A 57671-nucleotide genomic window follows, 5' to 3' on the forward strand; every position below is an offset into this window, starting at 1 on the left:
CGGGCATCGTTCTCTAGCGGGTCCCCGCACCTGCACCAGCCGCCCTTTGTAGACTGGACGGCGGACCCCAAGAGAACCAAAGGACTTCCGATGACTCACAGCCCAGCCACACAGCAGTACAGAGAGAAGCAGGCTGGGGACCTGCGGCCCGGAGATTTTGTCTATCCACCCGGCGACGGGCCTGCCGCCGAAATTGCCGGCATCGAGGTGCTGAACGATGATTACGGCGTGGCCGCGTTGCTGCTGGTGACAATGGTCGACGGCGGCTCGGTGCGGATCGCTGTCGGGTCCAGTGTCCCTGTGGGTGACGCGGCTGGTGCCGGCGTGGGAGCGGACAGCGCTGACGGCCCCACCGACCCAACGGACCCGGGCACGCCCGACGCGAGCACCTCCGACTCGAGCACCTCCGCAGAAGGAGACCCCGACGCCTCCACTGGACCCGCCGTCGTCGTGCCTCCCCGCCCGGAAACGCCGCCCACATACACCGGCCCCAGCGCCGAAGAGTTGGCCCTGATTCCTGAGCCGGATGGCACCCCGGAGGCCGTGGTGAGCGCCGCCGCTGCCAACCATAAGGGCAAGAACGGCGTCCAGGTCCTCGCGGATCGTCTGGCCAAGGGCATCAACACCAAGTCGGGCAGCTGCCTCCGGGATCTCAGCAACCTGGCGTTCGACCTCTGCATTGTGCTGCGGGATCCGGACCATGCTCTGGCCGTTGCGGACCTGCTGAACGTGCTGCCATTTGACGGCAACCTGGACCGCTGGGCGTCCATTGAGCGGGCGCTGGCACTGTCCAGTTTCATCTGCCGCGAAGCCGGACAAAGTGAACGTGCTGCGGTTTACGAGAAATTGCTGCGTGCGCCCGAGTCCCAGGAAGAAGACCCGTTCAAGGCCAGGATCAATGCCCGCGTCCGCCAGCGCTCGCTCAACGAACCCAACCTGTACGACAAGGAAATCTTCCGCGCCATTGACAACGGCAATCACGAAGCCGAACGCGATTGGCGGTTCCTCCGGCTTGAAGCGCTGATGTTCCTGCGCGCCCACGGCGGTTCCAAGACCATCGGCGAGGACGAGTTGGCCCGGCGGATCAGCAACGAACTGGAATCTGTGCGGGCCTAGTTTTCGGGACCTGCCGATTCGGGGTATTTCAAGCCCTGTTATGTGGGCGCGAACGGCGGTAGATTCGGGGCCATGACGAACAATCTGAGCGTTGTGGTTAATGCCGACGCGCAGCAGGTTTGGACGATGCTGCGTGAACCGTCGCTGGTGGCTCAATGGCACGGCTGGGAGGCCGATGATCTCACCGACGAAATCAAACAGATCTATTTTAACACCGACGTTATTGAGGGGCCCGATCACACGAGCCTGACCGTCAACGGCGGCGATGTCTTTGAGCTCCACCCCGTTTCTGGCGGAACGGAAGTGCGGGTCACCAGGGCGGCCCTCGACCACGACTCCGAGTGGGCTGAATGGGACGAGGACATCACCCAGGGCTGGCTCACCTTCCTGCATCAACTGCGCTTCGCCTTGGAACGGCACCCGCATGGGCACCGGCGGACGCACTTCATTTCGCTTCCGGGCAAGGGCGGACCGGCGATTGAAAAGCTGGGGCTCGGGGATTTGCCGCCCGTTGGGGAGGAGTACTCGCTCACGCTTTCCACAGGCGAGAAGATCTCCGGAAAGGTCTGGTTCAAGAGCCGGCACCAGGTAGGACTCACCGTGCACAGCTACGCCGAGCACGGGGACGGGCTGCTGATTGTGGCTGAGCAGCTGCCGATTCCCGAAAAAAGGCCCGACGGCGGCTCTATGGTGATTGCCTCCACCTACGATTTGGGGGCCCACACCTTGGCAGACATCCGATCGTCGTGGGACAACTGGAAGGCTGAGAGCTACGGGTCGTAGGGGTTTTTCGGCGGGTTACTCACCGTAAAGCTGGCACACTTGGTAGCGTGCCAGCTTCCTCATCAGCCCCTGTATCTTCCCCTGCTCCCGCCCTGCCTGACGTGCCAGGATTGTTCTCGCGGCAATCCGAGTTCTCCTTTTCGGTGGGCAAGCGCCTGACTGAAACGTGCCCGCCGTCGGACGCTCAAGTAGAGGCCAACGGCGGCGCTTTCCTGGGCCGGACCGGAACCATCACCACGCCGCATGGGACCATCCAGACGCCCGCGTTCATCGCCGTCGGGACCAAAGCAACGGTAAAGGCAGTCCTGCCGGAGTCCATCTCCGAACTCGGCGCGCAGGCTGTGCTGGCCAACGCATACCACCTGTATCTGCAGCCGGGGCCCGAAATTCTGGACGCTGCCGGTGGGCTGGGCGCGTTCATGAATTGGTCCGGGCCTACTTTTACTGACTCCGGGGGATTCCAGGTGATGAGCCTGGGCTCGGGGTTCAAGAAGGTCATCGACATGAAGAACGTGGACAGCTCCGGCCCGGATGACGCTGTGGCCCCGGGCAAGGAACGGCTGGCGCACATTGATGACGACGGAGTTTGGTTCAAATCGCACCTGAACGGGGACCGGCACCGTTTCTCCCCCGAGATCTCCATGCAGGTCCAGCACCAGATCGGTGCGGACATCATGTTCGCCTTCGATGAGCTCACCACGCTGCAGAACTCCCGGGCCTACCAGGAGGAGTCGCTGGAACGGACGCGGCTGTGGGCGCTGCGTTGCTTGGAGGAACACGCGTCGTTGACTTCTTCGCGCGAGGGCAAGCCGTACCAGGCATTGTTCGGCGTGATCCAGGGTGCGCAATATGAGGACCTGCGCCGGAAGGCCTGCCAGGACCTGGGCGCCATGCCGTTTGACGGGTACGGGATCGGCGGTGCGTTGGAGAAGGAAAACCTGGGCACCATCGTGCGCTGGTGCAATGAAGAGCTGCCCGAAAACAAGCCGCGGCACCTCCTGGGGATCTCAGAGCCGGACGACATCTTCACGGCCATCGAGAACGGCGCCGACACCTTTGACTGTGTCTCGCCCACCCGGGTTGCCCGAAACTCGGCGTTCTACACACCGTTTGGCCGGTTCAACCTGTCCGGGGCTCGCTACAAGACGGACTTCGGGCCGTTGCAGGATGGCTGCGACTGCTACACGTGCGTGAACTACTCACGGGCCTACATCCACCACCTGTTCAAGGCCAAGGAAATGCTCTCGGCGACGCTGATTTCCATCCACAACGAGCGCTTCGTGGTGAAGATGGTGGACGATGCCCGGTTGGCCATCGAATCCGGGGACTTCTTCGAGTTCAAGGCGGAGACGTTGGGCCGGTACTACTCCTGACGGCTCGGCCGTTTCGATGGTTCGCTGCGCATTCGATGGTAGGAACCGTCTAATGCGCAGCGAGCCATCGAGATGGGCTCCCGTTGCAGACTAGGCTGCCGCTACCCCGTAGCTCGGCTCGCGCTTCTTGATCCAGCCGACCACCAGTACGGTGACGGGTACGAAAAGGAACTCCACGGCCGTCTTGTAGACGAAGCCGGCCAGGGCGTAGTTCAGGAATGAGCCGAAGTCCGTGATGCCGATGACCGACGCCGCGATGCTGCAGAAGATCAGGGTGTCCACCAGTTCGCCCACCACGGAGGAGCCCATCAGTCGTGCCCACAGGCTTTTTTCGCCGGTGCGGGCCTTCATCCTCACGAGGATCCAGGAGTTGATGGTCTGTCCGGCAAGGAACGCAAGCAGCGAGGCGAGAACGATCTGCGGCACTGGTCCAAGCGCGCCTTCGATGGCGGCCTGCTTGCTTGTGCCGTACTCGTCGCTGAAGCCGGGAAGCACAATGATGATCCAGTAGCAGAGGGATGCAAACACCGAGAGCGCGAACGAGGTAATGATCGCTTTGCGTGCAACTTTGAAGCCGTAGACCTCGCTCATCACGTCGCCCAGGATGTAGGCGATCGGGAACAGGAAGAACCCGCCGTCAGTGATGATCGGTCCGAGCACTACGCCCTTGGACGCGCCGATATTGGACAAGATCAACACCACGGCCATGATGGCCAGCATGATGCCGAAATACGGGGAGCCGATCGACGCGAAGCGCGGCGCGGGCTTGCTCAAAGTACTGGAGCCTGAGGGCGAGGGCATGGGTCATCCATTTCGTAGTGGTTCGCGCAGGCTCCTTTGTTGTGGTGCCCCGCTGTATTAGCACTGTGGTTGGTGGGGCATCCGGCCCGGCACCGATTCCATTCTCCCACCCCTTCACCCCAACGCTCACTCACATCCCACGCCCTTCCGAGCAGCCCTCTCTCACCTCCCACGTGCTTGAACCAAACGCTCGATCACATCCCGCGGGCTTAAACCAAACCCTCTCTCACCCCCACTTTTGAACACGTTCAGAAATGTGCCATACTCGTTCTTGAACACGTTCAAAACTTCGCTTGAGGAGCGGCACCATGGCACAAAAGAGTGAGCAGACCCGCCAATTGGTGGCCGATGTGGCGCTGAAGATGTTCCGCGAAATCGGCTTCGAGAAGACCACCATGCGAGCCATTGCCCAGGAAGCGGGGGTCTCCGTCGGGAACGCCTACTACTACTTCGCATCCAAGGACGAGCTGGTCCAGGAGCTGTACATCCAGGTGCAGGACGAACACGCCGTGGTGGCGGCGCAGGCGCTCGAAAACGTCCAGGATCTCGCAGGGCGCCTGAAAGCAGTGCTGCACACCGGAATCGACGTCATGGCGCCGTACCACCAGTTCGGTTCCGATTTCATTGCCACGGCGATCCGGCCGTCGTCGCCCGTCAACCCGTTCGGCGAAGCGTCCACCGCCGCCCGCGAGGCGTCGCTCGCGATCTTCCGGTCCGCCGTCGAAGGTTCCTCCCCCGCCGTCGCGAAGAAGCTGCGCGGAGATCTGCCAGAGCTGCTGTGGCTGGCGTACATGGGCGTCGCGCTGTTCTGGGTTTACGACCGATCCGAGGGACAACGGCGTACGCGGAAACTGATCAACGGCGCGGCCCCGCTGGTGGCGCGCGGCCTGTCACTGGCCAAGATTCCGGGTGCCAGCAAGGTGTTCGACGACGTCCTGGGACTCGTGCGCACCGTCAAGGAAGATTCGTGATGCGGCGGACAATGGTGATCGCCGGCGCTACCGGCTTCATCGGCAGTTACTTCCGGCGTCGGTTTCTTGAAGAAGGTTGGCAGGTCAAGACGGTTGGGCGGGACGCTTCGGCTGACGCGCGTTGGGACGACGACGGCGCCGTCACCAAAGTGCTGGACGGCGCCGAACTGCTGATAAACCTCGCCGGACGGTCTGTGAATTGCCGCTACGACGAGAAGCACCGGCGCGAGATCATGGACTCCCGGGTCTTGACCACGCGGACGCTGGCTCAAGCTGTTGCTGCGTGCGCCGAACCGCCCCGGACGTGGATCAACTCGAGTACTGGAACCATCTACAGGCACGCGGAAGATCACCCACAATCAGAGGTTTCGGGCGAACTTGGCAGCGGGTTCTCCGTGGATGTGGCCCGCGCTTGGGAGGACGAGTTAACGGCGGCTGCTGTTCCGGTTACGCGGAAGGTGCCGCTGCGCATTGCGATCGTGTTGGGGGCCGGTGGCGTCATGAGCCCCCTCCGGAACCTGGCCAGGCTTGGCTTAGGTGGTCACATGGGCCCGGGCACCCAGAAGTTCAGCTGGATCCATGTCGAGGACTTGTTCCGTGCGGTGGTGTTTATCCACGCGGATGCCGGAGTGACGGGTCCCGTGAACGCAGCGTCGCCCTACCCCGTGGACAACCGCGAACTGATGTCGCTGGTTCGGCAGAGCCTGGGTGTCCCTTTTGGCATCCCGACGCCAGCATGGCTGCTGGAGGCCGGCGCAGTCCTGATCCGGACACAGACGGAGCTGGTGCTGAAGAGCCGCTGGGTAGAGCCCCGGAAGTTGATCGACGCAGGTTTCTCTTTCCAATACCCCGCGCTGGCCGTCGCGCTCAACCAGATCGCGGGGACGCACCCCAAACCGTCTCTCACATAACCGCCCTTTCAACCGAACCCTCTCTCACATAACCGCACTTTCAAGCGAACCTTCTCTCACATAACCGCACTTTAAAGCGAACCGTCTCTCACATCCCCGGAGGTATTCATGAGTCAGGAACCCTGGTCAACCAATGAGGACTACGCGTTGGCCGCTAGGAGCCCGTCCACCGGTTGGCTTTACGGGCCGAAGGACAGAGTGGTGCTGGGCGGCAAAGGACTCGCAGTTGGAATCGCCGTTTCGCACCTGACGTTCAGTATTTTGCTATCCATCCAGGGTCCGGAATGGGCCGTGATCTTCTTCATGTACAGCCTGCTCCCGTCATGGGCCATCGGTGCCGGTGTGGGATCACTTCTCGGCTTGGCCCTGCGTCGCATGAGGCAGCAATGGGTTCACGTGGCCGCATTTTTTGCCACCGGTTTGCTCATGTGCGCACCGTTTGGGGGACTCTCCTCGACGGGTCCACTGATGTTCTCGTTGTCCATAGCCGTCGCAGCCGGCGTTGGTCGCTTGGCCATCTGGAAACTGGTACGAATCAACGACAATCCCTCTCGCACATAATGGACCCTTAGGCCGGACGCTCGCTCACTGTCCAGGAGGATAACCATGAGCCAGGACCCGTGGACTGACGAGGATGAGTACTCTTTGGCGACGCGGAGCCCGTCCGGAGAATGGCCATACGGGTCCAAGGACCGGGTGGTGCTTGGCGGCAAGGGACTGGCTATGGGGATCGCCGTAGCCCACCTGACGTTCTGCGCCTCCTGGGGTATTCAAGCACCAGGATGGGCCATCATCTTCTTCGGTTACAGCCTGCTCCCGGTCTGGGCCATTGGTGCCGCAGTGGGGTCACTTCTCGGGTTGGCCTTGCGTCGAGTCCGGAATCAGTGGCTTCACGTTGCCGCGTTTTTCGCCGGCGGTTTGCTCCTGTGTGCGCCATTTGACGGACTTTCGGCGACGGGTCCGCTACTTTTCTCGTCGACGATTGCCTTGGCCGTCGGTATTGGCCGACTCGCCGCGTGGAAGCTCGCGCGTCTCAACGATGCAGGCCCGCTCACCACGTAATTCGCCTACGACTCATCGAAAACTGGGGTCAAGGCCCGGCCCAACGCACCCAAACCCGAGGGACCTGAGAGAGCAACGCACCCAAACCCGAGGGACCTGAGAGAGCAACGCACCCAAACCCGAGGGACCTGAGAGAGCAACTCACCCAAACCCGAGGGAGGTGAGAGAGGGTCCGCCAAAACACAACGGGAGGTGAGAGAACGTCTGAAGTGAGCCGCCGCCGTCGAGCCTTGCCGTTCAAGAATCCTGGGCCGCGCCTGACGCACGCCGAAACCTAAGGAAGTGTTAGGAAATCCCCCGCGAGCTAGGGCTGTGCCGTGCATCACCCATAGTTTGGAACATGTCCTCTTCACCTTGGAGGACCTTTCTTAGTCGACGAAGAGCCATGCGCAAGGACGCCATGAGCACCCGCTTCATGGACAGAACGAACTCATGCAAGACACGGCCGCGGCAAAACGCTGCCGTCCAGGAAGGTTCATTGATGAGCACCCAACAAGCTGCGCCCCTGAGCGAAGCCGCCCAGACACGCAAAGCCGTGAGCAACATCCTCAAAGGCTCCGCAGGAAACCTCGTGGAGTGGTTCGACCTCTACGTTTATACGGTTTTCGCTGCCTATTTTCAGTCGCACTTCTTCAACTCTTCGGACGATCTTCAGGCCGGCCTCGAGGCGATGGCGGTCTTCTCGACGTCGTTCCTCATGCGTCCCATCGGCAGCTGGTTCTTCGGCCGCTATGCCGACCGCAAGGGCCGCAAGGCTGCGTTGACACTGAGTGTGACGCTGATGTCGGCCGGTTCGTTTGCCATTGCGATCCTGCCGACGCAGGACGTGATCGGGCTCTGGGCCCTGATCCTGCTGGTGTTCATCCGCGTCGTGCAGGGCTTCTCGGTCGGCGGTGAATACGGCACGAGCGCCACTTACATGTCCGAGGCAGCGACCGCCAAGCGCCGCGGCTTCTTCTCCAGCTTCCAGTACGTGACGCTGGTGGGCGGCCAGATGCTTGCACTCCTGGTGCTGGTGATCCTGCAGAACACCATGAGCAAGGAAGACCTGACGGCTTGGGGCTGGCGCATTCCGTTCGCTATTGGTGGCGTGGCTGCGCTGGTTGTTCTCTGGCTTCGCCGCTCCATGGAAGAGACCCTGTCGTCCGATCAGCTCCGCGCAGCCCACGTCAAGGTTGAGGGCGAGGCACAGCCCGGAACCATGAAGCTGCTGCTGACCAAGCACTGGAAGCCGCTGCTGATCTGCATCGGCATCACCCTCGGCGGCACTGTGGCGTTCTACACCTACACAAACTTCATCCTGAAGTTCATGAACGATACGTCGGGCATCGCCAAAACCGATACCTCGGTCATCAACTTCTGGGCACTGTTCATCTTCATGCTCTTGCAGCCCGTGTACGGTCTGATTTCCGACAAGATCGGCCGCAAGCCGTTGCTGATCTGGTTCGGCGTCACCGGTGTCCTATTCACTTGGCCGCTGCTGTCCACACTGGCTGGTACCAAGGATCCGTTCATGGCGTTCCTGCTGATGCTGGGCGGCTTGCTCATGGTTGGCGGCTACACCTCCATCAACGCGCTGGTGAAGGCTGAACTGTTCCCGGCATCGATCCGTGCGCTCGGTGTGGGACTCGGTTACGCGATTGCCAACTCGCTGTTCGGCGGCACGGTTCCGCTGATCGGTGCGGCGCTGCAGAAGTCGGGCCAGGTGGATATGTTCTTCACCTACGTCACAGCGGCGATCTTCATCTCGCTGCTGGTGTACATCTTCGCGCTGAAGAACAAGAAGCCCACGCACTTGGACGCGGAACAGGGCAACGCCTTCTTGGCCAAGGGCGCTGTGAAGGACGACGACGGCACGAAGGATCGCGTCAACGCCTAACCTGGCTGCCTTGTTGGGCCCGTTCTGCGCACTTTGGCTACTCCGAAGGGCGCAGAACGGGCCCCACAACGTTAAGCTCTAGTAGCGAATCAGCCCAGCAAGCCAAAGGATCCGGACAGTGCACGTGCTCATCGTCGAGGATGACGACGCCATGGCGTCGGCCTTGAGCGCTGCCGTCGCTTCGGCCGGGCACAAACACACCCGGGTATCCCGCGGCGAGGATGCGTTGCTGGCGCACAGGCAGCACGAGGTAATCCTGCTGGATCTTGGGCTCCCTGACATGGATGGCTTGGACGTCCTGCGGAAACTCCGCCAGGTCACCCAGATTCCCATCCTTATCCTCACGGCACGCGACGACGAACGCAGCGTGGTGCTGGGCCTCCGGTCCGGAGCTGACGACTATCTGGTCAAGCCCGTGAAGCTCGTGGAATTGCTCGCCAGAATCGAAGCTGTCACTCGGAGAACCAACCGCTCGGGCCAGGAAGTTCCACACAACATTGTCCTTGGTGAACTCGAGGTAGACCTCGACCGCCGGGTGGCCGCCATCGGCGAACGGCCACTGGCCCTGACAGCAACGGAGTTCGATCTTCTAAGCCTCCTGGTCAGGAACGCGGGCTCTGTGGTGACCAGGGAGCAGATCCTGGACGCTCTCTGGGGCGATGCGTTCGTGGCGCATTCCAGATCCTTGGACGTGCACCTAACAGGACTCAGGTCCAAGCTCCAGCTTCCCGGGTTCATCATCAACGTCCGGGGCGTCGGATACCGGGTAGAGCAACCGTGAAAGTCCGTGTCCTCGGCATCCTGAGCCTGCTGGTGGTGATCATTGTGGTGACGGTGTCCAGCGTGATCCTCACCTCTGCCAGCCGGGAGCTCACCCAGGAGTTGCAGATCAACCGTGTGGCCGCCCTCAACCGCTTCGCGCAATTGGCAAGTGACGCCGCGGAGGACAACAACTCAACCCAGGTTCAGCGGGAGATGGACCGCTACTCCGACCTTTATGGCGAGGGAATCCTGATCCGGCTCCAGCAGGAAACCCTCCGCTCCGGCGGCCTCAGCGAGGACCAGCCCGAAGTCAGCGACGCACTCAACCGGGCAAGCCTCAACCTGAGCGACACCACTCTGAACCCCATCCGCGCTTTCGGTACCGGCAACGACTTCATCTCCAGGTCCTTCGGCACAGCCAGCCAGGTACTCGGAGAGGTGGTCCTTGAAGTCGACCTCGACGCAGCCCGGCAGAAGCTACGGGACAGGTGGCTCGTCGTCGTACTTGCCGCGGTGGCGCTGGGCGTGCTGCTGTTGGTGGCCGCATCGCGCATCACGGGGTGGGTTTTGCGCCCGGTCCATCGGCTCAGCAAGGCAGTCCACGAGCTCGAAGCCACGGGCAAAACCAGCCAGCTTCCCGAAGCTGGCCCACCTGAGCTCCGGGAACTGAGCCGATCCTTCACGGCCATGGCGGATACGGTGACCGAGAGCATGGAGTCGCAGCGCCGGCTCATCGCCGACACGTCGCACCAGCTGCGCAACCCCGTGGGGGCGCTGCGGCTGAGGATCGACTTGCTGCAGCTCGCCTTGCGCTCCGAGCCGGAGAAGGAAGCGGCGGCCGGCGTGGTGGCGGAACTTGAGCGGGTGGAGGAAATGCTCGACGGCGTGCTGAAGCTCGCGACGGCGGAACACCGCGCCTTTGAGGGGTCTGCCCGGGCTGAACGAGCTCCGGAACACCAACGGTTGGCCGTCATCGACCCCTACCCAATTCTGCAAGGCGAGGTTGAACGGGCGACGCCGGCCGCTCACCGTGCCGGATCAGAGCTCACCTTGGAGAGCCCTGCGTCAGAAAGCCAGATCGTCTGCGACCCCGACGAACTCGCGCACATGGTGGGCGAACTCCTCGCCAACGCCATCAAGTACGCGCCGGGCGCCCGCATCACCGTGGCGACCCGGCAGACGCCAGGAGGCACCGCCGTCGAGATTTCCGACGACGGCCCCGGCCTCCCGCCCGATCAGCTCGCCGCGTCAACCACCAGATTCTGGCGGGCGCCGCAGCATAGCAAGATCCCCGGCAATGGCCTGGGTATGACAATCGTGGAACGGCTGGCGGAGGCGAACGGGGCCCGGCTGCTCCTGGAGACCCGCCAGCCACACGGGTTGACGGCCCGTCTCGAGTTCGCACGGCCGCGGGACGGTTCGCATGCCTGACTCTCCGAAGATGTCCCGGCGGAATGCCATCAAAACAGTTCTCACGCTCAGCCTGGGCGGTGCCCTGATGACATCGACAGCAGGCTGCACCCCAGGTGATCAGCCTCAGGAACTGACCGTTGCCGGCGGCGAATCGGGCGGCTTCTACCTGGAGTTCGCCACACTGCTGGCGGATTTGTTGCAGCGGGAAGGGGTCGCCGAACGGGCCGTCGCCGTGACCACCGGCGGAAGTTTGGAGAACATCCAGCAGGTCCTATCCGGGGAGGCGACGTTCGCCGTCGCGCTGGCCGACGCTGCTGCGCAGGCTGCAGCCCCCGCTCAAGCCTCAGCAACGGTCAAAGACGGCGGTCAGTTGGTGGCGCTCGGAAAGGTGTACCAAAACTACGTCCACTGCATCGTGCGGGAGGACAGCAGCATCCGGACGTTTGCGGACCTCGCCGGAAAGACTGCGGGCGTGGGTGAGGTGGGCTCGGGAACCACCCTCACTGCCGGGCGCATCATTGCTGCCGCGGGCCTGTCTCCTGAATCGGCCGGGCCGGGCCGGGCCCTGAAGCAGGCCAACCTTGGGTTGAACCAAGCCCTGGCCGCCCTGCGGGAGGGTTCCATTGATGTGATGATCCAGTCCGGAGGCGTCCCGACGACGCCCATCGCTGCGGCAGCGCAGGAAATAGGCGTGCGTCTCCTCGACATCTCAGAGTTCATCCCGGCGACCCGGGCCCAATCGGGCTTTTTCTACGACCGCGTCCTCATCCCCGCGAACAGCTACGGGAACGCACCCGCCGCCTGGACCGTGGGCGTCGCCAACTTGCTCCTGTGCCGCAGGGATCTGGCCGATCACGTTGTCCGGCAAACCGTGGAACTCCTGGTGGAACAAGCACAGGATCTGGTGCCGAAGTCCAGCACGGGCGTGCAGTTCCTCAGCCCTGAAACACTGATTAACACCGCCGGTGTGCCGTTGCATCCGGCGGCACAGGCCGCTTACCGGGCGCTGCACGGGTAGCTGGCAGAGGCCGAAATCGTTGTGTGGGCGCGCAACTGGCAAAATGGAAACCATGACTTCAGCCGTTGCCCCTGCCATTGCCCTGACCATTGCCGGCTCCGAAGCGACCGGTGGCGCCGGCGCGCAGGCCGACCTCAAGACCTTCCAGGAACTCGGAGTGTTCGGCATCGCGAACCTCACCTGCATTGTTTCCTTCAATCCGAAGGACAACTGGAACCACCGCTTTGTACCGGTGGACCAGCAAGTCATTGCAGACCAACTGGAAGCCACGACGGCGGCATATGGTGCCGCTTCCGGCGCACCGTCGGTGTTGGACACCGTAAAGATCGGCATGCTCGGAAGCCCGGCAACCATCAGCACCGTGGAGAAGGCACTGGCCGATGGCGCCTTCAAGCATGTAGTCCTGGACCCGGTCCTCATCTGCAAGGGCCAGGAGCCCGGCCACGCCCTGGACACCGACCAAGCCCTGAAGGCTCAGATCCTTCCTCTGGCTACATTCGTCACTCCAAACCACTTCGAGGCCGAGTCGTTGTCCGGGCTCACCATTACCGACGAAGAGTCGCTGACGGCCGCGGCAATCCGTATCCACGAGATCAGCGGCGCAGCAGTCCTCGCCAAGGGCGGGGTGCGGCTGGAAGGCCCTGACGCCGTCGACGTTTACTATGACGGCGAGACGCTGGAAGTCCTGCGCGCACCGAAGGTTGGCGAAGTAGCGGTGTCCGGCGCCGGTTGCTCGTTGGCCGCTGCCGTGACTGCCGAGCTCGCCAAGGGTGCCACACCGCTGGAAGCTGCCCGGACGGCGAAGGCTTTCGTCACGGCCGGCATCAAGAACCGGGTGTCCTCGGGAGCTCCGTTCGATGCCCTGTGGCAGGGCGGGGCTCTGTCCTAGCTCTCTCGATACAGACAAAACAGCCGCCCCGGAGTGTTCCGGGGCGGCTGTTTTGGCGTGCCTGCGGTTTAGCGCGAGACCTTGCCCATGAGTGAGGCGATCGGGCGCAGGAACAGGGGCCGGGCGAGGAACCAGGCGGCCGCTGTGAAGACAATGGAAGCTGCGAAGATCCCAAAGCCCCACCAGCTGTTGTTGTCGTCGTTTGAGGCGTACATGTGGTTGAGGTTCCTCAGCGCACCAGTGGCCAGCACCAGGGTCACGTGGACGATCACGAACGCGACGAAGTAGATCATCACCGGGAAGTGGATCTTGCGGGCGAGTTCAATGGGGTAGAACTTGTTGATCGCGGCCTTCTTTGGCCATGCCCCGGACATGCGAAGGCCAGTGATGATGGCCAGCGGGGCGGCGATGAAGACCGTGATGAAGTAGGTCAGGAGCTGCAGGCTGTTGTAGTTGTTCCAACCGTTCTCAACGGGCCAGTTCAGTGACGCATACTGCAGGCCGGCGGAAACAGCGTTCGGGAAGACGTCCCAACTGTTCGGAACGATCCTCAGCCACTGCCCGGTTGCGAAGAGCAACACGATGAAGATGATGCCGTTCAGGACCCACAGCGCGTCCAGCGTCAGGTGGAACCAGAGGTCCAGGCTGATCTTGGTAGGCGGGTTCTTGGTCTTGATGAAGCCCTTGTTGTTCCGCGTCCAGTTGGCCGCCGGGCGGGTGGTGGTCCGCACCTGCCAGCCGGACCGGATGATCAGGACGATGAAGAACATGTTCAGGAAGTGCTGCCAGCCAAGCCATGCCGGGAATCCGGTGGGCGTACCTTCTGGAACGGCCGAGTGTCCGGGGTAGTCAGTGAGGAACTGCTGCACGGGCTGGAGAGTCCGGAGCCATTGCGCAACGAGCACCAGGATCAGTGCCACCACCAAAGCTCCTGCGGTGACGGCGACGGGTTTGAACCACCTGTTCGACGTGATCCCGGACGACTTGCTTGAAACGGACATCAGGCCGCGTTCCTCTCTGGCTTGTTTGGCTGCGACCAGTTGGCGCTATATAGCGATTCAACCAGTTGCAGCCCGACGGTGAAAACGGCACCCGGGTTTCGAGGCGTCCGACGTCAAAAATCGCAGCATTCGGATACATGCCGCAATACATATTTCTAGAACAGACTTCCAGAATTATTTCCTGTTTTTCCGTGGCCAGTCAAGGCTTATTGCTGGCTATGTGGATTCTTTTGAGGGTAGGATTCCAAAAATAGGCGTTCCGACACTCCGATCTACGTCCTGCCTGCGAGAGGAGCCCAAGCATGGTCCGCAAGACCTCCGAAGTTTCAAGCAATGCCGGCTCCTGGCAATGGACTCGCACAGCAGCCACCCAGCGCAATCTTCTGGACGCAGCCGGCGTTGTATTCGTGGAACATGGCTTCACCGATGCGAGCATCTCGGACATCGTGGCCCGCGCGGGATCCAGCGTCGGCAGCCTCTATCACCACTTCGGGGGCAAGACCGAGCTCTTCCTTGCACTATGGGACGACTATCAAAACGAACACGAGCGCTTGGTGGCCGCGGCCGTGGCCAAAGCCCGCAGAAGCGGCGAGAACGATCCCCTGGCCCTGTTCAACGTAGGCAGCCGCAGCTACTTCGACTACACCTGGAAACACCGCGACCTTGAGCGGGTGTTCATTGAAGGCGACACTCCCCCGGGCTTCGAGGTCCTGCGACGCGAGCGCGGACGCGAGTGGGTGCGCCAGAACTCAGTGCTCCTCGGCGCCAGCGACGACACCTTGGGCCGCCTCACGGTTGCTGTCATCACGGACATCGTCACCGTGTCCGGGCAGGAAGTAGCCCTCAGCGCCACCAAGCGCGAGGCCGACGAGGTTGTGGAAGCCGCGGCGGTGCTGGTGGGCCGGTTGGTCCGCTAGCGCGGGTCAGCCACCCAGCCAGTGAACAGCGGCATGCCGGTCCCCACGTGCACGATCTCGTAGTGGAACGGGCGGTCGAGGGTCAGCTCACGTTGGGGTTCAGGTGCTGCGGCTGAGCCCACGGCGTTAAGTTGGGTGACGGCCGACGCGATGGTGCCCTTCTCTGCCACCGTAATGTTGGCGGCCTGGGCAGCCTGAGTCAGTTTCATGTCCGGCTGGATGGCGTTGAAGTCCTTGTCCGTGGCCAGCATCTGGTCGAGTCCGAGTGTTTCAAAGACCTTCCGCAGGTCGAACGTTGTCTTGTGGTCCCACTTGGGTAGCTGAAGGAAGACCATATCCACAGGGGCGCTGCTCAACCTGGCCGCCACCTCACCAAGCACCTCCGCAGAAACCGCAGCCGAACCAGACGAACCCTGCGCACCGCCGTCGGGCAGTATGAGCCGCATCATGAAGCCCTCGGCGTACGGCAGGTCCACGGCCTTCCACCCGGGGCCCTCTGCATAGGCCATCCCCAGTAGGGCGCTCATGGCCGGCACCTCGATGACCTCCCCGCCAGCCTTGGTGAACGGCGCATCCCAGGTGTCGCTCGCATCGAAGGGTTCTTGCCAGGCCGCTGCGAAATAGAGCGTGTTCAGCAGGCTGAAGGTGTTCTCTGGATCGTATCGTGCTGGTGCTTCCTTAATCCGGCCCCCGGTGTTCCTGCTGACCCAGCGATCGATGGCCGGTTTGGTGACGGCCTCGTCCCGGAACGACACCGGGTACACCCCCGTACCGAAGTGTTTGGCGAGGGTGGCGAGGAAGGCCTCGCCGGTGGGGACGCCTTTATCAATGAACAGCCCGTTGGCAGCGTGCATCACCGGTTTGCGCGGCGGGTTCTCTTCGTCGACTGAGCCGGGGTCGCCGTCGAACTTTTCCAGGGAGGCGAGCAGCGCGTTCATCGCTTCGTCGCGCTCCTCGTCGGGCAATCCCAGGGCTGAGTCCATCTCCGCGGCCGTGGCACCCGTGGCACCTGCGCGGAGCATGCTCAACGCGATCAACAGGCTTGCCGGCGACGACACGACGTTCCCGTTGGAGGAGTCGCCGCCATCGGCGAGCAAGGTGGCACCGAGCTTGCGCGCGGACGCGTTGAAAGCTTCAAGCTGCGCCGAATAGTCCGCCGTTTGGACCGAAGCCCGGGTCACGCCGTCGGCGGTTAAGAGCCCGACGTCGGCCGGTTGGGGCGCGCAGGCGCTGAGAGTCGCGGAACCGCTCACCATGGCGGCTGCCGCGATGGCCGCGGCCACCTTCCGGACTGAATTCATGGCGCATCCCCCTGCTTGGCGTTGTCCTCACATGGTGCCCCTTTTGACTTGGGAACTCACGTGAAGTGAGAGAGGGAACGCCTATTGTTGCCGGAATGTGAGAGAGCGTAGGGCTCAAGCACGAGGGACGTGAGAGAGCGTGGGGTCAGCGGTCGGAGTGAGCCGCCAGGAAGCTGTAGACCTCGGTCTCGTCCACGCCGGGGAACGCGCCGGGAGGCATGGCGGCCAGCAGGTGCGAGTGTGCCCGGGCAGAGGGCCAGGCGTTTCCGGCCCACTCGTTCGCCAGCGAGGCCGGCGGACGCTTGCAGCAGTTGGGATCCGGGCAGTTGGAGGTTGCCCGGGCCGTGGTCTCGCGGCCGCGGAACCACTTCACGTGCTGGTACGGCACTCCAATGCTCAACGAGAATTCCCCGGCAGCGGAGCGCTCAGTACGCGCGGTGCACCAGTACGTGCCGGACGGCGTGTCCGTGTACTGGCTGTACGCGCTGAACTTGTCCGGTACGTCGAAGACCGCGCGCGAGGTCCACGCCTTGCACGACGGCTGCCCTTCAATGGCCCCCGTGTGGTCCTGCGGGAAAGTGACGCCGTCGTTCTCGTACGCCTTGTAGATGATGCCGGACTGGTGGGTCTTCTGGAAATGCGTGGTGATGCCCAGGTGCTTGGTGGCCAGGTTGGTGAACCGATGCGCCGCGGTTTCGTAGGACACGGCGAAAGCATCCCGAATGTCCTCCACGGCGATTTCCTTGGCGGCCTTGGCCTTTTGCAGGAACTCCACCGTTGCCTGCTCCGGAAGCAATAAAGCGGCCGCAAAGTAGTTGGTGGCCACCCTCTGTGCCAGAAAATCCCCGTAGTTGCGCGGAGTTTCGTGTCCCAGGACGTAGTGGCCCAGCGCTTGGAGGAGGACCGACCGGGGATCGTGATCCTGGCGTTGGTTCTGCGTGAGATAAATTCTGCGGTTCTTCAGGTCCGTCACGGACCGTGTGGAGTGCGGCAAATCGCCCACGTGATGCAAGGAGAAACCGAGGTTCTCGGCAATGTCTGCAATGACGTGCTGGCTCAGCGGCCCGGCGGTGTAGCCAACCCCTTTGAGGACCTTCTGCGCCTCGGCCTCATACTCGGGGAAATAGTTACCTCGCTCGCGCATCATGGCACGCAACTCACCGTTGGCACGGCGGGCTTCTTCCGGCGTCGCGACCTGCTCATTAAGTTTGCGTTCAAGCTCCTGAAGCAGCCCCACCTGCGACTCCAGCACATCCAGCGGAAGCCGCGAACTGATGCGGATTTTCGGCAGGCTCAGGGACTCGTAGAGCGGCCCGCGCTGGTACCGTTCCAACTCGATTTCCAGCGCCGCCCGACGGCTCGGCGGCTCGGCCCCCAACAGTTGGTCGATGCTCACATTCAGCGAGGCGGCCAGCTGCTGCAGCAAACCCAGTTTGGGCTCCCGCTTGCCGTTTTCAATCAGGCTCAGCTGGCTTGGCGCGGTCCCGACGGCGGCACTCAAGTCGTCCAGCGTCAGTCCGGCCTGCTTGCGCAGGTGGCGCACGCGGCGGCCAAGGCTGATGACGTCCAGTTCAGGGGACGCGGGCGACAACGACGGCGATGCGACTTCACGATTCCAGCTCACAGGCGACATTTCTTGAGAATACGCGAAGAAGTGCGTTTCTTTCCATAGTTTTCCTCTAGTAACCCTCTTGGAAGTGCAGAAAAGTAGGACTTACGAAAAAGAAATACAGACCCCGGACAAGCCGGCCGATGCAGCAAAGGCGCAGCGGAGGCCGGCCCGGGCACCACATAGGAGATCAAGATGACCGCTTCATTTGAACCCGCAGAGCCGTCCGCAGAGCAGCAGGCCGCAGCGCTGGAACTTGAATGGTCCGCCAACCCGCGCTGGGAAGGCGTCACCCGTGATTACTCGGCCACCGACGTCGTCCGCCTCCGTGGTCGCGTCTCCGAAGAGCACACCCTGGCCCGCCGCGGTTCGGAGAAACTTTGGAAGCAACTCACTGAGGAAGCTCCCACCGGCGGCTACACCAACGCTTTGGGCGCTCTGACCGGCAACCAGGCAGTGCAGCAGGTCAAGGCCGGCCTCCGCGCCATCTACCTTTCCGGCTGGCAGGTGGCCGCAGACGCCAACCTCTCGGGCCAGACCTACCCGGACCAGTCCCTGTACCCTGCCAACTCGGTCCCCCAGGTTGTCCGCCGCATCAACAACGCCCTGCTCCGCGCAGACCAGATCGAATATGCCGAGGGCGTCAAGACCGTCGAGGACTGGCTGGTCCCGATCGTGGCCGACGCCGAAGCCGGCTTCGGTGGCCCGCTGAACGCCTACGAACTCATGAAATCCATGATCACCGCAGGCGCCTCGGGCGTTCACTGGGAAGACCAGCTCGCTTCCGAAAAGAAGTGCGGACACTTGGGCGGCAAGGTCCTGATCCCCACCCAGCAGCACATCCGGACCCTGAACGCAGCCCGCTTGGCAGCCGACGTCGCCGACACCCCGACAGTGGTCATCGCCCGCACCGACGCCGAAGCAGCAACCCTGATCACCTCCGACGTTGACGAGCGCGACCAGGAATTCACCACCGGCGAGCGCACTGCCGAGGGCTTCTACAAGGTCCGCAACGGCATCGAACCCTGCATCGCCCGCGCCAAGGCCTACGCACCGTACTCCGACCTCATCTGGATGGAGACCGGCACCCCGGACTTGGAACTGGCCCGCAAGTTCGCCGAATCGGTCAAGGCCGATTTCCCGGACCAGATGCTCTCCTACAACTGCTCCCCGTCCTTCAACTGGCGCAAGCACCTGGACGACACCACCATCGCGAAGTTCCAGCGCGAACTCGGCGCTATGGGCTTCACGTTCCAGTTCATCACCCTGGCCGGCTTCCACGCACTGAACTACTCGATGTTCGATCTCGCCCACGGTTACGCCCGGGAAGGCATGAGCGCCTACGTCGAGCTCCAGGAAAAGGAATTCGCCTCCGAGTCCCGCGGCTACACCGCCACCAAGCACCAGCGCGAAGTCGGCACCGGCTACTTCGACGACATCGCCACCGCGCTCAACCCGAACGCATCCACCCTCGCACTGGTCGGATCGACCGAAGAGGGCCAGTTCCACTAATCAAACGCCCAAAGGTGAGCTGTTCGCTTCGCTCACCACAGGGCACGACGGCGGCACTCACCGCCATCGGCCGGGAAGGGGAATCCGGAAGCGTGCGTAAAAGGGGCCCTGACCCGAACGCCGGCCGAGCTCTGCGAGGTCATGCGGTCGGGACGGGGAATAGCACGCGGAGGATTTCTCTTCCCGACCCACCCAACCAGGCGAGTGCCGCCGTCGAACATTTGCTTCTCATAGGAGAGATTGAAATGAACAGCTTCACTGACAACTTCACTATCAATGGCATCACTATCACCGCGCAGCCCATGTGCCGGCAGAACGAGGTTTTGACGCCGGACGCCCTTGAGTTCATTGGCAAGTTGCACAGGGCGACGGCGGATCGCCGTCAGGAGCTGATGCAGGCACGGCACGCCCGCCGTAACCAGATTTCAGGTGGCCAGGATCCGCGGTTCCTGCCGCAGACCGAGGGTATCCGGAATGATCCGACGTGGCGTGTGGCTCCCCCCGCACCGGGTTTGGAGGACCGTCGCGTTGAGATCACGGGGCCGGTGGATAAGAAGATGACCATCAACGCCCTGAACTCGGGTGCCAAGGTGTGGCTGGCTGACATGGAGGACTCGTCCACGCCGACGTGGCGCAACGTGATCCAGGGGCAGCTGAACCTGACCGACGCTTTGGAGCGGCGTATCGACTTCACGTCCCCTGAGGGCAAGGAGTACAAGCTCAAGGCTGCCGAGGACCTGCCCACCATCGTGGTCCGTCCTCGTGGCTGGCACCTGCCGGAGAAGCACCTGCTGATCGACGGCAAGCCGATCGCCGGTGGCATTGTGGACTTCGGCCTGTTCTTCTTCCACAACGCCCGCCGCCTGCTGGCCCAGGGCAAGGGCCCGTACTTCTACCTGCCGAAGATTGAGAACCACCTCGAAGCCCGGCTGTGGAACGACATCTTCGTCCTGGCCCAGGATCTGCTCGGCATCCCGCAGGGCACCATCCGGGCCACGGTGCTGATCGAAACCATCACCGCCGCGTTCGAGATGGAGGAGATCCTGTACGAACTGCGGGACCATGCGAGCGGTTTGAACGCCGGCCGGTGGGACTACATCTTCTCCCTGATCAAAAACTTCCGTACCCGCGGACCACGTTTCGTGCTCCCGGACCGCGGCCAGGTGACCATGACCCAGCCGTTCATGCGCGCCTACACCGAGCAACTGGTCCGGGCCTGCCACCGTCGCGGGGCCATGGCGATCGGTGGCATGGCCGCCGCTGTTCCCAACCGCAAGGATGAGGCCGCCAACACCGCGTCGTTCGAGAAGGTCCGTGCCGATAAGACCCGTGAAGCCAATGACGGTTTCGATGGTTCGTGGGTGGCCCACCCGGATCTGGTGCCGGTGTGCCGGGAAGTTTTTGACTCAGTTCTCGGAGACCGCCCGAACCAGTTGGACCGCTCCCGCGAGGATGTCACCCCGGATGACCGGGCGCTGATCGATATCGCCAGCACCGAGGGAACCATCACTGAGGGCGGGGTCCGCCTGAACATCGAGGTGGGGATCCGCTACATCGAGTCCTGGCTGCGGGGCAACGGGGCCGTGGCCATCCACAACCTCATGGAAGACGCCGCCACCGCCGAGATCTCCCGATCCCAGCTCTGGCAGTGGATCCACGCCCACGCCATCATCGAGAACGGCGACATCATCACCCGCGAATGGGTGGAGGACATGCTGGACGAGGAGTTCGCCCGCCTGGAACGCTTCGACGGAGACCGCTTCGCTGACGCACGCGCCATCTTCGAAGAAGTCACCCTGGCCGAAGAATTCCCCACCTTCCTGACCATCCCCGCGTACGCCCGTTTCCTCACCGAGGCCCGTGAAGAGGCCACGGAGGAGGAACTCGTCGCCGCCTAGCTTTTGCTGGCCAGCGACACACCAAGCCCCGACGCTGGGCTGCCTGCACTCTTCGCAACAAGTGACCCCGACCGTCGGGGAGGCAGCCCAGCAGCGGGGCTTACCCATGCCCACTCCACCCCATTTCGATGGCTTACTGCACGTTAGATGTCTCCTACCGTCTAATCCGCAGCTACCCGTCGAATCGGGCAGCGCACGACGGCGGCGCTCACCCCGCGGGCCCAGCTCACCTGCCCGTCTGCTCACCCCGCGGGGCCAGCTCACCTGCCCGCGGGCAAACTTACCGTTGCCGGGCCACCCAGCGCACGGACAACGTAGTGCACACACAGAACGTCAGCACCGAGCCGAGGATCACGAACAGGGGCACCGTCCAGCCCTCGGTAACACTGTGCACGAACCCGATGGCAGTGGGTGCCAACGCAGCGAAGCAGTAGCCCACCCCCTGCACCACGGCGGACATCCTGCCGGCGGCGGCCTGCGACTGGGCGAACTTGATGATGGCTATGAAGATCACCGTGATGCCGCCGCCCTGGGCCACACCGCCCAGCGAGGACCAAATCCACCACCAGGACGGCGCCAGCAACAAGCCCACTGGTACGGTCAGCCACAGCGCGCTCAAGGTGACCGCAACCGTCGTCGTACTGGCGAAGCGGGCCAGGAGCGGCACGCCCAGGCCGCCCACAATGGCGAAGATCTGGAACAGGGATGATCCTGCCCCGGCGTCGGCGGTGCCCATGGCAAGTTCGTCGGAGAGGAAGCTCGGAAGCCAGGCGGTAACCCCGTAGTAGGAGAACGCCTGGCCGGCGAAGCCGAGTGTGAGGCCCACAGTCAGCCAGCGCACACCCGCAACGCGACCCGCCGAGGAAGCAGGCGGGGCAGGAACCGCAAGGGGAACAAACGCCCGCCGAGGACCAACAGTAGGAACCCAGAACAGGATCGCGACCAAAGCCAGCAAAGCGCTCGCCGCGAGGGAAAGCCGCCACCCCACCAGCTCAGCGAGGGGCGCAGTCGCCACGGAGGTAAGGAACGAGCCCACGTTGAGCGCGGCGGTGTAAACACCCATCGCGGTTGCCTGGCGTCTGGGTGCGAAGTCACGCCGGATAATGAGCGGCACCGCGATGTTGCCGATAGTGATGGCCACACCAATGACCACCGTGCCCACCATCACCGAGGCACCGCCACCGCTGGAGCGGATGATCACCCCTGCCAGGACACCGAGCAAAGTCAGCATGACGGCGAACTCGGCCCCGAGCCGACGTCCCGCCAGCGAAGCCAAGGGTGAAGCCAGGGAGAAGCAGAGCACCGGAATGCCAGTCAGCAGTCCTAGCTCAACAGGCGAGAATCCGAGGTCCTGCTGCAGCGAATCCACCACGGGAGCCACGGCCACAAACGGGCCGCGCATGTTCAGGGCAATGAGGCCGATGCACGCCAGGATCAGCCAGCCGCGGGGAACTCTGGCGAGGATACGGTTCATCGGGCGCACGGGGAAGCGAAGAAAGTACTCATCACTTTCATTGCTATCACGCCGCCACCCGGCAACCGGCACCGAACAAGGCCTAGCCCGTCGCTTGGAGCGTGGCCTCAATCACTGCCGGCGACAGGACGTGCTGGGTGACCATCTGGCTGGCGCCCAGGATGGCTGCGCGGTCACCGGCCATGGCGATGCCGATGCGCAAGTGGGTGGTGGCCAGCGGCAAGGACCGACGGTAGACCACTTCCCGGATGCCGGCCACGAGGTGTTCGCCGGCCTCCCCCACGCTGCCGCCGATGACGATCATGGACGGATTGAGCAGGTTGACCACGGTGGCCAACACGTCGCCGACGTCGCGGCCCGCCTGCCGCAGCGCCTGGATCGCTTGCAGGTTTCCTTCAGCAACGAGCCGGAGGACATCACCGCCGGTGGACGCGTCCAGCCCCTGCGTTTGCAGTTGACGCGCGACGGCGGGGCCCGAGGCGAGCGCTTCAAGGCACCCGTGGTTGCCACAACGGCAGAGGACGTCGTCGCCGCGCGGTACACGGACGTGGCCGAGGTCGCCGGCGGTGCCGTTGGCGCCCCGCTGCAACTCACCGCTGCTGATAATGCCCGCGCCGATGCCAGTGGCAACTTTGATGAACAGGAAGTTGTGGTGGTCCGGCCAGTACGCGGTTCGTTCGCCCAAGGCCATGATGTTGACGTCGTTGTCCACCAGGACGGGAACGGGCAGCGAGCGCTGCACGTACGCGACGACGTCGAATCCGTCCCAACCCGGCATGATGGGCGGTTTCACCGGCCGCCCGGTGTCGTGCTCCACGGGCCCGGGCAACCCGATTCCTATGCCGGCGAGGTCGCCGGGTTTCCGTCCGGCTTCAGCCAGGAGTTCACGGCCCGCAGCTACCACGCGGCCCAGGACAACTTCCGGCCCGTCGGCAACCTCTTGCCCTAAACGTCGCTCCGCCAGGATGGTGCCGCCGAGGTCGGTGACGGCAACAATCACGTGGGTAGCTCCGACGTCGACTGCCAGGACCACCCTCGCGGCGGGGTTGAAAGCAAAGCGCGACGGCGGCCTGCCGCCACTGGAGGAAGCCTCACCGGCGGGGCCCACCAGTCCTGAACTGATGAGTGCGTCAATGCGGGAAGCGACGGTGGAACGGGCAAGCCCCGTGGTCAGGGCAAGCTCGGCCCGGGTGCGGGCCTGGCCGTCGCGGAGGAGCTGGAAGAGGTCGCCGGCTCGCGAAAGGTTGCCAGCCTCCAGGACGGAGGTATTTCCGGCGTCGTTTCCGGTGGCGATTGTCATGCCTTTAGTGAAGCACGATTGCTTATGCGTGTCATGCAACAGAAGTTTGTCGGCAATATTTCAACTTTTGCTTGACGCTCGGCAAAAGTCCCCCTAGGTTGTGATGAGTAGCACACCAGTCCGCTTACGAAGAGGTAACTGAACTTGTCCAGCCACATAGACGCCGCACCTGCCTTGGGAGTCGGCATCCTCGGCGCCGGCCCGGTCACCCAGGCCATCCATTTGCCGTCCCTCGCCCGTCTGGGCGACATCCTCACCGTCCGCCACATCATGGACGTCGACCCCAGCGTGGCCGAGTCCGTTGCCAAACGGGTTGGCGCTGCGCACAGCACCAGCATCGATGCCCTCCTGGGCGATCCGGCCGTTGACATTGTTGCCATCTGCAGCCCGCACCAATTCCACGCAGCGCAGGTCATCGCCGCCTGCCGCGCCGGAAAGAAGGCCGTCCTCTGCGAAAAGCCCTTCGCCATGAACGCCGAAGAAGCCGCAGAGATCTCTGCGGTCAGCCAGGAAACCGGCGTACCCATCATCGTGGGCGCCATGCATACCTTCGATCCGGGCTGGCTCGCCGCAACCGACAACTGGGGAGACCTCCCGGAGGACGTCCACACGATCCGTTCATCGATCGTCCTTCCGCCCAACGCCCGCTTTGAAGACTTCGCCACCGAGATCATTACCCGACCAGCCAGCGGCGCTCCGGACTACTCGGATCCGGAGGTCATCAAGGGCGCATTGCGCGGCGGCGTCATGGGCCTGGCCATCCATGACCTCCCCTTGGTCCGCCGGTTCACCCCCGACTTCAACGAGATCGAAGTACTGGACACCCGGCATGTCCAACCGTTCGGCTACGTCATCTCGCTCCGCACCCCGAGCCGCACCATTGAGCTCCGCGCAGCCATGAACAACACCTGGAAGCCCGAATGGAGCTTCGAAGCCATCTCAGACGACGCCGCCCTCCGCGTCGACTTCACACCGTCCTACGTCCAGGCGGGCTCAGCCGTAGCCACATTCACACGCGGCAGTGAAACGACCATCCACGGACCGTTCGAGCACAACGGCTATGAAGGCGAATGGCGCGAACTGGCTGCCCTCGCAACGGGAGCCAAGCAGCCGCCCACCGCGCAAACGCTGATCGACGATCTGACGTTCGCGCTGGACATCGCGGAGGCCACCGTGGGCACGGTCGGGAACCAGCAGGCAGCCCAGACCGCCGTCTCCGAAGGAGCCAACGCATGAGCGTCCCCGTGGAAGCCCAGCACTACACCGTCCAAGCCACCCCGGCGGCGCAGGAAGCCGGCGCCGTCGCATTGGCCGTCGCTTCCCTGCCCGAATCCTTCGGTCCGGCCACTGGCGAAAACCCGCCACACGTCCAGGTCATCGCCGGACAGCCCGGCTGGACCGTGGAAGCGGCGAAGGCCGTCACCGCCGGAGCCCGTGGCATCGTGGTGGTCAACCCCGCCGCAGAAAACACCGACTCACTTCAAGCAGCCGCCCAGCAAAGCGGCACTGCAGTAGTCCTCGACCAGCGCTGGGCGTCAAACCCCGCCATTGAGGGCGCCGAGGACGCAGTTCGATCCATGGCCGGCCGGTCCGCTCTGCTCGACACCGTCGCCACCGCTCCGGTGGGAGCCGACTCCGGCGAGCTGCTCGCGGACCATCTTGCCGTCGTCGTACGCGTCGCTGGACCGCTGGGGAACCTCCGGGTCCTGGCCCGCGGACCGCATGGGTACACGGCGACGGCGGTCCTCGCCAACGGCGCGCCGGTTGCCCTTCAAGGCATCGTGACCAGCGCCCGTCCGGCCGGCGTGCACGTCGCTGTATTGACCGACGACGGCGGCGTCAGCGTCACGCTGCCGGAACCCCTTGCTGCCTGGCCGGCGACCGTCAGGGTCACGGGCCCGCAAGGCGAGCTGCTCCTCCCCACCATCTACGAATCTGCCCACCGCGCCACGTGGCGCCGGCTCAAGGAACACCTCGACGCCGGCACCATCCCCTCCGACCTGCACAGCTTCGCGGTGTTGTCGGACTCCATCACAGCCCTCACCCAGACCCACCGCTAGAAAACGCACCACCAGCCATTCAGTAAGTTGCCCTACTCAAAGTTGAGCTGGACCGGCCCAGAAAAACGCTTCTCAGCGTTACCGGTCCCGAAAGGAATCATCATGAATGTTCAGTCCGCAACGTCCCGTTCCTTCTCCCGCCGAGGTTTCCTCGGGCTGACGGCAGCAGCTGCTTCAGTACCGCTGCTGGCCGCTTGTGGCGGCGGCTCCGCAACCCAGGGCGGTGGCGGCGGCGCCGGCGGGACCATCAAGTTCTGGGACATGCCGTGGGCAACACCGGCTTACAACGACGCCGCCAAGAAGATCGCTGAAGGCTTCTCCGGAACCAACAGCAAGGCCAGCTACCAGATCATCCAGTGGAACAACTTCTACCAGACCTTCTCCTCGGCCATCGCGTCCAAGACCGGTCCGGCAGTATCCACCGGTGGTGGTTTCCAGGCCTTCCAGTTCGAGCAGCAGGGCCAGATCGCCTACGCGGACAAGGTTATTGAGAAGCTGAAGTCCAACGGACAGTTCGATGACTTCCTGCCCGGCGTGGTTGAACCGTTCAAGACCGACAAGGGCTACGTCGCGGTTCCGTGGCAGCTGGATATCCGGCCCCTCTGGTACCGCAAGTCCCTGTTCGAGAAGGCCGGAGTGGATGTCCCCACGGACTGGGCTTCGCTGCTTGAGGCCGGCAAGAAGATGAAGGGTATCGGCGCTGTCGGCTTCGCTACGGGCTCCGGTGCCGGCAACAACATCGGAAACCACCTGATGATCATGATGATGTTGAACAACGGTGGCGGCGTCTTCAGCAAGGACGGCGGCCAGCTGGATGTCATGAACGACCGCAACGTGGAGGCTATCGAGTTCATGCTGGAGCTGGTCTCCAACGGCGTGGTTGATCCCGCAGCTGTCAGCTACACCACGGACAACCTGAACGCCCAGTGGAAAGACGGCAAGGCCGCGTACGGCATGTTGACCCTGGGTGTTCCCGAGCGTGTAGGTGACACCTCCGGCGACATCGTGGTGGCCAGCCCCATCGCCGGTCCACACGGCGACAAGGCATCACTGATCTTCCCGAACAACATCATGATGTACTCCAACACCCCGTCGCAGGAAGCGTCCGAAGAGTTCGTGGTCTACTACCTGGGCAAGCTCAAGGAACTGTGGCAGCAGAAGCTCATGAATGCCCTGCCGGTGTTCAAGTCCATCACTGAAATGCCCGAATTCACGGCTGACCCGAACAACGTCAAAATCGTCAAGGAATACGTGCCGATCGCTAAAACCTTCGCGGCCCAGGGAACAGCTCTCAGCGCCGATCTCGCTGCCCTCGACGGCGGCCAGGCCTTGAACCAGTTCACGCAGACCGTGCTGACAGGCAAGACCGATGCCAAGTCCGCACTGCAGGCCTTCGAATCCGGCCTCAAGTCAGTCCTGAAGAAGTAGGCGGCCCGCACCATGTCCTCCACTACAGCACCGTCCGGCCTGGCCCGGGCCCGCAAGGGGTTGGCCCCCGGTGGGCCCGGGGGCGGGTCGGGCAACCGCAAAAGCAAACTGTCGGCGCAAACATCCAGGACGTTCTTCTGGCTCCTGCTCCCCTCGGTCATCCTGCTGGTCCTGATCCACGGCTACCCGCTCTTCCAAGCAGGAATCCAAGCTACGCACGACGGGAACCTGATCCAAACCGGTGACTTCGTCGGAATCGAGAACTTCCAGCAGGTCCTGGCCTCACCCGCCTTCTGGAAAGCTGCCCAGTTCACCTTGCTGTTCACCATCGTCGGCGTGTTTGGCTCCTGGGCCGTCGGCCTCGGACTGGCCCTGCTCCTCCGCACCAAAATCCCCGCCGGGGGAACCTTCAAGGTGCTGCTGCTCCTGCCTTGGGTGGTCCCCATCGTGGTCTCTTCCACGGCATGGAACTGGCTGGTAGCAACCCCGGACAGCCTCATCCCGTCGATCTTCAGCAACCTCGGACTCGGCACACCACTGTTCCTGGCGGACCCCACCCTGGCAGCCGTGACCGTCATGATCTTCAAAGTCTGGGTCTCGTTCCCCTTCATGATGATGATGACCTCCGCAGCCCTGGCCTCCGTGGACAACACCGTTTACGAAGCTGCCAACATGGACGGCGCCAGCCGATACCAGCAATTCACCCAAATCACCCTGCCGCTGATCGCCCGCTCCACGTACATCTCGTGGATCCTCATGACGATCTTCTGCGTCAACGACTTCCCCACCATCTACCTGCTCACCGGCGGCGGACCCGTTGACGCCACCACCTCCTTGGTTGTCCTGGCCTACCGCACGGTCTTCCAGGACTTCGCTACCGGTCCCGGCGTCGCCATCGCCTTCCTCATGACCATCACCCTGGTAGTCGTCTCGGTCATCCTGTACCGCCAGATCCGAAAGTCGAGCGTCGAATAATGAGCGCAGTACTGCACGCCCACCCCGAATCCGGGCCCGCACTCGGCGTCGCCTCCACCGGCAAAGCCCGCCGCACACTGTCTGAAGCCGGCATGCGCGGACGCTGGTGGCGGTTCGTCCTGATCCTGGTCATCACCGCGATCGTCCTGGTCCCCATCATGGTCACCGTCATCCTGGCCCTGACTCCAGCACCGAACAGCACTGCCACAGGCCTGACCTTCGAGAACATCACCGGCGTCTTCTCCAAGACCCTCGCCGGCGTTTGGCTGCAGAACAGCCTCGTCACCACCCTGTCCACCGTCCTGGTCTCCGTCGCCGTCGCCGCGCCTGCCGGCTACGTGCTCTCCCGCGGCCGCTCCAAAGCTGTCTCCGGCTATTCCCTGCTGCTCTTCGTCATGCAGTCCCTGCCGATCATCACCTCGGTGGTCCCGCTGTTCATCCTCTTCGCCGCCATGGGACTGGTGGACAACCTCATGGGCCTGACCATCATCTACGTCGGCTCCACCATGACCGTGGCTACCTGGATGATGGCCGCGTACTTCGACTCCATCCCCATCAGCCTCGAAGAGGCCTCCTGGATCGATGGATGTTCAGTGTTCGGCTCCTTCACCAAAGTGGTCCTCCGCAACTCGCTGCCCGGCGTCCTCTCCACCGCGATCTTCGCTTTCCTCCTGGCCTGGAACGACTACCTGGTAGCGATCGTGTTCCTGCGCTCCAACGAGATCTTCACCCTCCCCATGGGCGTCCAGTCCTTCTTCCAGCAGAACAACACCGACTGGTCCGGAGTCATGGCCCTGGCCGTGATCATGATGCTCCCGCCCATCATCGTCTTCGCAGCCCTGAACAAATACTTCAGTGTCGGCGGAATCGGCGGATCCCTCGCAGGCCGCTAGCTAGACTGGCCGCACGTCCCTGAATTCACGGAAAATCCAACTCCCGAAAAGGAACCCAATGTCTTACTCACTCCAGCTGTATACCCTCCGCAACGCCATCCAGGAGGACCTGCCTGGAACCATCAAGAAGGTTGCCGAGATCGGTTTCACGCAGGTTGAGCCGTACAACTTCGTGGCCACCGCCAAGGAACTCGGCGCGGCGTTGAAGGAAAACGGCCTCACTGCTCCCTCCGGTCACGCCCCGCTGTTGAGCCAGGACCAGGACGAGATCTTTGCCGCCGCCAAGGAACTGGGCATCACCACGGTCATTGATCCCTACCTCCCCGCGGAGCACTGGCAGGATGCCGAGACCATCCAGGCCACGGCCGCCAAACTCAACGCTGCAGCCAAGAAGGGCGCCGAGTACGGCATCCGCGTGGGTTACCACAACCACGCCTGGGAGCTGGAGTCCACCATCGAGGGCACGACCGCACTGGAGTACTTCGAAGGACTGCTGGATCCCGAACTCGTCCTCGAAGTCGACACCTACTGGGTGGCCGTTGGCGGGCAGGACCCCGTGGAACTGTTGGCACGCCTCGGCGACCGCGTGAAACTCATCCACATCAAGGACGGCCCGGGCAACACCGACACCAAGGCCCAGCAGCCCGCTGGCCAAGGCACCATCCCGGTGCTGGACGTCATCGCCGCAGCCAAGTCCCTGGAAGTTGGCGTGGTGGAGTTCGACGACTACGCCGGTGACATCTTCCAAGGCATCACGGAGAGCCTGGCATACCTGACCGCCGCGGCCAGCGCAGAGGCAGCGGCCAGCGCAGAGGCAGCAGAAGGAGCCAAGGCATGACCTTCGCACCGTCCACCCGCAAAGGCCCCGTCGGCGTTGCCGTCATCGGCGCGGGCAACATCAGCAAGCAGTACCTGGACAACCTCACGGTCTTCCCCGACCTGAAAGTCCTGGTCATCGCGGACCTCTTTGTCGAGGCCGCCGAAGCACGGGCCAAGGAATACGGGATCGCCGAGTTCGGTACGCCCGAGCTGGCACTGAACCATCCCGACGTCGAAATCATCGTGAACCTGACCATCCCGGCAGCGCACGTCGAGGTGGCCACGGCGGCTGTCAACGCGGGCAAGCACGTCTGGACTGAGAAACCCTTCTCACTGGACCGCGAGTCCGGGCTTGGCCTGCTCAAGGCCGCTGACGCCGCCGGCATCCGCCTCGGCACCGCCCCGGACACGTTCCTGGGCGCAGGGTTGCAGACGGCCCGCCGCATCATCGAACGCGGCGACATCGGCACCCCGCTGACCGGAATGACCACCTTCCAGACCCCCGGCCCCGAGTCGTGGCACCCGAATCCCGCGTTCTTGTTCCAGCACGGCGCCGGTCCCCTGTTCGACATGGGCCCGTACTACCTGACCGCCCTGATCCAGACCTTCGGATCGGTCCGCAAGGTAGCCGCCGTCGGCTCCTCCGCCAAAGCGACCCGCATCATCGGTTCCGGGCCCAAGGCCGGCGAGGAATTCGCCGTCGAGGTTCCCACGCACGTTTCCGCGATGGCGCAGTTCGAGGGCGGCCAGTCCAGCCACAGCGTGTTTTCCTTCGAGTCACCGCGCCTGCGGATGGGCTTCGTGGAAATCACCGGCTCCGAAGCGACCCTGTCCTTGCCGGACCCGAACAACTTCGACGGCGACCTGAAGCTGTGGCGTCCGGGCGCGGAAGAACCGGAGATCATCCCTGCTACCGGACCGGCCAACGGCCGTGGCCTGGGCGTGCTGGACATGGCCCGGGCCTTGCGTGCCGGCACCGCCCACCGCGCCACCGGCGATCTCGCCTACCACGTGCTGGACAGCATGGTCTCGATCGCCGAATCCGTGGAATCGGGCGCGTTCGTGGACGTCAACAGCAACGCACCCGTCTCGGCTGCCCTCCCTGAGGACTGGGCACCCGAAACAGCCACACTCTAAGAAGCAGCGAGGAAGAAGAACATGACCACCCCCGCCCACCCATCCGACCACACGCCTACCAGGGACAACGGCCAAGCATCCTCGCCGGCCTCGCGCGGGGATAAGTCCCCGTTGGGGGTTGCCGCCATTGGCTACGCCTTCATGGGGAAGGCCCACTCGAATGCGTGGCGGAACGTGGCCAGTTTCTTCGACGTCCCGGCCTTCGAGCAGAAAGTGCTCGTCGGCCGGGACGCCACCCAGGTAGCGGAGGCCGCAGCCAAGTACGGCTGGGCCGAGTCTGCCACGGATTGGCGTTCCGTGATTGAACGGGACGACATCCACATCATCGATATCTGCGCGCCGGGCTGGATGCACGCCGAAATCGCCATCGCCGCACTGGCCGCCGGTAAGCACGTGCTCGTGGAAAAGCCGCTGGCCAACACCCTGGGTGAGGCCGAGTTGATGGTGGCCGCAGCCGCCTCCGCGCGGGCCAACGGCGTCCAGTCCATGATCGGCTTCAACTACCGCCGGGTCCCCGCCCTGGCGCTGGCCCGTGAACTCATCGCCGAAGGACGCCTCGGCACCATCCGGCACGTCCGCGCCGCGTACCTGCAGGACTGGCTCTCCGACGCCGAGTCCCCCATGACCTGGCGCCTCCGCAAGGAAACCGCCGGTTCCGGCGCGCTGGGCGACATCGCATCGCATGCCATCGACCAGGTCCTCTTCCTCTTGGGTGACTCCGTCACCGAGGTCTCCGGCCGCCTGCACACCTTCGTGGACCGCCGCCCCGGACCGGATGGGCTGGAAGACGTCACGGTCGACGACGCCGCCTGGGCCACGCTGTCCCTCGCCTCCGGGGCAATCGCCTCGGTGGAAGTGTCCCGGGTAGCCACGGGCCAGAAGAACTCCCTCAAACTCGAAATCTATGGCGACAAGGGCACCATCCTCTTCGACCTCGAAGCCCTGAATGAGCTCGGGTTCCTGGACGCCACCGTGCCAGTCCGTGAGCAAGGTTTCCGCAGGATCCTGGTCAACGAACCCGAACACCCCTACCTCGAAGCGTGGTGGCCGCAGGGCCACATCATCGGCTGGGAACACACCTTCACCCACCAGATCCGCGACTTCCTCACCGCCATCGCGGCCCGTGAGGCTCCGTCGCCGTCGTTCGAAGAAGGCCTGAACGTCCAGCACATCCTCGCCGCCGTGGAAGAGTCCGCCGCCGCCAAAAGCTCACTGATCCAGCTCAACGCAACCACTATTGAAGGAGCCTGACATGCCCCGCCCGTACACCCTGTTCACCGGCCAGTGGGCCGACCTCCCCTTCGAGGAAGTCGCGCGCCTAGCCTCGGGCTGGGGCTACGACGGCCTGGAAATCGCCGTCTCCGGAGACCACCTGGACGCCTGGCGCTGGGACGAACCCGGCTACGTTGACTCCAAACTCGCCATCCTGGAGAAGTACAACCTCAAAGTCTGGGCCATCTCCAACCACCTCAAAGGCCAAGCAGTCTGCGATGACCCCATCGACTTCCGCCACGAAGCCATCGTCGGCTCCCGTGTCTGGGGCGACGGGGAACCCGAAGGCGTCCGCCAACGCGCCGCAGAAGAAATGAAACACACCGCCCGCCTCGCCCGCGCCCTGGGTGTGGACACCGTAGTCGGGTTCACCGGGTCTTCCATCTGGCAATACGTCGCCATGTTCCCGCCCGTCCCCGAGAAGGTCATCGAGGCCGGCTACCAGGACTTCGCCGACCGCTGGAACCCCATCCTGGACGTCTTCGACGAAAACGGGGTCCGCTTCGCCCACGAAGTCCACCCCTCCGAGATCGCCTACGACTACTGGACCACCGTCCGCACCCTCGAAGCGATCGGCCACCGGCCCGCGTTCGGCCTGAACTGGGACCCCTCCCATTTCATGTGGCAAGGCATCGACCCCGTCTCCTTCATCTGGGACTTCAAAGACCGGATCTACCACGTGGACTGCAAAGACACCAAGCTCCGCCCCACCGGCCGGAACACCGTCATGGGCTCCCACCTGCCCTGGGGCGACCCCCGACGCGGCTGGGACTTCGTCTCCGCCGGACGCGGCGACGTGCCCTGGGAATCATCCTTCCGCGCCCTCACCGCCATCGGCTACGACGGACCCATCTCCGTGGAATGGGAAGACGCCGGCATGGACCGCCTCCACGGCGCCCCCGAAGCCCTCGCCGCCCTCAAAAAGTTCGACTTCCCCGCCTCACAAACGTCCTTCGACGCCGCGTTCAGCAGCAAAGACTAGCGCGTGGCTGAGACAGAAACGCACGACGACGGCGGGTTCGTCCCGCTGTTCGACGGCACCACCTTGGCCGGCTGGCGGGCGGTGCCGCGCGTCTACGGGACCGAATACCCGGGCGGCCCTGCCCTGCTGGACCGCTTTGCTGATCTGGGGCTGACGCCGCCGGTGGAACCGGAGAAGCACCCCGCCCACTGGTTCGTGGAAGACGGTGTTCTGGTGGGCGAACAGGACTCCCCGGGCAGCGGCTACGGCGGCTACCTGGTGACTGAAAAGGCCTACGGCGACTTTGAGCTCGTTCTGGAAATGCGCCCGGACTGGCCCGCGGATACCGGCGTGATGATCCGTCGCCGGCCGGACACGTGGGAAGGCTTCCAAGTCCTGGTGGACCACCGGCCTTCGGGCGGCATCGGCGGGTTCTTCGGCAATGGACTCGCCAGTTTCTCGGCCGTTCCGTTTGCCGTGGACGTCGCGCGCGACGCCTCCGGGCAGCCAACCCGTCTGATAGCCGATGATCCAGCCACGTCCGTGGAACCTGTCACGGAAGAAAAGCGTGCCCGCCTGGCGTACGCGGCCGACGTCGACGACTTCCTCAGGGCTTGGCGCTGGGACGACTGGAACGAGCTCCGCATCCGCTGCGTTGGCGCGCTTCCGGTCATCACCACCTGGATCAATGGAGTGAAGATCGCTGAGCTGGACACCGCCACCCTGGACTCGCCCAACTTCAACCCCGCCGATGTTCTGGACGTCCTGGGCGAGCAGGGGCACATCGCGCTGGAAGTGCACGACAACGATGACATGTTCGGCGAAGCCCGCTGGGGCAAAGGTGCACAATGCCGCTGGCGGAACATCCGCATCAAAGAACTCACGCCTGTGGGCACGGAGGTGACCGCATGATCCGCACCCTTCACCCAAGCCAGCGCTGCGAGGTGTGGGTCGCGTCTGTGGGCGGCCAGGCCGAGCTGGTGTACTCCACCGATGACGTGCTGCTGGAGGCTCCCAACTGGACCCTCGACGGCGGGGCACTCGTCCTCAACGGGGACGGAAAATTGTGGCGCTTGGATCTGTCCACCAGGTCTCTGGACGCCGTACCGTTGACGGGCGTTCCTGACCTGAACAATGATCACGTCCTGGCCCCCGACGGCGAAACAATCTTCCTCTCCGCGAACGACGGCCACATCTACCGAGCCTCGCTGTCCGGTGGTCCGGCCAGCTTGATCACCGAGGAGGACGGTACGTTCCATTTCCTCCACGGCGTCAGCCCCGACGGCAAGGAGCTCGCCTACGTGGGAATCGAGGCAGGTGACTTTACGCAGCCGGGCAAGCTGATGACCATAGCGTCCGACGGCGGCGCTACCGCCCGCGTTGATGTTGGTCCCGGCCACTGCGACGGGCCGGAATACTCGCCCGACGGCAAGTGGCTCTACCTGAACACAGAGTCCTTCACCTCGGCACCCGGCCACGCACAACTGGCCAGGGTCCGGGTGGACGGCAGCGTGTTCGAGCAGCTCCTTGAGTCCGGCACCGTCGACTGGTTCCCGCACCTTTCGCCGGACGGCCAGTACTCCACTTATGTCCGGTTCCCCATCGGAACGGAAGGCCACCCCGCTGACTTGCCGGTCGCCGTCGTGCTCGTTTCGACCGAGGACTGGACCACTCCCCTCCATACATGGCCACTTTTCGGCGGCCAAGGTACCCTCAACGTCAACAGCTGGTCGCCGGACTCCGGGCGCTTTGCGTTTGTGGCGTACCCACGCGGTGACTCGTTTCAAGATTCAGCAAAGGACTAAGCACGTGACCCTCAGCAATGGCACCTCCGACGGAACGATCCGCTGGGGAATCCTCGGCACCGGATTCATCGCCGGGCTGCAAACGAAAGACCTGAACGAGAACGGCTTCACTGTGCAGGCTGTGGGGTCCCGTTCGCTGGAATCGAGCGCAGCGTTCGCCGAGCAGTACGGCGTGGCAACCGCGCACGGCAGCTATGAGGATCTGGTGGCTGACCCCTTGATTGACGTGGTGTACATCGCCACGCCGCACCCGTTCCACCACGCGAATGCCCTGCTGGCACTGAATGCTGGAAAGCATGTCCTGGTGGAGAAGGCGTTCACCATGAACGCCCGCGAGGCGCAGGACATCGTTGACCTCGCGGAATCCAAGGGGCTCGTTGCCTTGGAGGCCATGTGGACGCGGTTCCTCCCGCACATGATCCGCATTCGCGACGTCATCGCTGCCGGCACCATCGGGGAGGTCCGCAAGGTGGTGGCCAGCCACAACCAGAGCCTCCCCCAGGACCCTGCCCACCGGCTCAACGATCCAGCGCTCGGCGGCGGAGCGCTGCTGGACCTGGGCATCTACCCGGTCTCCTTCGCGTTCGACATCCTGGGCACCCCGGCCGCAATCCGGGCCAGCGCCTCCATGTCGGCCACCGGCGTGGACCGGCAGACCGCCGCGATCTTCGAGTACGCCAACGGCGCCCAGGCCCTTGTGGACTGCGAACTCGATGCTGCCAGCGCCAACCGCGCCATGGTGATCGGGACTGACGGCTGGATCGACATCGAACACACTTGGTACAACCCCGTTCCCTTCACGGTTCATGCCGTGGATGGGAGCGTTGTTGAACGGTATGACCAGCCCGTGTCCAGCCGTGGAATGCAGTTCCAAGCCGCTGAACTGGAACGCCTGATCCGCGCCGGCGAGACTGCTGGGACCATTCTGCCGCCGGCCGAGACCGTGGCCATCATGGCTGCCATGGACGAGATCCGGAAGCAGATCGGGCTGAGCTACGAGTCCGACGCCGTCTTGGAAGGGACTAACAATGACTGATTCACCGCGCCTCGCTGAGCTGCGCCAGCAGGAAGAAGAGCTGGTCTTCGCTGCGTTTGATCACCATGACGCATGGCGGCTCGGATCGCTGATAGCCAACCATGCCATCGCCTCGGAATTCGGGGTAGCGATCGACATTCGCCGGCACAACATTGTGCTCTTCCACTGCGTCCTTCCCGGGGCCACGGCCGACCAGGAAGAGTGGGTCCGCCGCAAGTCCGCGTCGGTGCTGCGGTTCGAGCACAGCACGGCGTTGTTGTCAGAGCAGTTTTCAGCCCGCGGGCACAGCCCCATCGGCGGCGGCTGGCTCGCTCATGAGGACTACACCCTGGCCGGAGGTTCGTTCCCCCTCCGTGTCCGCGGCGCCGGCGTGATCGGTGCGATCACAGTGGCCGGACTTGCCTCGGACGAAGACCACCAGTTGGTGGTGGATGGCATCCGGAACTATCTGAAGACGGTGGGGGTTTAGAGCGACGCGGCAATGCGTCAGCCCTGTTGGCGGGGTTGTAGAAGTGTGTGTGCCTCGTGTATTTCCAGGGCTGGCACTGGAAGCTCTGTAGGCCCGGACTTCGAGGTACTCAGTCCGTCCAAGACGATCCACAGGTAGCGGAGGTACAACCGGTCGGTGTCACCGCGCCCTTCGGGCACTGTCCCGTCCTGGACTGTGCCCGAAATATCGGTCAGGGCGATCTGGAGGAATATCAGGTCGGTGCCTGTGACATCCCCGCGGAGAGATCCGGCCTCGCGCGCCCTGGAAGCGATTTGGTCAACCAGCGGGGCAAGCCGATCGCGTTGCTGGTCATAGTGGTCGGGCCATGTGCGCCCTGCAAGCATCTGAGCCATGCCCCGGTCGGCGGCCTGTGCAGCAAGGGACTTTTCAAGGTACAGCACCAGCCCGTCCCATGGGTCCGGTGCCGCAAGCGCTTCCTGCAGGATAGCCTCCAGCTCATCCACCTGCTGGTGCCAGATGGCTTCGATCAGCTCCTCTTTGTTGGCGAAGCGCCGGTAGGCGGTACCTACTCCAACACCGGCATGGTGGGCCACGTCGTTGAGCGTGGCAGTCAGTCCGCGTCGCGCAAACAGGTCCCGTCCGGCGGCGATAAGGAGGTCACGGTTGCGGGCAGCATCCTTACGCAATATTTGCTGTGGCATCGTCCCAGCCTAACAAGTGGATGCCTAATATCCGATTATCTGCTAATGTGAAATAAGTGGATGCAAACTATCCGCTTAACAACCACTGGGGCAACGTAGTCGAGAGCGGCGCCGTTCACCGCCAGGATTACCCGCTTGGCTGCGGGCCCACAACGCCAACGAATGTTGAGCCATTCGTGTGCCCTCGGTCTTTCCTCGCGATATAGCTCCCCGTTCCGAAAGGACGCCCTTATGCCCTCCACTCAAGCCCCGACTGATGTATCGACGGGAGATATCACCGCCGATACTGCAGCCCGGCAGCGGCTCCCCTTGCTCGTGTGGATGCTCGGCGTTGTCACTTTCGTCATGGGCACTACGGAGATGATCGTGGCCGGACTTCTGCCACAGGTTGCATCCTCTCTCGAGGTAACGATCCCCCAGGCGGGGCTGCTCATCACTGTTTACGCACTGGGAATGGTGATCGGAACTCCCATCATGTCGATTGCCACCTTGCGACTTCCCCGTAGAGCGACGCTCATCATGGCGCTGCTCTTGTTCGCGGTTGCCCACGTCGTGGCCGCTTCCACCGACGACTTCGCGATCGTGCTCAGTGCCCGCTTCGTCGCAGCGATAGCCACTGGAACGTTCTGGGCTATAGGCGCTGTTGTTGCAGCAGCCGCCGCAGGTCCTGAGGCTGGAGCGAAAGCGATGGGAATCATGGTTGGCGGCGTCACCCTCTCAACAGTCCTTGGCGTGCCCATCGGTACCGCTGCTGGGCAACTCCTTGGCTGGCAGGGACCATTCTGGGGTCTCGCTGTGCTTGCCGCGGGCTGCGCAGTTCTTCTATGGAAGGTGCTCCCCGGAAGTAAAGCCACGGACGGGAAAGCCAACCTTCGCGCCGAATTCCGACGCCTGCGCAACACCCGACTCTGGGTCATTTACGTCGCAACCGCGCTCATCCAAGCCGCTTTCCTCGGCGTCTACAGCTACATCGCTCCACAGCTGACCGAACGTGCCGGTATGGCAGAAGCCATCGTGCCCCTCATTATGATCGCTTACGGCGTCGGCGCCCTGGCCGGCACCACCATCGGCGGCCGATTCGGTGACCGCCGCCCCTACAGCGTGATCGGTATCGCCGTAGCCGGACTCATCATCACCATGGCCGCGCTCTTACTCTGGGGCAGCGACCCCATCATCGCGATCCTGTTCTTCACCCTTATGGGCTTGTTCGGATTCGCTGCGGCCCCGGTCCTCGTCTCAGAAGCGCTCCAGACTGCCGGACCGGACGGGGTGCTCCCGATCGCGTTGAGCAACTCATTCTTCAACATCGGCGTCGCCGTTGGGTCCGGCCTCGGAGGCGTTGCGATCGCATCATCCCTGGCCGAACAGGGCGTACCGGCGATCGGCTTGGTCCTCACCATTGCCGCCGCGGTACCCTGCATCGGGCTCGGCCTCACTGCAAAAAAGACAATACGAGACCAAGACCAGCCCCTAACCGCATGAGCCGCGCGACCAGGGCTCACCGCCCCTTCAGTACATATCGCCGTTCAGGACGTCCGACGCCGTACTTGAGTCTGACTTCCAGCGCCCCCTCATCGTGGAGGTACTCAAGGTAACGGCGGGCGCTGACGCGGGAGGTCCCGAGTTGCTCGGCAACCTCCGCCGCGGACACGTCGCCCTGCGCGGACTTGAGTGCGGCTTCCACCAGCTCCAGGGTCTCCACGCTGCAGCCTTTGGGCAAAATCCGCTCGGAAATGCCCAGCCCGAAAACGCGGTTCACATCTGATTGCTCAGCTTCCACCTTGGACGCATCCAGGCCCTGGTAGGCGCTGAGGTAGTGCTCCAGCCGCTCCTGAAGATCCGACTGGGAGAATGGCTTGATCAGGTAATGGACTATGCCACCACGCAGTGCCTTACGCACGGTCTCCACTTCGCGGGCGGCGCTGATCACCAGTACATCGAGGTCCGGGGCAACATCCCGGAGTTGGTGCATGAGTTCCAGCCCGTTGATGTCCGGCAAGTGGATGTCCAGCAGCACCAGGTCTGGCTGCAGCCGCTCGGTTTCAATCAAGGCCTGGGCGCCGGTGTGTGCCACGCCTACCACCTCGAACCCCGGGGTTCGCTGGATAAAGCCGGCGTGGACTTTGGCCACCATGAAGTCGTCGTCCACAATCAGAACCTTGATCACCGCTGGTGTGCCCCTCTACTGATGCCTGAGTCGGTCTTGCTGAACTGCGCAGTAAACACAGCCCCGTTGTCGTTGGATACCGAGAGGTCGCCTCCGGAGCGCCGGCAGATCACCCGTGACAACGCCAACCCAAAACCGCGGGCATCGCCCGGTCCGGGCTCTTTCGTGGAGAAGCCCTGCCGGAAAATGTCCTCAGCGGAGCCGGAGGGCACGCCCGGTCCATTGTCCCGGACGGTGACCGTGACTCCGTCCGGCGAGTTGACCACCAACACGCGGACCGAAGCCCCGGCGCGGCCAGTGACGGCGTCGAACGCGTTATCCACCAAGTTTCCCACCACGGTGGTGAGGTCCCTGGAGAGCTCCTCGCGAACACGCGGAAGGCCGGACTGCGGATCCAACTGCAGTTCCACGCCGCGCTCGGTGGCCAGGCTGGCTTTGGCGATGAGGAGGGCGGCGAGCGCGGGGTCTTCGATGCGGCTGGTGACATCGTCATTGAGCCGGGTGCGGTCCACGGTGGCGCCGTTGACGAACTGCACCACGGAGTCGTATTCGCCAATCTGGATCAGGCCGGAAATGACGTGGAGTTGGTTGGCGAACTCGTGGGCTTGGGCCCTCAGGGTGTCCGTGACTGTGCGCGTGGCGCCGAGTTCACTTTCCAGGGATGACAGCTCGGTCCGGTCCCTCAGCGTTGTCACCGAGCCGATATCGCGGCCGTGCGAGCGGAGGGCCACACGGTTCATGACCACCAACCGTTCACCCACCAGCACCAGTTGATCGGGGTCGGATTGTTCGCGGGTCAGGACGATTTTCAGTGCCGGATCCACGTGCAGGGAGCGGAGCTTTTTGCCGACGCAATCCGGGGGCAGGCCCAGGAGTTCACGGGCGCTCTGGTTGGCCACCGTGACGCGCTCGTGCGGGTCCAAAGCGACGACGCCTTCTTTCAGGCCCTGCAACATGGCCTCCCGGTTTTCCACCAGCCCAGTGATCTCGCGCGGCTCCATGCCCAGGGTCTGCCGTTTGACGCGGCGGGACAACAGGAGGGATCCGGCGACGCCCAGGACGCTGGCAACACCCAGATAGGTGAGGAGGTTGGGCACGGCATCGCCCAGGCGCTCGATGGTGGAAGGGTAGTTCCGGCTGATGGAGGCTACGCCGATCATGATTCCGGCGTCGTCCAGGACAGGAACGTGGGCGGAAAGTACTGCCCCTCCGCCGGCCGGCAGGACGCCGGTCCACGCCCGCCCCTCCATGACCCTGCTTTCACCGAGGGGAAGCGACTGTCCTACCAGGCTTGGATCGGACGAGGCCACCACTGTCCCATCCAGCTTGGCGAGGGCCACGTGGGAGGACCCCGATACGGTGCGGACGGATTCGGCCACAGCGGGGAGGGCTGAACCGGCGCGGGGTTCCGCGGTGGGCAGCAAGGCGCGGACGGTGGGGTTGTTGCCCAAAGCCTCGGCAGCGGAAAGCGCCCTGCGGCCTTCGGTCCGTTCAAAAACAGCGGCCGATTGGGCGAGTGAAATGGCCACCACGGCCACCAGGACGGCCAGGACAATGAGCAACTGCAGCACAAGGTATTGCCCTGCCAGGGACATCCCTCTTCTTCGAGACAGTCGGGTCACTGCGTTGGTTCCTTTGGTGGTGCCGGTGATTGGAGGGCTTCTGGGGGTCGCTCCGTGTGGCGTACCGGAACTATACCGCAGGGGCGCAGAAGACCAGCTCAGGCCTGTGTACGCAGCAAAAACCCGTGAACGCAATGAACTTAAAGATCACTGCGAACACAAGAGTGATCCCTATCACTTACGCGCCTAGCATCAAAACAGCGGGGCACAACGCTGATTGCCCTGCACCGAATTTTCAAAGATGAGAAGAGGAACACCATGCGCCAGATCCGCGCATTGCGAGTCGCCGCCGTCGCCGCCGGCATCGCCCTGATGGCCACCGCATGCGGTGCCACAGGTAAGTCCACCGGTTCTGAAAGCTCCGGGGCAGCAGGACCCGTCACCGGTCTCCAGATCATGGTTCCGAATACTCCCGGCGGTGGCTACGACACCACGGCCCGGGCCGCCGCCAAGGTGCTGGACGACGAGAAGATCTCCACCAACACCGAGGTGTTCAACCTTGCCGGGGCCGGCGGCACGGTGGGCCTCGCCCGCATCGTCAACGAAAAGGGCAACGGCGACCTCACCATGCTCATGGGCCTGGGCGTCGTGGGAGCCAGCTACACCAACAAGTCCGAGTCCAAGCTGACCGAGACCACCCCGTTGGCAAAGCTGATCGAAGAACCCGGCGCCATCATGGTGGGCAAGGACTCCCCGTACAAGACCATTGATGATCTGGTGAAGGCCTGGAAGGCCAACCCCGCTTCCATCTCAGTTGGCGGCGGCTCCTCGCCTGGCGGCCCGGACCATCTCCTGCCGATGCAGTTGGCGGGCGCTGTTGGCATCGACGCTACCAAGGTCAACTTTGTTTCGTACGACGGCGGTGGCGACCTTTTGCCCGCCATCCTCGGTAACAAGCTTGGTTTCGCCGCTTCCGGTGCAGGCGAGTACTTGCAGCAGATCAAGTCCGGCGAGATCCGTGTCCTGGCCACCAGTGGCGAGAACCGTTTGGAGGGCGTGGATGCTCCCACGCTGAAGGAGTCCAACATTGACTTGGTCTTCACGAACTGGCGCGGCATCGTGGCCCCTCCGGGCATCAGCGAAGACGATAAGAAGTCTTTGATCGCGGCCCTTGAGAAGATGCACGCATCTGCAGGTTGGAAGGAAGCGCTGAAGACCCACAGTTGGTCTGACGCCTTTGTTACCGGCGACGAGTTCAAAACCTTCCTGACGGACCAGGACAAGCGCGTGGCGGATGTCCTCACCAAGCTCGGGTTGGCGTGAGCTCCATAGCCACAGGCCTTAAAGGCCGCGCCGAGCTGGGGGTAGCCCTCCTGCTCGGCGCGGTGGGCGTCTTGGTCTTCCTGGACGCGAACGGCCTGGTGACCCCGTACTCGCAGTCGGACCCGGTTGGTCCGAAGACTGTTCCGTTCATTGTTTCGGGCCTTCTGATCGTGTGCGCCATCCTCCTTGCCATTAACGTCCTCCGCGGCGGCAAGGGTGAGGCCGAAGGCGGCGAAGACGTTGACCTGGCCCACCCTGCGGATTGGAAGACCGTCCTCCCGCTGGCCGGAGCGTTCATTCTGAACATCCTGCTCATCGACTGGGCCGGCTGGGTCATCTCCGGCACCGTCCTGTTCTGGGGCAGTGTCCTGGCACTTGGCAGCCGCCGCTACATTCGTGACTTCCTCATCTCCGTGGCCCTGGCCTTGTTGACCTTCTACGGCTTCTACCTCGGCCTGGGCATCGCACTGCCTGCCGGGCTCCTGGAAGGAATCCTCTGATGGACGTCTGGTCCTCCTTGATGGACGGTTTCGCCACCGCCCTGACCCCCATGAACCTCTTGTTCGCCGTGATCGGCGTCCTCCTGGGCACCGCCGTCGGCGTTCTTCCTGGACTGGGCCCGGCCATGACTGTGGCTTTGCTTCTTCCGGTGACCGCTGCGTTGGAGCCCACCAGCGCCTTCATCATGTTCGCCGGCATCTACTACGGCGGCATGTTCGGCGGTTCCACTACCTCGATCCTCCTCAACACACCGGGTGAATCGTCGTCGGTGGTGACGGCCATCGAAGGCAACAAGATGGCCAAAGCCGGCAGGGCCGCGCAGGCCCTTGCTACAGCGGCCATCGGTTCCTTCATCGCCGGTACCATCGGCACCGCACTGCTGGCAGTGTTCGCACCCATTGTGGTGCAGTTCGCCGTGAGTTTGGGCGCTCCGAGCTACTTCGCCATCATGGTCCTTGCCCTGCTGGCCGTCACCGCAGTCCTTGGCTCCTCAAGGCTCCGCGGGTTCGCGTCGCTGGCCCTCGGCCTGGCCATTGGTCTGGTGGGCATCGACTCCGTTACCGGACAACGACGCCTCACCTTCGGCCAGCCCCTGCTGGTGGACGGTTTGGACATCGTGGTGGTTGCTGTTGCGATCTTCGCCGTGGGTGAGGCCCTCTGGGTTGCCGCCCATCTGCGCCGCACGCCGCTTCACGTCATTCCCGTGGGCCGTCCCTGGATGGGGAAGAAGGACTGGGCACGTTCCTGGAAGCCGTGGCTCCGGGGCACTGCCTTCGGCTTCCCCTTCGGCGCTTTGCCGGCCGGTGGCGCAGAAATCCCCACGTTCCTCTCGTATGTCACTGAGAAACGGCTGAGCAAGCATCCGGAAGAGTTCGGCAAGGGCGCGATTGAAGGCGTCGCCGGACCGGAGGCCGCCAACAATGCGGCCGCTGCCGGAACACTGACCCCGATGCTGGCACTCGGCCTGCCCACCAACGCAACCGCCGCCGTCATGCTCGCAGCCTTCACCTCCTACGGCATCCAGCCCGGCCCCCAGCTTTTCTCGAGCCAAGGTCCCCTGGTGTGGGCACTGATCGCAAGCCTCTTCATCGGCAACTTCCTGCTCCTGCTCATCAACCTGCCCTTGGCGCCGGTGTGGGCGAAGCTGCTGCAACTCCCCCGCCCGTACCTCTACGCAGGCATTCTGTTCTTCGCCACCCTGGGCGCCTACTCGGTGAACCTGCAGGCCTTCGACTTGGTGATCCTGCTGGTACTCGGCGCTTTGGGCTTCATGATGCGGCGCTTCGGACTTCCGGTCCTGCCGCTGATCCTCGGAGTGATCCTGGGTCCGCGCATCGAAGGCCAGCTTCGCAAGACGTTGCAGTTGAGTGCCGGCGATCCCGCGGGCCTGTTCAGCGAACCCATCGCGATCGTGGTCTACATCATCGTGGCGATCATCCTGGCCTGGCCGTTCATCTACAAGCTCATCCGGCGCAACCGGCCCGTGCCAGCCACAATGATCCCGGGTAATTCCGGGGCGACTGTCCCGAGGGAAGCCGGCGGCGTAAACCACGGCAGCCACCGCGCGGACGGAACGGCAGACGGTGACGGCGACGGCTAGCCTGGCGCCTGGCAAGGCCGGCCGCCTCCCCAACAACAAGTACAACAAGGAGAAACCATGACCATCGTGGTGGGATACGTCCCCACACCAGAAGGCGAAGCAGCGCTGACTCAGGCCATCGCCGAGGCCAAGAAGAGCAACGACACCCTCCTGGTCATCAACTCATCCAAGGGCGACGCGTTGGTGGACAACCGCTACGCCCAGGAACCGGACATCCAGAGCATCGAGGAGCGCCTGGCCGAGCACGGCATCCAGCACATCATCAAGCAGCCGATCCGCGGCCACGATGCCGCTGCCGAAGTCCTGGACGCCGCCGACGAAAACGACGCAAGCCTGATCGTTATCGGCCTCCGGCGCCGCAGCCCCGTAGGCAAGCTCATCATGGGCAGCGTCTCCCAACGGATCCTGCTGGAGGCGGACTGCCCGGTCCTGGCGGTCAAAGCCGACTAGGAGTTTTCGTCCAGCTAATGCCCTTAAGATTCGTTCTTAGGGGCATTACCTGTACAAAAACTCCCGGGGGGACCACGTGACTGAAACCATCCGCACCGCAACAACGCACGACGCCGGGAAGCTGGCTGAGCTCGCCGCCGTCACCTTCCCGCTGGCGTGCCCGCCAGGTTCGTCGCCTGCTGACATTCAGGCCCACCTCGAAAAGACGCTGAGCGAGCCAAACTTTGAGGAATACCTCGCCGACGCGAACATCACCATCGTGGTGCTCGACGACGACGGACAGCTCCTCGGGTACACCATGCTTATTGCCAAGCCGGCCACCGACCCCGACGTCGCCTCGGTTCTTTCCGCTCTCCCCTCCACGGAGTTGAGCAAGTGCTACGTGCACCCCGACCATCATGGCAAGGGTGCCGCATCACAACTCATCAAAGCCTCCCTGGCCGATGCGGCGGACAAGGGCGCATCAGGGGTGTGGCTGGGCGTGAACAGCGAGAATGCCAAGGCCATCCGCTTCTACGAGAAGAGCGGTTTCCAGCGCGTAGGCACCAAGTCCTTCACACTCGGCAACACTGTGGAACACGACTTCGTCATGGAGCACCAGCTCTAAAAACGCTAGCCGAACAGATCCCCTGTCAACGGCGGCCGGGGATCGGATCTCAATTCGAGCCCTGCCGGCAGCCCGGTCACTGTACCGGAAGAACCGGAGGCCTGCACCGTGATCCGCGAGCGCCCCAGCAGCACGTTGTCCGCGCGGAACGACCCATAAGCGTCGGGCAATATCGGCGCCAGGTGCAGGACGTTCCGGGTGAAGTCAGGATCGAAGCGCAGCAGGATCCGGGCCAGTTGCACGGGCGCCGCAGCCGCCCACGCTTGCGGGGAACACGCCGTCGGGTACGGAACCGGCTCCGCGAAGTCGCTGCGGTCAAAGCCGCAGAACAACTCCGGAAGTTGACCGCCAAAGTGCTCGGCGGCGTCGAACAATCCGCTCGCAATCCGGCTGGCTTCCTTCACGAAGCCGTACCGCATGAGCCCTGTGGCGACCAGCGCGGTATCGTGCGGCCAGACGGAGCCGTTGTGGTAGCTGACGGGGTTGTACGCGCCCATGTCCGAACCCAAAGTCCGGATGCCCCACCCCGTGAACATCTCGGGCGACATCAGCCGCTCCGCCACCAGCGGTGCCTTGTCCTCGTCCACGATGCCCACCCACAGGCAGTGCCCCATGTTGGACGTACAGGAATCCACGGGCTTCTTGTCCTTGTCCAGAGCCAACGCAAAGTAGCCGCGGTCCGGGAGCCAGAAGGCCTCGTTGAAGGCGGCCTTCAGCGTTTCGGCGCGGTCCGCGCAACGGCGTTCGACGGCGGTGTCGCCGGCCGACCGTGCCAGCAGTGAACGCCCAACGTACGCCGCGTAGGCGTAGGCCTGCACCTCGCAGAGGGCGATTGGGGCCTCAGCCATCCGGCCGTCCGCGAAGTTGATGCCGTCCCAGGAGTCCTTCCAGCCTTGGTTCACCAGTCCATGGCTGTTTGGCCGCTGGTATTCGATGAAGCCGTCACCGTCGCGGTCGCCGTACTGCTCCATCCATTCGATGGCACGGTCGGCGTGCGGAAGGAGCGAGTCGATGATGTCCGTGCCAAGGCCCCATCTGCTGAGCTCGCCCAGCGTGGAAACGAACAGGGGCGTCGCGTCTGCGGTTCCGTAGTAAGCGGTCCCGCCCAAGGCGAGTCCCGCCGTGACCCCCAGCCGCACCTCGTGGGGCATCCGTCCAGGTTCTTCCTCGGAGTCGACGTCAACCTTGGTTCCTTGCAGCGCTGCCAGGGTTTGCAGGGTACCGGCTGCCAGATTGGGATCCACCATGAGCGACATGTAAGAGGCCAAGAGTGAGTCGCGGCCAAACAGCGCCATGAACCATGGGGCGCCGGCGGCCACCGCTGCACGTCCTGGGTGGGCGGGGTCGAAGATCCGCAGCGAGCCCAGATCGCGTTGGCTCCGCTCCAGGACTTCCTCCACGTTGGCATCGGACACGGCAATCCTGGGGACGTGCTCTTCCCAGGCGGCGTGGCGGCGGACGCCGGGGGTGTGGTGCAGCGGAGTGGTTTCGGTGAAGGGATCGTTGGGGCCTTCTCCGTTGACCAGGGGAAGCGCGATGATGCTGGTGGACCATTGGCTGCGCGCGGGGATAGTGATGTGGAATTTCAGTCCTTCGTCGGAGACCTTGGCGCCCGAGGCCCGGAAGGACACACCCCTGCGTTGACCGCTGGAGTGGAGGGAGTCGATATGCAGTTCCTTCTTGTGCGCCTTCTTCGTAGGTATCCCGGCCTTGTTGGCCCTGCCGCCTTTGACGTCGAAGAGGTCGGCCAGGTCGGCGTCGATCAGTAGTTCAATCTCGCAGGGAGCGGCCTGCCCGGAGTAGTTCCTGACGGTGATGTCGTCCCGCAGGCCGGCACCCACGTGCCGTTGATGCTGGACCACCAGAGGGCTGTCGAACCTGCCATCCGCTGAGCATGCCCTGCCGACGTATTCGGCCTGGAAGGCGGTGGGATTCCTGGCTACAAGCGGTTCCCTCAGGGCCCCGTTGACCCGCAGGATCCAGCGCGAGACTATCCGCGTGTCCTGGTAGTACGCACCTTGGGACCCACCTCCGTGGATGTCACCCGAGTGCGAGGAAATACAGAAGGATGAACCTTCGACGACGGTGACGGCACCGAGCTCTGACGCTCCGGCTTCAGTGTCTTCGTTCCAAGCGGTCATGGCCAACCGGCTTCCTCGGGAGTCTTCCTTGAGGGTGGGCAGGCCCTACAAGGCTTGCCTCTGATTTTCTTGCAAAAGACTCCGACCGGAAAGAGGTCCAGCCGAAAATTGTTCGATCACTTTGGCGTAAAGGTCCAGGTGGTCCGCAGCCATTCGTGCTGAGCTGAAAGACTCCTCCACGGATCTTCGGCAGGCATCCCGGCTGAGGAACGGAACCTGTTCGAGGCAGGCAACCAACTCGCGGGGGGACCCCAGAAAGCCCGTTATCCCGTGCCTGACGATTTCCGGAGCAGCGCCCATCGGCGTCGCCAGCACAGGGGTTCCCGTGGCGAGGGCTTCGATCATGACCAGCCCGAAGGGTTCGTGCCATTGAATGGGGTTGATCAGGGCGATGGCATCACCCATCAGCTCGAATTTCTCCGGATCTGAGAGCTCTCCAAGGAACTCCACTCCCTGCCCCAAAACGGGCTGCACCACATCACGGAAGTACTCCTGCTCATCCGGGGTGTGCATCTTTGCCGCGATCTTCAGGGGGACGCCGGCTTCCTGAGCAATAGTTACGGCTTCCATCAATCCCTTGTCGGGGCACATGCGGCCCACAAAGCAGGCGTATCCTCCAGTGCCCCGGCCGACGCTCACTGCGGACAGGTCGATTCCGTGGTGGATGACCGCGGAAATCTCCACATTCGGGATCCTGCTGCACTGATCGTGGGAGATCGCGATGATGGCGGTGTCCCGGGCCATGTCCCGGTACAGATTTGCGGCCTGCGGGGATAGCTGGCCGTGGATGGTGGTCACTACCGGCACATCCATTGGCCTGTGCGCATAAAGGGGACCGGCCAAGGTGTGATCGTGGATAATATCCACGCCGCGCAGGCCGCGGTACGCCCTGATGACGTGGGCCAGCTCGCTCAGGGAGAGCCCCATTTCCTCGGGTTCGCTGGGCCCAAAGCCGGGTACTTGGGGCACCGGGCAGGTGCTGTCCGAGGCGGTTGCCAGCAGGACATCGTGTCCCGCGTCCGCCAATGCCCGCGCCAAGGCATCCACTACGCGCTCTGTTCCGCCATATTTTTCGGGCGGTACGGTAAACCAGGGTCCAACGATGAGTCCGATGCGCATGAGGTTTGTCTCCGCGTCAACCCCCAAGCCAAAAGGCTGTCTGCATAACCCGTTTCAAGAGTATTGGGCTTCACATGGCACGGCAATGGGTGAGGAAAATAACAGCCGTGTAAGGAATGTTCGGCCGGTTCAACAGGTTGCCAACAGCATGAAGATTGAGATCTGGTCAGACGTCGCGTGCCCGTGGTGCTACATCGGCAAGCGCCGTTTCGAGACCGCGCTGGCACAGTTCCCGCACCGTGATTCGGTGGACATTGAGTGGAAGAGCTACCAGCTGGACCCCTCCGTTCCCGAGCATTACGACGGCACGGAGCTGGATTACCTGAGCAAGCGCAAGGGTATGGCTCCTGAGCAGGTCAAGCAGATGTTCGCCCACGTCACCGAAACCGCCAAGGGCGAAGGCCTGGACTATCACTTCGACAAGGTGGTGGTGGCCAACAGCTTCACCGCGCACCGCCTCATCCACCTTGCTGCTTCCCACGACCGCCAGGACGCAGCCAAGGAGCAGCTGCTCAGCGACCACTTTGAGCATGGCAAGGACATCGGCAACCAGGAGTACCTCACGGAACTCGGCGCCGCCTTGGGGTTGCCGGCCGATGAAGTGGCAGAGCTTTTCACTTCCGACAAGTTCACCGAGGAGGTCAACGAAGACATCAACGAGGCCCGCGCCATCGGCGTCACCGGCGTCCCGTTCTTTGTTATCGATCGCAAGTACGGCATCTCCGGCGCCCAGCCCGCCAACCTTTTCAGCGAGGCCCTGAACCAGGCCTGGCAGGAAGCCAACCCCCTGATCCCGGTGGGCGCTTCGGACGCCGAGGCCTGCGGCCCTGACGGCTGCGCCGTCTAAGTAGCCCCCGCCGTCGTGCGTTAACCCAAGTAGGGGACAGCAAACGTCGCTATGAGCGCTGATTGCGACGTTTACTGTCCCCTAGTTGGGTAAGCCGCTAGCCTTTCACCACGTCAAGCTCGACGACGGCCCAGGACAGGGCGGGCAGCGTCAGGCGAAGCTCGGAACCAGTCGCCTTCACACCTTCCAGGGCCGTCAGGCCAACGCGGCCCGGCTGATCCTGGCTGTTGATGGTCAAGCGGTCGCCGCCCTCAGGAATTTCGAGGACCTCGGCGCGGATCACCTGGCGGGCGTCGAAACCGCGCAGCGCGACCTCGACGTCGGCCGCTTCTTCCAAGCCGCGGTTCGCGAAGAAGAGTGCCACGCGGCCCGTTTCCTCGTTCCATGTAGCGCTGACATCCACCAGGTCTGTGTCGCCAAACCGCGCATTCGAGTACTTGTCCGAGTCCACCGAGAGCCGCAGAATCTGGCCCTTGGCGAGCTCGGCCATGCGGGCAAATGGGTGGAAGATGGTCTGCTTCCACGCCGGACCGTTCTCTTCCGAGAGGATCGGCGCGATCACGTTGACCAGCTGCGCCTGGTTGGCGATTTTCACGCGGTCACCGTGGCGGAGCAGCGAGTTGAGCAGCGTGCCCACCACCACGGCGTCGGTCACGTTGTACTTGTCCTCGATGACGCGGGGGTGCTCACGCCAGCCTGCCTTGGCCACATTGTGCGGCTGGTCCTCGGTGTCGAGGCCGCGCTGGTACCAGACGTTCCATTCGTCGAAGGACAGGTTGATGTGCTTCTTGTGCTTGCCCTTGGCGCGCACGGCGTCCGCGGTAGCCACCACTGATTCAATGAAGTAGTCAGTATCGACGGCGGAGGCCAGGAAGCTGCCCACGTCACCTTCGTGTTCCTGGTAGTAGGCGTGGAGGGAAACGTAGTCCACTTCGTCGTAGGTGTGGGTGAGGACCGTCTGTTCCCAGGCACCGAACGTGGGCATCGAAGAGCTGGAACTGCCGCAGGCCACCAGTTCAAGCGAAGGGTCCACGAACCGCATGGCTTTGGCGGCTTCCTGTGCCAGCCGGCCATACTCGTCGGCGGTCTTGTGGCCGATCTGCCATGGCCCGTCCAGCTCGTTGCCGAGGCACCAGAGCTTGATGTTGAACGGGTCCTTGTGGCCGTTCTTGGCGCGGAGATCGGACAGGTAGGTTCCGCCGGGGTGGTTGGCGTACTCCACGATCTCGCGGGCCGCGTCCACTCCCCTGGTGCCCAGGTTGATTGCTTCCATGATTTCGGTGCCGGCCTGCTTGGACCAGTCCACAAACTCGTGCAGGCCAAAGGCGTTGGTCTCCACGGTGTGCCAGGCTCCGTCAAGCCGGCGGGGCCGTTCGCTGACAGGGCCGATCCCGTCTTCCCAGTTGTAGCCCGAGACGAAGTTGCCGCCAGGGTAGCGGATGACGGTGGCGCCGAGCTCCTTGACCAGCTTCATGACGTCCTGGCGGAAGCCGTTTTCGTCAGCCTCGGGGTGCCCGGGCTCATAGATGCCGGTGTAGACGCAGCGGCCCATGTGCTCCACGAAGGAGCCGAAGAGTCGTCGGGGTACCTCGCCAATGGTGAAGTCGCGGTCGAGGGTGATGCGTGCGCGGGACATGTATCTCCTTGGTTGTGTTCTGAAAACTATTGGTTTCTGAGAACTGTTGGGTTCTGGAACTGTTGGGAAGCGCTGGGTGCCGGTCAGGTTCCGGCGAGTCCCGTCGTCGCAACGCCCTTGATGATCTGGCGCTGGAAGAAGAGGAAGACCACAATCAGCGGCAGCGCGGCCAGCAGCGCGGACGCCATGTTCTGCGCGTACTGGATGCCGTAGGCGCTCTTGATGGTTTGCAGGCCGACCGGGAGGGTCAGCAGGTTGCCGTCGTTGGTGGCGATGAACGGCCACAGGAAGTTGTTCCACGCACCGATGAAAACGAAGATCGCGACGGCGGCCAGGATGGGACGGGACAACGGCAGGATGATTTGGGTGAAGATCCGCAAGCGGCTGGCGCCGTCCATCACGGCCGCTTCTTCGAGCTCGCGCGGGATCTGGTCGAAGAACTTCTTCAGCACGAACACCATGGCCGGGTGGATGACCTGCGGCAGGATGATGGCCCACGAGGTATCGATCAGGTTCAGCGCCAGCATTTGGTAGAACAGCGGGATGATCAGCACGGGCGGCGGGATGATGATGGACGCGATGATCACGGTCATCAGCACCTTTTTGCCCTTGAAGTCGATCCTCGAGAGCGCGTAGGCCACCAGTGCCGAGATCACCAGGGTGATGGCCGTGATGGCCGCCGAGGTGTACAGCGAATTCCACGTCCAGAGCGGGATGTTGCCGTCCTGGAACACCTTGACGAACGCGTCAGGAGTGAAGCCCGACGGCGGCAGCCAGGTGACGTCCGGAGCGGCGGCATCCGTCTCGGTCTTGAAAGCGGTGGCGGTGGCCCACGCGAACGGGATCAGCCACAGTACGGCAATAAAGGCGGCGACCACGATGGCCGCGATCCTGCCCACCGTCAGCTTTTTACGGGGCTGGCGGATCGTGGGGCTGTTGCCGCTGGTGGTACTGGGGGCGGGACGGGTCAGGGTAGGGGTTGCCATGGTTATGCGCTCCTGCGGCGGGTGATGACGAACTGCATGACAGAAACAACCACGATCAGTCCGAAGAAGATGTAGGAGATGGCTGCGGAGTAGCCCAGCCGGTAGCCGGTGAACCCGGTTTCAAAGATGTACTGCACCACGGGGCGGGTGGATCCTGCCGGCCCGCCTGCGGTCATTTGATACACCTGATCGAAAATCTTCAGTGACGCCAGGATCTGGAGGAGCACAATCATCACGGTGGTGGGGGTGAGCTGCGGCAGCGTGATGGAGAAGAACTGGCGCCAGGCTCCGGCTCCGTCCAGCGATGCCGCCTCATAGTGCTGGGCCGGGATGTTTTGCATGGCGGCCAGATAGAGCAGGAAATTGAATCCCACGGTCCACCAGAGGGTGGCGATGACGATTGCCCACATGGCCACGTTCGGGTCATTCAGCCAGGCAACCCTGGGGAGTCCGATTCCTGTGAGGAACTCATTGATCAGGCCGAGCTGCGGGTTGTACAGCCAGGTGAAGAACAGTGAAACCACCGTGGAGGCCAACAGGTACGGCGCAAAGTAGGAGAGCCGCCACAGCCACTGGGCCGGAAGCCCCACGTTGAGCAATGCGGCCATGACCAGGGCCACGAGGACCAGGGGTACGGTGCTGATCACCGTGAAGTAGAGGGTGTTGCCCAGGGACCGCCACATATCTGCGTCGGCCAATGCCTCGGCGTAGTTGGCGAAACCGATCAGGCTGTCGTTGGCCCCGGTCAGGGACTTGCCCGTGAGGCTCATGTAGAAGCCGTAGAGAATGGGCCAGACGAGGAAAACGAGGAAGAACACCAGGAAAGGGGCGGCAAATCCCCAGCCGCTCAGGTTGCTGCGGGTGCGGCTCCCGGGTTTGCGCAGGCTCTCCGGCCTCGGCCGGGACAGCGTAGAGGTACTCATTCAAGAACTTCCTTTGGTCGCTCGGTACGTGGGCCGGTTAGACCGGGTTGGGACGGGAGAGGAGGGTATTGGTGCGCTGTTCGAAGGCATCCCATCCGGCGGAGGCCTTGTCCCTGCCCAGGAGGACGTTCTGCACGTTCTCTGCGAAGTAGGTCTGCCAATCCGAGCCGGAGCCGCTGAACCAGGCCTCGGGATCGTAGGCGATGATGTCCGCCGCGTTGGCGTAGTGGATCTGCGGCGTGAGTTCGCGGTACGCCTGTGACTGGACCACGGGCTGGTATCCGGGGATGTGTCCGGCTTCTGCCCAGGACAGCGATCCCTTCAGGACATCGGTGACAAATTTGTAGACGTCCCTGCGCTTGTCCTCGTTGACGTTGAGTTGCCGTGGCAGGACGAACGAGTGCGAGTCGGCGTAGGATGCCGGCGTCCCGTACAGCGTGGGAATGGTGGCTGCGTCAACGGGGATGCCGGCCTTCTTCATGGTTGGCAGCTCCCAGACTCCGCTGAACAGCATCCCGGAACCGCCGCGGGCAAACTCGGCGATGCCGGTGCTGATGTCACCGGCCTGGGCTGCGATGGTGTCATCAAACAGGGAGGCCATGAATTCCAGCGACTCTATGGCCGCGTCCCGGTCCACCTTCATAGGCTGGCCCGGCGTCAGTTCCATGTCCACGCCGTGCTGCTTGTAAAGCGTGTAGAACAGGCGCCACATCTGCGATCCACTGCCCAGGTAGCCGAAGGACAGGCCGTGGGCCTTGGTCACTTTCTGCATTTCCAAGGCCATGGCTTTGAACTCGTCCGGCGAGCTCACCTCTTGTAGCTGCCCGTTGCTGCCCAGGACGCCCGCTTTGCCTGCTACATCCGTGTTGTAGAACATGACGAACGGGTGCGAGTCCAACGCGATGGAGAAGACCTTGCCGCCATGCTGGCTCTTTTCCCAGATTCGGGGAGCAAAGTCGGAAGCCGTCACGCCGTTCTCGGCAAGAAGGCCCAGATCCCAGGGATCGATAAGTCCGCCCGGCGCGTATCCGGGAACCCTGCTGGCGTGCATGATGGCCACCTCGGGTGGGCGGCCTCCTGCCGATGCCATGGCCAATTTGGTGTAATACGGCGGCCCCCAGGCCAGCACCGTGGGGTGCACCTTGAAACCGGGATTGGCCTGGTTGGCCGCGTTGATCATGGTCTGCATCTTGATACCGTCACCGCCGGAGAGGAGGTGCCAGAACCCAATGTCCTGCACGGCCGCGGCCTGGGCTGCCCCTCCACAACCGCTGAGGCCCGTAGCCAGGAGTCCCCCGCCAAGGAGGGCCGATCCTGTCAATAACTGTCTCCGGGACAATCGTTTCCCGGTCAAAGATTCAAACTGCTTCACCCGTCACTCCTTTGGATGGGTCCGCTGAAAGGTCACTGCTGCATTGCGGTGTTGCTGCGCTGCATAGCTGCTGCACCGCATAAAGTCCGGCTCCGGTGCGCCCGCACTCGGGTATATGGTGGCCCCGGGGTGACGCAGATCTCACATTACATCGATGTAATAGGCAGGGCAAGAGAAAATTGTTAGCGCACACAATTTAGTGGCCGGCTCTCGCTTCAGGCCTTGCTGCTGTCCCGTTCCACGATGCTGTAGTCCACGCTGATGACCCGCTGGCCTTGGGCCCTGTCCCCCATGCGCTCCGTGAGGAGACGCAGGGCTTCGCTGGCAATGGTTCGCTTGTCAAAGGAAACCGTGGTCAGCGAAGGGACGGCGTAGCGGCCATCGGCAATATCATCAAAACCCGCCACGGCGATTTCTTCGGGGATCTGCAAGCCCCTCTTCCAGAGCACGCTCAGGGCACCAATCGCCATGGAGTCCGTGAAGCAGAAGAGAGCTTCTGGAACAGGATGCGTATCCAGGTAAGCGTCCAGGGCTTTGGCGGCGGTTTCGGGCGTCCACTTTTCGCAAGGAATCAGCAGCGACTCATCCCGCGGAATACCCAGGATGTCCAAAGCGGCTTCATACCCTTGGGTACGCTGGATGGCCGCCGCAGATCCTCGCCCCTGGGTTGTTCCAAGGACCGCAATGCGCCGACGCCCGGGCTTGGCCAGCGCCAGCGTCATGTCCCGGGCCGCCGTCAGGCTGTTCACAAAGACCCGGTCGGCCAACTGCTGCGTCACCTCGCCCAGAAGAACCACAGGAGGCAGGGCCACACCAACTTTGACTGCGCTCTCATCCAACACCACGGGGTTGAGGATCAATCCGTCGATCAGGTTGGAGCGGGCCCGGGTCATCAGCTCCTGCTCGCGGTGCGGGTCAGAGCCAGTTTCCTCGATCTGGACAATCCAGCCCTGCTCGTGGGCCACCTCCACAATGTGATGGGCCACCTCTGCCGAGTACGGTGTGGCGAGGTCTGGCAAAGCCAGGGCAATGACCCCAGAGCGGCCATTCCGTAGCCCGCGCGCAGAAAGGTTCGGGACGTAATCCAATTCCGCCATGGCCTGCTCAACCCTGAGCCGGGTAGGACCACTGACCGGCACGACTCCGTTCATCACGTTCGAGACCGTTTTGGGCGAAACCCCCGCACGACGCGCCACGTCCTTGACCGTTGCGCGCAATACGCCCCCTAGCTACAGTGTTGACCGGCGCTGCGACTGGCCGGTTTTCCTTGATGCTACGCGAGATTTCGCGCCCGGATGCAGCGCCCCCGCGCCAGTTACGGCCAACGCGAGGGCGTACGGGGCCACCCCGGCCCCCGGGCAGTCCACTTTTAGCTAGCTTTCAAAGGCCGCACGGAAAGTCGCCAGTGCGATATCCCCCGCTTCCAGCCCGGCTCCCCCGGCGGCCTTCGCCTCGAGACCGACCACTCCCGTGTATCCGGCGTCCCGAAGCGCGGCCGCGACGCCGCGATAATTGACTTCCCCGGTGCCGGGTTCACATCGGCCTGGAACGTCGGCCACCTGTATTTCACCCACCCAGGGCAACGCGGCCCGGACCAGTTCGATCAGGTTTCCCTCGCCGATTTGGGCGTGGTACAGGTCCAACATCATCCTGACGTTGGGGTGGTCAACCGCCGAGACCAGTGCCAGAGTGTCTTTTGCCCGCGCCAAGGGGATTCCCGGGTGGTCCAGGACGGTATTCAGGTTTTCCAACGCGAAAACCACACCGTACTTTTCACCCAACACCCCCAAACGCTCAAGGGTGTCCCGCGCCGTGAGCCACATTTCGCCGGTAGAACGGTGAACGGGCCGGACAGCCCGGCCACCCTCACCCAGCTCCGCAGGGTGAACCACCATGCGCTCAATGCCGAGTTCCAGTGCATTCGGAATTAACTTCTCCGCCGATGCCAGCACTTCATCGGCGCTTTCAGGATCAGTGAGGCTGCCGCCAAAATAGCCGCTCATCGACGAGAACCGCGCTCCCGTTGCTGCCAGGGCTGCGATATCCCGGCCCCGGGTGTCCCACAGCTCCACCTCGAACCCTTGCCCATGGATCCTTTTCACGCGCTCCGTTAAGGGCACTTCGCCGTAGAGCATTTCAGCGCAAACGGCCAAGCGGAAGCTCATGCTATATCCCCCACAGTGAGCAACGCGGGTTCCGCCGGACGCAGTGCGGCAATCGATGCCACATCAACCGGCAGCCCGGTGTGGGCCGAACGGGTCGCAGCCAGGGCAACGGCCAGTGCGTTTCGCGCATCGGTTCCGCCAGCACCTTGGGCCGCAGGAGCCTGGGTACCGTCGCGGTCAGCCTTCACCACATCCACAAAGTGGGCGAGTTCAGCCGTGTAGGCATCGTGAAAGAGGTCCACGTTCAGACGGACGGTGGCCGAACTGACACCGGCAGCGGTGTAGCTCGTGGCCGAGTTGGTTTGCGGGCCTCCCGCCGTCACCATTCCCGCAGAGCCAAAAACCTCGCCCCGCACGTCATAGCCGTACAGGGCATTGAAGTTGGCCTCGGCCACGGCAATGGCCCCGTTGCTGTAGGTCACGGTGACCACAGCGGTATCCAACAGCCCGCCCCCTTTTGCCTCGGGAGCTACCAGCGCGTCGGCCACGGCATGGACTCGAACAGGGACAGCGCCGGGATTCAGCCAGTTCAAGGTATCAAAGTCGTGGATGAGGGTCTCAAGGAAAATGGTGCCGGGTGCAATCCGCTCCGGATTGGCAATCCCGTCCTTGCTGCCCGGGTCGCGGGTCAGGGACCGCAACAATTGCGGGGTTCCCACAGCGCCATCATCGATGAGCCTGCGGGCGGCAGCGAAATCTTCGGCGTAGCGGCGGTTGAAACCGAACTGGACCACCACACCCGCA

Annotated in this window: 54 protein-coding genes (2 of these 54 cut by a window edge); 36 read left to right on the plus strand and 18 right to left on the minus strand. The window is 63.4% G+C overall.

Going from position 1 to position 57671, the window contains the following annotated elements; translation table 11 throughout:
- From AB4Y77_RS12770 to tgt, 4 genes are all read left to right on the plus strand, one after another.
- Positions 1–17, plus strand: the 3' portion of a protein-coding gene (locus AB4Y77_RS12770) for an NUDIX hydrolase family protein (RefSeq protein WP_026541888.1). The gene continues 523 nt to the left of window position 1, outside the view; only the last 17 of its 540 coding nucleotides appear in the window; the start codon falls outside the window, past its left edge; its stop codon occupies positions 15–17.
- A gap of 73 nt (positions 18–90) precedes the next feature.
- Positions 91–1116 carry a DUF6707 family protein gene (locus AB4Y77_RS12775; RefSeq protein ID WP_442014210.1) on the plus strand — a complete coding sequence of 342 codons (1026 nt, stop codon included), beginning with the start codon at positions 91–93 and terminating at the stop codon, positions 1114–1116.
- 72 nt (positions 1117–1188) lie between these two features.
- The gene (locus AB4Y77_RS12780; protein ID WP_311214118.1) at positions 1189–1899 is read left to right on the plus strand and encodes an SRPBCC family protein; all 711 of its coding nucleotides are present in this window, start codon (positions 1189–1191) and stop codon (positions 1897–1899) included.
- Positions 1900–1946: 47 nt separating this feature from the next.
- Entirely contained in the window at positions 1947–3272 is a 1326-nt protein-coding gene (gene tgt / locus AB4Y77_RS12785) for a tRNA guanosine(34) transglycosylase Tgt (RefSeq protein WP_442014211.1), read from the plus strand.
- A 90-nt stretch (positions 3273–3362) separates the two neighbouring features.
- On the opposite strand, the gene AB4Y77_RS12790 is transcribed toward tgt, so the two are convergent.
- The gene (locus tag AB4Y77_RS12790; RefSeq protein ID WP_442014212.1) at positions 3363–4073 is read right to left on the minus strand and encodes a queuosine precursor transporter; all 711 of its coding nucleotides are present in this window, start codon (positions 4071–4073) and stop codon (positions 3363–3365) included.
- Positions 4074–4381: 308 nt separating this feature from the next.
- On the opposite strand from AB4Y77_RS12790, the gene AB4Y77_RS12795 reads away from it, so the two are divergent.
- From AB4Y77_RS12795 to AB4Y77_RS12835, 9 genes are all read left to right on the plus strand, one after another.
- Entirely contained in the window at positions 4382–5044 is a 663-nt protein-coding gene (locus AB4Y77_RS12795; RefSeq protein WP_442014213.1) for a TetR/AcrR family transcriptional regulator, read from the plus strand.
- A complete protein-coding gene (locus tag AB4Y77_RS12800) occupies positions 5041–5955 on the plus strand; it encodes a TIGR01777 family oxidoreductase (protein ID WP_442014214.1) in 915 nt (304 codons plus the stop codon). Before AB4Y77_RS12795 ends, AB4Y77_RS12800 begins: the two co-directional genes overlap by 4 nt.
- Positions 5956–6063: 108 nt before the next feature.
- Entirely contained in the window at positions 6064–6516 is a 453-nt protein-coding gene (locus AB4Y77_RS12805; protein ID WP_442014215.1) for a hypothetical protein, read from the plus strand.
- 45 nt (positions 6517–6561) lie between these two features.
- Positions 6562–7017: a hypothetical protein gene (locus tag AB4Y77_RS12810; protein WP_311214112.1), complete on the plus strand. Its 456-nt coding sequence runs from the start codon at positions 6562–6564 to the stop codon at positions 7015–7017.
- A 481-nt stretch (positions 7018–7498) separates the two neighbouring features.
- Positions 7499–8896, plus strand: a complete 1398-nt coding sequence (locus tag AB4Y77_RS12815; protein ID WP_311214111.1) for an MFS transporter — start codon at positions 7499–7501, stop codon at positions 8894–8896.
- Between the two features lie 118 nt (positions 8897–9014).
- Positions 9015–9677 (plus strand): response regulator transcription factor, encoded by a 663-nt coding sequence (locus AB4Y77_RS12820; protein ID WP_311214110.1) that lies wholly within the window; start codon positions 9015–9017, stop codon positions 9675–9677.
- Positions 9674–11089 (plus strand): sensor histidine kinase, encoded by a 1416-nt coding sequence (locus AB4Y77_RS12825; RefSeq protein ID WP_442014216.1) that lies wholly within the window; start codon positions 9674–9676, stop codon positions 11087–11089. Before AB4Y77_RS12820 ends, AB4Y77_RS12825 begins: the two co-directional genes overlap by 4 nt.
- Positions 11082–12089 (plus strand): TAXI family TRAP transporter solute-binding subunit, encoded by a 1008-nt coding sequence (locus AB4Y77_RS12830; RefSeq protein WP_442014217.1) that lies wholly within the window; start codon positions 11082–11084, stop codon positions 12087–12089. Before AB4Y77_RS12825 ends, AB4Y77_RS12830 begins: the two co-directional genes overlap by 8 nt.
- Before the next feature lie 52 nt (positions 12090–12141).
- On the plus strand, positions 12142–12978 hold the full coding sequence (locus AB4Y77_RS12835; protein WP_442014218.1) for a hydroxymethylpyrimidine/phosphomethylpyrimidine kinase: 837 nt from the start codon (positions 12142–12144) through the stop codon (positions 12976–12978).
- 68 nt (positions 12979–13046) lie between these two features.
- Here the strand turns inward: AB4Y77_RS12835 and AB4Y77_RS12840 are convergent, their stop codons facing one another.
- Positions 13047–13979 (minus strand): cytochrome b/b6 domain-containing protein, encoded by a 933-nt coding sequence (locus AB4Y77_RS12840; RefSeq protein ID WP_442014219.1) that lies wholly within the window; start codon positions 13977–13979, stop codon positions 13047–13049.
- A 302-nt stretch (positions 13980–14281) separates the two neighbouring features.
- On the opposite strand from AB4Y77_RS12840, the gene AB4Y77_RS12845 reads away from it, so the two are divergent.
- Positions 14282–14896: a TetR/AcrR family transcriptional regulator gene (locus AB4Y77_RS12845; protein ID WP_442014220.1), complete on the plus strand. Its 615-nt coding sequence runs from the start codon at positions 14282–14284 to the stop codon at positions 14894–14896.
- Here the strand turns inward: AB4Y77_RS12845 and AB4Y77_RS12850 are convergent.
- Positions 14893–16197, minus strand: a complete 1305-nt coding sequence (locus AB4Y77_RS12850) for a serpin family protein (RefSeq protein WP_442014221.1) — start codon at positions 16195–16197, stop codon at positions 14893–14895. The genes AB4Y77_RS12845 and AB4Y77_RS12850 overlap by 4 nt on opposite strands.
- Before the next feature lie 145 nt (positions 16198–16342).
- Positions 16343–17830 carry a helix-turn-helix domain-containing protein gene (locus AB4Y77_RS12855; protein ID WP_311214102.1) on the minus strand — a complete coding sequence of 496 codons (1488 nt, stop codon included), beginning with the start codon at positions 17828–17830 and terminating at the stop codon, positions 16343–16345.
- A 171-nt stretch (positions 17831–18001) separates the two neighbouring features.
- On the opposite strand from AB4Y77_RS12855, the gene aceA reads away from it, so the two are divergent.
- Together aceA and aceB are read left to right on the plus strand one after the other, a co-directional pair.
- The gene (aceA, locus tag AB4Y77_RS12860; RefSeq protein WP_105692772.1) at positions 18002–19318 is read left to right on the plus strand and encodes an isocitrate lyase; all 1317 of its coding nucleotides are present in this window, start codon (positions 18002–18004) and stop codon (positions 19316–19318) included.
- 245 nt (positions 19319–19563) lie between these two features.
- A complete protein-coding gene (aceB, locus tag AB4Y77_RS12865) occupies positions 19564–21216 on the plus strand; it encodes a malate synthase A (RefSeq protein ID WP_442014222.1) in 1653 nt (550 codons plus the stop codon).
- Positions 21217–21496: 280 nt separating this feature from the next.
- On the opposite strand, the gene AB4Y77_RS12870 is transcribed toward aceB, so the two are convergent.
- Both AB4Y77_RS12870 and AB4Y77_RS12875 read right to left on the minus strand, forming a co-directional pair.
- On the minus strand, positions 21497–22690 hold the full coding sequence (locus AB4Y77_RS12870) for an MFS transporter (RefSeq protein ID WP_442014223.1): 1194 nt from the start codon (positions 22688–22690) through the stop codon (positions 21497–21499).
- A gap of 82 nt (positions 22691–22772) precedes the next feature.
- On the minus strand, positions 22773–23990 hold the full coding sequence (locus tag AB4Y77_RS12875; protein ID WP_442014224.1) for an ROK family transcriptional regulator: 1218 nt from the start codon (positions 23988–23990) through the stop codon (positions 22773–22775).
- 144 nt (positions 23991–24134) lie between these two features.
- Between AB4Y77_RS12875 and AB4Y77_RS12880 the strand changes: the two genes are divergently transcribed.
- From AB4Y77_RS12880 to AB4Y77_RS12940, 13 genes are all read left to right on the plus strand, one after another.
- Positions 24135–25226 carry a Gfo/Idh/MocA family protein gene (locus AB4Y77_RS12880; protein WP_442014225.1) on the plus strand — a complete coding sequence of 364 codons (1092 nt, stop codon included), beginning with the start codon at positions 24135–24137 and terminating at the stop codon, positions 25224–25226.
- On the plus strand, positions 25223–26050 hold the full coding sequence (locus AB4Y77_RS12885; RefSeq protein ID WP_442014226.1) for a hypothetical protein: 828 nt from the start codon (positions 25223–25225) through the stop codon (positions 26048–26050). The genes AB4Y77_RS12880 and AB4Y77_RS12885 overlap by 4 nt, the downstream gene beginning before the upstream one ends.
- A gap of 102 nt (positions 26051–26152) precedes the next feature.
- Positions 26153–27478, plus strand: coding sequence for an ABC transporter substrate-binding protein (locus AB4Y77_RS12890; RefSeq protein ID WP_311214096.1), 1326 nt, complete (start codon positions 26153–26155; stop codon positions 27476–27478).
- A 12-nt stretch (positions 27479–27490) separates the two neighbouring features.
- Positions 27491–28453, plus strand: coding sequence for a carbohydrate ABC transporter permease (locus AB4Y77_RS12895; RefSeq protein WP_311214095.1), 963 nt, complete (start codon positions 27491–27493; stop codon positions 28451–28453).
- Positions 28453–29346 (plus strand): carbohydrate ABC transporter permease, encoded by an 894-nt coding sequence (locus tag AB4Y77_RS12900; protein ID WP_311214094.1) that lies wholly within the window; start codon positions 28453–28455, stop codon positions 29344–29346. The genes AB4Y77_RS12895 and AB4Y77_RS12900 overlap by 1 nt, the downstream gene beginning before the upstream one ends.
- A 58-nt stretch (positions 29347–29404) precedes the next feature.
- Positions 29405–30184 (plus strand): sugar phosphate isomerase/epimerase family protein, encoded by a 780-nt coding sequence (locus tag AB4Y77_RS12905; protein ID WP_442014227.1) that lies wholly within the window; start codon positions 29405–29407, stop codon positions 30182–30184.
- Complete coding sequence (locus tag AB4Y77_RS12910) at positions 30181–31302, plus strand: Gfo/Idh/MocA family protein (RefSeq protein ID WP_442014228.1); 1122 nt, start codon at positions 30181–30183, stop codon at positions 31300–31302. Before AB4Y77_RS12905 ends, AB4Y77_RS12910 begins: the two co-directional genes overlap by 4 nt.
- Positions 31303–31323: 21 nt before the next feature.
- Entirely contained in the window at positions 31324–32553 is a 1230-nt protein-coding gene (locus tag AB4Y77_RS12915; RefSeq protein ID WP_442014229.1) for a Gfo/Idh/MocA family protein, read from the plus strand.
- 1 nt (position 32554) lies between these two features.
- The gene (locus AB4Y77_RS12920; RefSeq protein ID WP_442014230.1) at positions 32555–33556 is read left to right on the plus strand and encodes a sugar phosphate isomerase/epimerase family protein; all 1002 of its coding nucleotides are present in this window, start codon (positions 32555–32557) and stop codon (positions 33554–33556) included.
- A gap of 3 nt (positions 33557–33559) precedes the next feature.
- Positions 33560–34447, plus strand: coding sequence for a 3-keto-disaccharide hydrolase (locus tag AB4Y77_RS12925; protein WP_442014231.1), 888 nt, complete (start codon positions 33560–33562; stop codon positions 34445–34447).
- The gene (locus AB4Y77_RS12930; RefSeq protein ID WP_442014232.1) at positions 34444–35340 is read left to right on the plus strand and encodes a TolB family protein; all 897 of its coding nucleotides are present in this window, start codon (positions 34444–34446) and stop codon (positions 35338–35340) included. The genes AB4Y77_RS12925 and AB4Y77_RS12930 overlap by 4 nt, the downstream gene beginning before the upstream one ends.
- 4 nt (positions 35341–35344) lie before the next feature.
- Positions 35345–36376 carry a Gfo/Idh/MocA family protein gene (locus tag AB4Y77_RS12935; RefSeq protein ID WP_442014233.1) on the plus strand — a complete coding sequence of 344 codons (1032 nt, stop codon included), beginning with the start codon at positions 35345–35347 and terminating at the stop codon, positions 36374–36376.
- On the plus strand, positions 36369–36845 hold the full coding sequence (locus tag AB4Y77_RS12940) for a heme-degrading domain-containing protein (protein ID WP_442014234.1): 477 nt from the start codon (positions 36369–36371) through the stop codon (positions 36843–36845). Before AB4Y77_RS12935 ends, AB4Y77_RS12940 begins: the two co-directional genes overlap by 8 nt.
- 17 nt (positions 36846–36862) lie before the next feature.
- Here the strand turns inward: AB4Y77_RS12940 and AB4Y77_RS12945 are convergent, their stop codons facing one another.
- Complete coding sequence (locus AB4Y77_RS12945) at positions 36863–37528, minus strand: TetR/AcrR family transcriptional regulator (RefSeq protein ID WP_442014235.1); 666 nt, start codon at positions 37526–37528, stop codon at positions 36863–36865.
- Between the two features lie 231 nt (positions 37529–37759).
- Between AB4Y77_RS12945 and AB4Y77_RS12950 the strand changes: the two genes are divergently transcribed.
- Positions 37760–39010: an MFS transporter gene (locus tag AB4Y77_RS12950; protein ID WP_442014236.1), complete on the plus strand. Its 1251-nt coding sequence runs from the start codon at positions 37760–37762 to the stop codon at positions 39008–39010.
- A 16-nt stretch (positions 39011–39026) separates the two neighbouring features.
- On the opposite strand, the gene AB4Y77_RS12955 is transcribed toward AB4Y77_RS12950, so the two are convergent.
- Positions 39027–39695 (minus strand): response regulator, encoded by a 669-nt coding sequence (locus AB4Y77_RS12955; RefSeq protein ID WP_442014237.1) that lies wholly within the window; start codon positions 39693–39695, stop codon positions 39027–39029.
- Positions 39692–41290 (minus strand): sensor histidine kinase, encoded by a 1599-nt coding sequence (locus AB4Y77_RS12960; RefSeq protein WP_442014293.1) that lies wholly within the window; start codon positions 41288–41290, stop codon positions 39692–39694. The genes AB4Y77_RS12955 and AB4Y77_RS12960 overlap by 4 nt, the downstream gene beginning before the upstream one ends.
- Positions 41291–41575: 285 nt before the next feature.
- Here AB4Y77_RS12960 and AB4Y77_RS12965 point away from each other — a divergent pair, with 285 nt between their 5' ends.
- From AB4Y77_RS12965 to AB4Y77_RS12985, 5 genes are all read left to right on the plus strand, one after another.
- Entirely contained in the window at positions 41576–42580 is a 1005-nt protein-coding gene (locus tag AB4Y77_RS12965; protein ID WP_311211313.1) for a Bug family tripartite tricarboxylate transporter substrate binding protein, read from the plus strand.
- Positions 42577–43080, plus strand: a complete 504-nt coding sequence (locus tag AB4Y77_RS12970; protein ID WP_261611354.1) for a tripartite tricarboxylate transporter TctB family protein — start codon at positions 42577–42579, stop codon at positions 43078–43080. Before AB4Y77_RS12965 ends, AB4Y77_RS12970 begins: the two co-directional genes overlap by 4 nt.
- Positions 43080–44681, plus strand: coding sequence for a tripartite tricarboxylate transporter permease (locus tag AB4Y77_RS12975; RefSeq protein ID WP_311211314.1), 1602 nt, complete (start codon positions 43080–43082; stop codon positions 44679–44681). The genes AB4Y77_RS12970 and AB4Y77_RS12975 overlap by 1 nt, the downstream gene beginning before the upstream one ends.
- A 57-nt stretch (positions 44682–44738) precedes the next feature.
- Complete coding sequence (locus tag AB4Y77_RS12980; protein WP_442014238.1) at positions 44739–45131, plus strand: universal stress protein; 393 nt, start codon at positions 44739–44741, stop codon at positions 45129–45131.
- Between the two features lie 76 nt (positions 45132–45207).
- Positions 45208–45738, plus strand: a complete 531-nt coding sequence (locus tag AB4Y77_RS12985) for a GNAT family N-acetyltransferase (protein WP_442014239.1) — start codon at positions 45208–45210, stop codon at positions 45736–45738.
- A gap of 5 nt (positions 45739–45743) precedes the next feature.
- Here the strand turns inward: AB4Y77_RS12985 and AB4Y77_RS12990 are convergent, their stop codons facing one another.
- Entirely contained in the window at positions 45744–47879 is a 2136-nt protein-coding gene (locus AB4Y77_RS12990; protein ID WP_442014240.1) for an amylo-alpha-1,6-glucosidase, read from the minus strand.
- 45 nt (positions 47880–47924) lie between these two features.
- A complete protein-coding gene (locus AB4Y77_RS12995) occupies positions 47925–48998 on the minus strand; it encodes a glycosyltransferase family 4 protein (RefSeq protein WP_442014241.1) in 1074 nt (357 codons plus the stop codon).
- Between the two features lie 148 nt (positions 48999–49146).
- Here AB4Y77_RS12995 and AB4Y77_RS13000 point away from each other — a divergent pair, with 148 nt between their 5' ends.
- Complete coding sequence (locus tag AB4Y77_RS13000) at positions 49147–49845, plus strand: DsbA family oxidoreductase (RefSeq protein ID WP_442014242.1); 699 nt, start codon at positions 49147–49149, stop codon at positions 49843–49845.
- 97 nt (positions 49846–49942) lie between these two features.
- Here AB4Y77_RS13000 and arfA read toward each other — a convergent pair whose 3' ends face one another.
- The 7 genes from arfA to AB4Y77_RS13035 form a co-directional block, all read right to left on the minus strand.
- Positions 49943–51481 (minus strand): arabinosylfuranosidase ArfA, encoded by a 1539-nt coding sequence (gene arfA / locus AB4Y77_RS13005; protein ID WP_311211320.1) that lies wholly within the window; start codon positions 51479–51481, stop codon positions 49943–49945.
- Between the two features lie 83 nt (positions 51482–51564).
- Positions 51565–52467 carry a carbohydrate ABC transporter permease gene (locus AB4Y77_RS13010; protein WP_442014243.1) on the minus strand — a complete coding sequence of 301 codons (903 nt, stop codon included), beginning with the start codon at positions 52465–52467 and terminating at the stop codon, positions 51565–51567.
- A gap of 2 nt (positions 52468–52469) precedes the next feature.
- Positions 52470–53390, minus strand: a complete 921-nt coding sequence (locus AB4Y77_RS13015) for a carbohydrate ABC transporter permease (protein WP_311211322.1) — start codon at positions 53388–53390, stop codon at positions 52470–52472.
- A 37-nt stretch (positions 53391–53427) separates the two neighbouring features.
- Positions 53428–54762, minus strand: a complete 1335-nt coding sequence (locus AB4Y77_RS13020; protein ID WP_442014244.1) for an extracellular solute-binding protein — start codon at positions 54760–54762, stop codon at positions 53428–53430.
- Positions 54763–54977: 215 nt separating this feature from the next.
- Entirely contained in the window at positions 54978–55979 is a 1002-nt protein-coding gene (locus tag AB4Y77_RS13025) for a LacI family DNA-binding transcriptional regulator (protein ID WP_311211324.1), read from the minus strand.
- A 156-nt stretch (positions 55980–56135) separates the two neighbouring features.
- Positions 56136–56927 carry a TIM barrel protein gene (locus tag AB4Y77_RS13030; protein ID WP_442014245.1) on the minus strand — a complete coding sequence of 264 codons (792 nt, stop codon included), beginning with the start codon at positions 56925–56927 and terminating at the stop codon, positions 56136–56138.
- On the minus strand, positions 56924–57671 hold the 3' portion of the coding sequence (locus AB4Y77_RS13035; RefSeq protein WP_442014246.1) for a Gfo/Idh/MocA family oxidoreductase. The gene runs 374 nt beyond the window's last position; 748 of the gene's 1122 nt are visible here — the last part of the coding sequence; its start codon lies off the right edge, out of view — the gene reads right to left on this strand; it ends in the stop codon at positions 56924–56926. The genes AB4Y77_RS13030 and AB4Y77_RS13035 overlap by 4 nt, the downstream gene beginning before the upstream one ends.

Source organism: Paenarthrobacter sp. YAF11_1 (assembly GCF_052113445.1).
Lineage (GTDB): Bacteria > Actinomycetota > Actinomycetes > Actinomycetales > Micrococcaceae > Arthrobacter.

Coding starts and splice junctions, on each gene's coding strand:
- AB4Y77_RS12775 (WP_442014210.1), top strand. CDS start 91: ATGACTCACAGCCCAGCCACACAGCAGTACAGAGAGAAGCAGGCTGGG.
- AB4Y77_RS12780 (WP_311214118.1), top strand. CDS start 1,189: ATGACGAACAATCTGAGCGTTGTGGTTAATGCCGACGCGCAGCAGGTT.
- AB4Y77_RS12790 (WP_442014212.1), bottom strand. CDS start 4,073: ATGCCCTCGCCCTCAGGCTCCAGTACTTTGAGCAAGCCCGCGCCGCGC.
- AB4Y77_RS12795 (WP_442014213.1), top strand. CDS start 4,382: ATGGCACAAAAGAGTGAGCAGACCCGCCAATTGGTGGCCGATGTGGCG.
- AB4Y77_RS12805 (WP_442014215.1), top strand. CDS start 6,064: ATGAGTCAGGAACCCTGGTCAACCAATGAGGACTACGCGTTGGCCGCT.
- AB4Y77_RS12810 (WP_311214112.1), top strand. CDS start 6,562: ATGAGCCAGGACCCGTGGACTGACGAGGATGAGTACTCTTTGGCGACG.
- AB4Y77_RS12815 (WP_311214111.1), top strand. CDS start 7,499: ATGAGCACCCAACAAGCTGCGCCCCTGAGCGAAGCCGCCCAGACACGC.
- AB4Y77_RS12830 (WP_442014217.1), top strand. CDS start 11,082: ATGCCTGACTCTCCGAAGATGTCCCGGCGGAATGCCATCAAAACAGTT.
- AB4Y77_RS12835 (WP_442014218.1), top strand. CDS start 12,142: ATGACTTCAGCCGTTGCCCCTGCCATTGCCCTGACCATTGCCGGCTCC.
- AB4Y77_RS12840 (WP_442014219.1), bottom strand. CDS start 13,979: ATGTCCGTTTCAAGCAAGTCGTCCGGGATCACGTCGAACAGGTGGTTC.
- AB4Y77_RS12845 (WP_442014220.1), top strand. CDS start 14,282: ATGGTCCGCAAGACCTCCGAAGTTTCAAGCAATGCCGGCTCCTGGCAA.
- AB4Y77_RS12850 (WP_442014221.1), bottom strand. CDS start 16,197: ATGAATTCAGTCCGGAAGGTGGCCGCGGCCATCGCGGCAGCCGCCATG.
- AB4Y77_RS12855 (WP_311214102.1), bottom strand. CDS start 17,830: ATGTCGCCTGTGAGCTGGAATCGTGAAGTCGCATCGCCGTCGTTGTCG.
- aceA (WP_105692772.1), top strand. CDS start 18,002: ATGACCGCTTCATTTGAACCCGCAGAGCCGTCCGCAGAGCAGCAGGCC.
- aceB (WP_442014222.1), top strand. CDS start 19,564: ATGAACAGCTTCACTGACAACTTCACTATCAATGGCATCACTATCACC.
- AB4Y77_RS12870 (WP_442014223.1), bottom strand. CDS start 22,690: ATGAACCGTATCCTCGCCAGAGTTCCCCGCGGCTGGCTGATCCTGGCG.
- AB4Y77_RS12875 (WP_442014224.1), bottom strand. CDS start 23,990: ATGACAATCGCCACCGGAAACGACGCCGGAAATACCTCCGTCCTGGAG.
- AB4Y77_RS12885 (WP_442014226.1), top strand. CDS start 25,223: ATGAGCGTCCCCGTGGAAGCCCAGCACTACACCGTCCAAGCCACCCCG.
- AB4Y77_RS12890 (WP_311214096.1), top strand. CDS start 26,153: ATGAATGTTCAGTCCGCAACGTCCCGTTCCTTCTCCCGCCGAGGTTTC.
- AB4Y77_RS12895 (WP_311214095.1), top strand. CDS start 27,491: ATGTCCTCCACTACAGCACCGTCCGGCCTGGCCCGGGCCCGCAAGGGG.
- AB4Y77_RS12900 (WP_311214094.1), top strand. CDS start 28,453: ATGAGCGCAGTACTGCACGCCCACCCCGAATCCGGGCCCGCACTCGGC.
- AB4Y77_RS12905 (WP_442014227.1), top strand. CDS start 29,405: ATGTCTTACTCACTCCAGCTGTATACCCTCCGCAACGCCATCCAGGAG.
- AB4Y77_RS12910 (WP_442014228.1), top strand. CDS start 30,181: ATGACCTTCGCACCGTCCACCCGCAAAGGCCCCGTCGGCGTTGCCGTC.
- AB4Y77_RS12915 (WP_442014229.1), top strand. CDS start 31,324: ATGACCACCCCCGCCCACCCATCCGACCACACGCCTACCAGGGACAAC.
- AB4Y77_RS12920 (WP_442014230.1), top strand. CDS start 32,555: ATGCCCCGCCCGTACACCCTGTTCACCGGCCAGTGGGCCGACCTCCCC.
- AB4Y77_RS12930 (WP_442014232.1), top strand. CDS start 34,444: ATGATCCGCACCCTTCACCCAAGCCAGCGCTGCGAGGTGTGGGTCGCG.
- AB4Y77_RS12940 (WP_442014234.1), top strand. CDS start 36,369: ATGACTGATTCACCGCGCCTCGCTGAGCTGCGCCAGCAGGAAGAAGAG.
- AB4Y77_RS12945 (WP_442014235.1), bottom strand. CDS start 37,528: ATGCCACAGCAAATATTGCGTAAGGATGCTGCCCGCAACCGTGACCTC.
- AB4Y77_RS12950 (WP_442014236.1), top strand. CDS start 37,760: ATGCCCTCCACTCAAGCCCCGACTGATGTATCGACGGGAGATATCACC.
- AB4Y77_RS12960 (WP_442014293.1), bottom strand. CDS start 41,290: ATGTCCCTGGCAGGGCAATACCTTGTGCTGCAGTTGCTCATTGTCCTG.
- AB4Y77_RS12965 (WP_311211313.1), top strand. CDS start 41,576: ATGCGCCAGATCCGCGCATTGCGAGTCGCCGCCGTCGCCGCCGGCATC.
- AB4Y77_RS12975 (WP_311211314.1), top strand. CDS start 43,080: ATGGACGTCTGGTCCTCCTTGATGGACGGTTTCGCCACCGCCCTGACC.
- AB4Y77_RS12980 (WP_442014238.1), top strand. CDS start 44,739: ATGACCATCGTGGTGGGATACGTCCCCACACCAGAAGGCGAAGCAGCG.
- AB4Y77_RS12990 (WP_442014240.1), bottom strand. CDS start 47,879: ATGACCGCTTGGAACGAAGACACTGAAGCCGGAGCGTCAGAGCTCGGT.
- AB4Y77_RS12995 (WP_442014241.1), bottom strand. CDS start 48,998: ATGCGCATCGGACTCATCGTTGGACCCTGGTTTACCGTACCGCCCGAA.
- AB4Y77_RS13000 (WP_442014242.1), top strand. CDS start 49,147: ATGAAGATTGAGATCTGGTCAGACGTCGCGTGCCCGTGGTGCTACATC.
- arfA (WP_311211320.1), bottom strand. CDS start 51,481: ATGTCCCGCGCACGCATCACCCTCGACCGCGACTTCACCATTGGCGAG.
- AB4Y77_RS13010 (WP_442014243.1), bottom strand. CDS start 52,467: ATGGCAACCCCTACCCTGACCCGTCCCGCCCCCAGTACCACCAGCGGC.
- AB4Y77_RS13015 (WP_311211322.1), bottom strand. CDS start 53,390: ATGAGTACCTCTACGCTGTCCCGGCCGAGGCCGGAGAGCCTGCGCAAA.
- AB4Y77_RS13030 (WP_442014245.1), bottom strand. CDS start 56,927: ATGAGCTTCCGCTTGGCCGTTTGCGCTGAAATGCTCTACGGCGAAGTG.